General features: G+C 65.6%; 51 protein-coding genes, 3 tRNA genes and 1 pseudogene (2 of these 55 cut by a window edge). 30 read left to right on the plus strand and 25 right to left on the minus strand.

All coding sequences use genetic code 11. The features are described from left to right. Both CXY76_RS08025 and CXY76_RS08030 read right to left on the minus strand, forming a co-directional pair. Window positions 1–828: the 5' portion of an aldo/keto reductase family oxidoreductase gene (locus CXY76_RS08025; protein ID WP_104163715.1), read on the minus strand. 108 nt of this gene lie to the left of the window's left edge; the window shows 828 of its 936 coding nt (coding positions 1–828); it begins with the start codon at window positions 826–828; its stop codon lies off the left edge, out of view. 268 nt (window positions 829–1,096) lie between these two features. Next, window positions 1,097–1,180 (minus strand) — tRNA-Leu (locus tag CXY76_RS08030). A gap of 216 nt (window positions 1,181–1,396) precedes the next feature. On the opposite strand from CXY76_RS08030, the gene CXY76_RS08035 reads away from it, so the two are divergent. The 7 genes from CXY76_RS08035 to pknB all read left to right on the plus strand — a co-directional run bounded on the left by CXY76_RS08035 (window position 1,397) and on the right by pknB (window position 10,329). Next, the gene (locus CXY76_RS08035; RefSeq protein WP_104163716.1) at window positions 1,397–2,143 is read left to right on the plus strand and encodes a DUF3662 and FHA domain-containing protein; all 747 of its coding nucleotides are present in this window, start codon (window positions 1,397–1,399) and stop codon (window positions 2,141–2,143) included. Next, window positions 2,140–2,733, plus strand: coding sequence for an FHA domain-containing protein (locus CXY76_RS08040; RefSeq protein ID WP_104163717.1), 594 nt, complete (start codon window positions 2,140–2,142; stop codon window positions 2,731–2,733). The genes CXY76_RS08035 and CXY76_RS08040 overlap by 4 nt, the downstream gene beginning before the upstream one ends. A gap of 3 nt (window positions 2,734–2,736) precedes the next feature. After that, window positions 2,737–3,966, plus strand: coding sequence for a PP2C family serine/threonine-protein phosphatase (locus CXY76_RS08045; protein ID WP_104163718.1), 1,230 nt, complete (start codon window positions 2,737–2,739; stop codon window positions 3,964–3,966). Continuing rightward, window positions 3,950–5,350, plus strand: a complete 1,401-nt coding sequence (locus CXY76_RS08050; RefSeq protein ID WP_104163719.1) for an FtsW/RodA/SpoVE family cell cycle protein — start codon at window positions 3,950–3,952, stop codon at window positions 5,348–5,350. The genes CXY76_RS08045 and CXY76_RS08050 overlap by 17 nt, the downstream gene beginning before the upstream one ends. Then, window positions 5,351–6,802, plus strand: a complete 1,452-nt coding sequence (locus CXY76_RS08055; protein ID WP_104163720.1) for a penicillin-binding protein 2 — start codon at window positions 5,351–5,353, stop codon at window positions 6,800–6,802. Further along, entirely contained in the window at window positions 6,799–8,550 is a 1,752-nt protein-coding gene (locus CXY76_RS08060) for a protein kinase (protein ID WP_104163721.1), read from the plus strand. The genes CXY76_RS08055 and CXY76_RS08060 overlap by 4 nt, the downstream gene beginning before the upstream one ends. An 81-nt stretch (window positions 8,551–8,631) precedes the next feature. Beyond that, window positions 8,632–10,329, plus strand: a complete 1,698-nt coding sequence (gene pknB, locus CXY76_RS08065; protein ID WP_104163722.1) for a Stk1 family PASTA domain-containing Ser/Thr kinase — start codon at window positions 8,632–8,634, stop codon at window positions 10,327–10,329. Between the two features lie 159 nt (window positions 10,330–10,488). Here the strand turns inward: pknB and CXY76_RS08070 are convergent, their stop codons facing one another. Genes CXY76_RS08070 through CXY76_RS08075 form a run of 3 tightly spaced genes read right to left on the minus strand, consistent with a single transcriptional unit; the run spans window position 10,489 to window position 12,125 of the window. Further along, window positions 10,489–11,127: an aminodeoxychorismate/anthranilate synthase component II gene (locus CXY76_RS08070; protein ID WP_104163723.1), complete on the minus strand. Its 639-nt coding sequence runs from the start codon at window positions 11,125–11,127 to the stop codon at window positions 10,489–10,491. After that, the gene (locus tag CXY76_RS19530; protein WP_199190233.1) at window positions 11,124–11,285 is read right to left on the minus strand and encodes a hypothetical protein; all 162 of its coding nucleotides are present in this window, start codon (window positions 11,283–11,285) and stop codon (window positions 11,124–11,126) included. The genes CXY76_RS08070 and CXY76_RS19530 overlap by 4 nt, the downstream gene beginning before the upstream one ends. A gap of 45 nt (window positions 11,286–11,330) precedes the next feature. Next, window positions 11,331–12,125, minus strand: a complete 795-nt coding sequence (locus CXY76_RS08075) for a class E sortase (protein WP_104163724.1) — start codon at window positions 12,123–12,125, stop codon at window positions 11,331–11,333. A 72-nt stretch (window positions 12,126–12,197) separates the two neighbouring features. Between CXY76_RS08075 and CXY76_RS08080 the strand changes: the two genes are divergently transcribed. Beyond that, window positions 12,198–12,440, plus strand: a complete 243-nt coding sequence (locus CXY76_RS08080; protein WP_104163725.1) for a cell division protein CrgA — start codon at window positions 12,198–12,200, stop codon at window positions 12,438–12,440. A gap of 148 nt (window positions 12,441–12,588) precedes the next feature. On the opposite strand, the gene CXY76_RS08085 is transcribed toward CXY76_RS08080, so the two are convergent. Both CXY76_RS08085 and CXY76_RS08090 read right to left on the minus strand, forming a co-directional pair. After that, window positions 12,589–13,434 carry a rhomboid family intramembrane serine protease gene (locus CXY76_RS08085; protein ID WP_104163726.1) on the minus strand — a complete coding sequence of 282 codons (846 nt, stop codon included), beginning with the start codon at window positions 13,432–13,434 and terminating at the stop codon, window positions 12,589–12,591. 12 nt (window positions 13,435–13,446) lie between these two features. Beyond that, entirely contained in the window at window positions 13,447–13,986 is a 540-nt protein-coding gene (locus CXY76_RS08090; RefSeq protein WP_088454789.1) for a peptidylprolyl isomerase, read from the minus strand. Window positions 13,987–14,109: 123 nt separating this feature from the next. Between CXY76_RS08090 and CXY76_RS08095 the strand changes: the two genes are divergently transcribed. Continuing rightward, complete coding sequence (locus CXY76_RS08095) at window positions 14,110–14,646, plus strand: hypothetical protein (protein ID WP_104163727.1); 537 nt, start codon at window positions 14,110–14,112, stop codon at window positions 14,644–14,646. A gap of 61 nt (window positions 14,647–14,707) precedes the next feature. Here CXY76_RS08095 and CXY76_RS08100 read toward each other — a convergent pair whose 3' ends face one another. Beyond that, entirely contained in the window at window positions 14,708–15,124 is a 417-nt protein-coding gene (locus CXY76_RS08100; RefSeq protein ID WP_104163728.1) for a helix-turn-helix domain-containing protein, read from the minus strand. A gap of 127 nt (window positions 15,125–15,251) precedes the next feature. On the opposite strand from CXY76_RS08100, the gene CXY76_RS08105 reads away from it, so the two are divergent. After that, the gene (locus CXY76_RS08105) at window positions 15,252–16,124 is read left to right on the plus strand and encodes an aldo/keto reductase family oxidoreductase (protein ID WP_104163729.1); all 873 of its coding nucleotides are present in this window, start codon (window positions 15,252–15,254) and stop codon (window positions 16,122–16,124) included. Between the two features lie 932 nt (window positions 16,125–17,056). On the opposite strand, the gene CXY76_RS08110 is transcribed toward CXY76_RS08105, so the two are convergent. The 10 genes from CXY76_RS08110 to dnaA all read right to left on the minus strand — a co-directional run bounded on the left by CXY76_RS08110 (window position 17,057) and on the right by dnaA (window position 27,974). Next, window positions 17,057–17,129 (minus strand) — tRNA-Ala (locus tag CXY76_RS08110). A gap of 59 nt (window positions 17,130–17,188) precedes the next feature. After that, window positions 17,189–17,262 (minus strand) — tRNA-Ile (locus CXY76_RS08115). Window positions 17,263–17,346: 84 nt separating this feature from the next. Continuing rightward, window positions 17,347–17,754, minus strand: a complete 408-nt coding sequence (locus CXY76_RS08120) for a DUF3566 domain-containing protein (protein ID WP_104163730.1) — start codon at window positions 17,752–17,754, stop codon at window positions 17,347–17,349. Further along, window positions 17,747–20,281 (minus strand): DNA gyrase subunit A, encoded by a 2,535-nt coding sequence (gyrA, locus tag CXY76_RS08125; protein WP_233199654.1) that lies wholly within the window; start codon window positions 20,279–20,281, stop codon window positions 17,747–17,749. The genes CXY76_RS08120 and gyrA overlap by 8 nt, the downstream gene beginning before the upstream one ends. A 43-nt stretch (window positions 20,282–20,324) precedes the next feature. Further along, window positions 20,325–22,304, minus strand: a complete 1,980-nt coding sequence (gene gyrB, locus CXY76_RS08130) for a DNA topoisomerase (ATP-hydrolyzing) subunit B (RefSeq protein ID WP_104163732.1) — start codon at window positions 22,302–22,304, stop codon at window positions 20,325–20,327. A gap of 121 nt (window positions 22,305–22,425) precedes the next feature. After that, window positions 22,426–22,914, minus strand: coding sequence for a DUF721 domain-containing protein (locus tag CXY76_RS08135; RefSeq protein WP_104163733.1), 489 nt, complete (start codon window positions 22,912–22,914; stop codon window positions 22,426–22,428). Next, window positions 22,907–24,100 carry a DNA replication/repair protein RecF gene (gene recF, locus CXY76_RS08140; RefSeq protein WP_104163734.1) on the minus strand — a complete coding sequence of 398 codons (1,194 nt, stop codon included), beginning with the start codon at window positions 24,098–24,100 and terminating at the stop codon, window positions 22,907–22,909. The genes CXY76_RS08135 and recF overlap by 8 nt, the downstream gene beginning before the upstream one ends. Window positions 24,101–24,106: 6 nt before the next feature. Then, the gene (gene gnd, locus CXY76_RS08145; RefSeq protein ID WP_104163735.1) at window positions 24,107–24,994 is read right to left on the minus strand and encodes a phosphogluconate dehydrogenase (NAD(+)-dependent, decarboxylating); all 888 of its coding nucleotides are present in this window, start codon (window positions 24,992–24,994) and stop codon (window positions 24,107–24,109) included. A 44-nt stretch (window positions 24,995–25,038) separates the two neighbouring features. Next, window positions 25,039–26,187: a DNA polymerase III subunit beta gene (gene dnaN / locus CXY76_RS08150; RefSeq protein ID WP_104163736.1), complete on the minus strand. Its 1,149-nt coding sequence runs from the start codon at window positions 26,185–26,187 to the stop codon at window positions 25,039–25,041. A 365-nt stretch (window positions 26,188–26,552) separates the two neighbouring features. Then, window positions 26,553–27,974 carry a chromosomal replication initiator protein DnaA gene (gene dnaA, locus CXY76_RS08155; RefSeq protein WP_088454781.1) on the minus strand — a complete coding sequence of 474 codons (1,422 nt, stop codon included), beginning with the start codon at window positions 27,972–27,974 and terminating at the stop codon, window positions 26,553–26,555. A gap of 394 nt (window positions 27,975–28,368) precedes the next feature. On the opposite strand from dnaA, the gene rpmH reads away from it, so the two are divergent. The 8 genes from rpmH to CXY76_RS08195 all read left to right on the plus strand — a co-directional run bounded on the left by rpmH (window position 28,369) and on the right by CXY76_RS08195 (window position 33,384). Further along, window positions 28,369–28,506 (plus strand): 50S ribosomal protein L34, encoded by a 138-nt coding sequence (gene rpmH, locus CXY76_RS08160; RefSeq protein ID WP_010204566.1) that lies wholly within the window; start codon window positions 28,369–28,371, stop codon window positions 28,504–28,506. Window positions 28,507–28,514: 8 nt separating this feature from the next. Next, window positions 28,515–28,856 carry a ribonuclease P protein component gene (rnpA, locus tag CXY76_RS08165; protein WP_104163737.1) on the plus strand — a complete coding sequence of 114 codons (342 nt, stop codon included), beginning with the start codon at window positions 28,515–28,517 and terminating at the stop codon, window positions 28,854–28,856. Beyond that, window positions 28,853–29,185 (plus strand): membrane protein insertion efficiency factor YidD, encoded by a 333-nt coding sequence (gene yidD / locus CXY76_RS08170; RefSeq protein ID WP_104163738.1) that lies wholly within the window; start codon window positions 28,853–28,855, stop codon window positions 29,183–29,185. The genes rnpA and yidD overlap by 4 nt, the downstream gene beginning before the upstream one ends. Continuing rightward, window positions 29,173–30,147: a membrane protein insertase YidC gene (gene yidC, locus CXY76_RS08175; RefSeq protein WP_104163739.1), complete on the plus strand. Its 975-nt coding sequence runs from the start codon at window positions 29,173–29,175 to the stop codon at window positions 30,145–30,147. Before yidD ends, yidC begins: the two co-directional genes overlap by 13 nt. 5 nt (window positions 30,148–30,152) lie before the next feature. Further along, complete coding sequence (locus tag CXY76_RS08180) at window positions 30,153–30,677, plus strand: R3H domain-containing nucleic acid-binding protein (RefSeq protein ID WP_104163740.1); 525 nt, start codon at window positions 30,153–30,155, stop codon at window positions 30,675–30,677. 11 nt (window positions 30,678–30,688) lie between these two features. Beyond that, window positions 30,689–31,318 (plus strand): 16S rRNA (guanine(527)-N(7))-methyltransferase RsmG, encoded by a 630-nt coding sequence (gene rsmG / locus CXY76_RS08185; protein WP_104163741.1) that lies wholly within the window; start codon window positions 30,689–30,691, stop codon window positions 31,316–31,318. Between the two features lie 87 nt (window positions 31,319–31,405). Further along, entirely contained in the window at window positions 31,406–32,344 is a 939-nt protein-coding gene (locus CXY76_RS08190; RefSeq protein ID WP_104163742.1) for a ParA family protein, read from the plus strand. Continuing rightward, complete coding sequence (locus CXY76_RS08195; protein ID WP_104163743.1) at window positions 32,344–33,384, plus strand: ParB/RepB/Spo0J family partition protein; 1,041 nt, start codon at window positions 32,344–32,346, stop codon at window positions 33,382–33,384. Before CXY76_RS08190 ends, CXY76_RS08195 begins: the two co-directional genes overlap by 1 nt. Before the next feature lie 2,490 nt (window positions 33,385–35,874). On the opposite strand, the gene CXY76_RS08200 is transcribed toward CXY76_RS08195, so the two are convergent. The 6 genes from CXY76_RS08200 to CXY76_RS08225 form a co-directional block, all read right to left on the minus strand. Beyond that, the gene (locus tag CXY76_RS08200; RefSeq protein ID WP_104163744.1) at window positions 35,875–36,834 is read right to left on the minus strand and encodes a D-alanine--D-alanine ligase; all 960 of its coding nucleotides are present in this window, start codon (window positions 36,832–36,834) and stop codon (window positions 35,875–35,877) included. A gap of 41 nt (window positions 36,835–36,875) precedes the next feature. Beyond that, window positions 36,876–38,195: a PLP-dependent aminotransferase family protein gene (locus CXY76_RS08205; protein ID WP_104163745.1), complete on the minus strand. Its 1,320-nt coding sequence runs from the start codon at window positions 38,193–38,195 to the stop codon at window positions 36,876–36,878. Window positions 38,196–38,329: 134 nt separating this feature from the next. Then, complete coding sequence (gene trxA, locus CXY76_RS08210) at window positions 38,330–38,653, minus strand: thioredoxin (RefSeq protein ID WP_066598673.1); 324 nt, start codon at window positions 38,651–38,653, stop codon at window positions 38,330–38,332. A 10-nt stretch (window positions 38,654–38,663) separates the two neighbouring features. After that, window positions 38,664–39,638 (minus strand): thioredoxin-disulfide reductase, encoded by a 975-nt coding sequence (gene trxB, locus CXY76_RS08215; RefSeq protein WP_104163746.1) that lies wholly within the window; start codon window positions 39,636–39,638, stop codon window positions 38,664–38,666. 163 nt (window positions 39,639–39,801) lie between these two features. After that, window positions 39,802–41,421, minus strand: coding sequence for a murein biosynthesis integral membrane protein MurJ (gene murJ / locus CXY76_RS08220; RefSeq protein WP_233199647.1), 1,620 nt, complete (start codon window positions 41,419–41,421; stop codon window positions 39,802–39,804). Beyond that, on the minus strand, window positions 41,414–43,771 hold the full coding sequence (locus tag CXY76_RS08225; protein ID WP_146073407.1) for a DUF6049 family protein: 2,358 nt from the start codon (window positions 43,769–43,771) through the stop codon (window positions 41,414–41,416). The genes murJ and CXY76_RS08225 overlap by 8 nt, the downstream gene beginning before the upstream one ends. 90 nt (window positions 43,772–43,861) lie before the next feature. Here CXY76_RS08225 and CXY76_RS08230 point away from each other — a divergent pair, with 90 nt between their 5' ends. The 9 genes and pseudogenes from CXY76_RS08230 (at window position 43,862) to CXY76_RS08270 (ending at window position 52,036) form a co-directional block, all read left to right on the plus strand. Then, window positions 43,862–45,292, plus strand: a complete 1,431-nt coding sequence (locus tag CXY76_RS08230; RefSeq protein WP_104163749.1) for a CCA tRNA nucleotidyltransferase — start codon at window positions 43,862–43,864, stop codon at window positions 45,290–45,292. A 313-nt stretch (window positions 45,293–45,605) separates the two neighbouring features. Then, window positions 45,606–45,968: pseudogene (gene rpsF, locus CXY76_RS08235) on the plus strand (30S ribosomal protein S6); the annotation flags it as partial. Window positions 45,969–46,115: 147 nt separating this feature from the next. Beyond that, window positions 46,116–46,625: a single-stranded DNA-binding protein gene (locus tag CXY76_RS08240; protein WP_088457765.1), complete on the plus strand. Its 510-nt coding sequence runs from the start codon at window positions 46,116–46,118 to the stop codon at window positions 46,623–46,625. A 54-nt stretch (window positions 46,626–46,679) separates the two neighbouring features. Then, window positions 46,680–46,943: a 30S ribosomal protein S18 gene (gene rpsR / locus CXY76_RS08245; RefSeq protein ID WP_035835236.1), complete on the plus strand. Its 264-nt coding sequence runs from the start codon at window positions 46,680–46,682 to the stop codon at window positions 46,941–46,943. An 11-nt stretch (window positions 46,944–46,954) separates the two neighbouring features. Further along, a complete protein-coding gene (rplI, locus tag CXY76_RS08250) occupies window positions 46,955–47,404 on the plus strand; it encodes a 50S ribosomal protein L9 (RefSeq protein ID WP_088457764.1) in 450 nt (149 codons plus the stop codon). 444 nt (window positions 47,405–47,848) lie between these two features. Continuing rightward, a complete protein-coding gene (gene dnaB, locus CXY76_RS08255) occupies window positions 47,849–49,255 on the plus strand; it encodes a replicative DNA helicase (protein ID WP_104163751.1) in 1,407 nt (468 codons plus the stop codon). A 177-nt stretch (window positions 49,256–49,432) separates the two neighbouring features. Further along, a complete protein-coding gene (locus tag CXY76_RS08260; protein WP_104163752.1) occupies window positions 49,433–50,428 on the plus strand; it encodes an NADP-dependent oxidoreductase in 996 nt (331 codons plus the stop codon). Window positions 50,429–50,487: 59 nt separating this feature from the next. Further along, window positions 50,488–51,369, plus strand: a complete 882-nt coding sequence (locus tag CXY76_RS08265; RefSeq protein WP_104163753.1) for an alpha/beta fold hydrolase — start codon at window positions 50,488–50,490, stop codon at window positions 51,367–51,369. 64 nt (window positions 51,370–51,433) lie between these two features. After that, on the plus strand, window positions 51,434–52,036 hold the full coding sequence (locus CXY76_RS08270) for a TetR/AcrR family transcriptional regulator (protein ID WP_104163754.1): 603 nt from the start codon (window positions 51,434–51,436) through the stop codon (window positions 52,034–52,036). Between the two features lie 41 nt (window positions 52,037–52,077). Here the strand turns inward: CXY76_RS08270 and CXY76_RS08275 are convergent, their stop codons facing one another. After that, window positions 52,078–53,895: a BCCT family transporter gene (locus CXY76_RS08275; RefSeq protein ID WP_233199648.1), complete on the minus strand. Its 1,818-nt coding sequence runs from the start codon at window positions 53,893–53,895 to the stop codon at window positions 52,078–52,080. 417 nt (window positions 53,896–54,312) lie between these two features. On the opposite strand from CXY76_RS08275, the gene CXY76_RS08280 reads away from it, so the two are divergent. The 3 genes in view from CXY76_RS08280 to CXY76_RS08290 are tightly spaced (each overlapping or abutting the next) and all read left to right on the plus strand, a layout consistent with a single transcriptional unit that may run on beyond the window. Beyond that, on the plus strand, window positions 54,313–55,458 hold the full coding sequence (locus CXY76_RS08280; protein ID WP_104163755.1) for a Re/Si-specific NAD(P)(+) transhydrogenase subunit alpha: 1,146 nt from the start codon (window positions 54,313–54,315) through the stop codon (window positions 55,456–55,458). Next, on the plus strand, window positions 55,458–55,766 hold the full coding sequence (locus CXY76_RS08285; RefSeq protein ID WP_104163756.1) for an NAD(P) transhydrogenase subunit alpha: 309 nt from the start codon (window positions 55,458–55,460) through the stop codon (window positions 55,764–55,766). The genes CXY76_RS08280 and CXY76_RS08285 overlap by 1 nt, the downstream gene beginning before the upstream one ends. Next, on the plus strand, window positions 55,763–57,070 hold the 5' portion of the coding sequence (locus CXY76_RS08290) for an NAD(P)(+) transhydrogenase (Re/Si-specific) subunit beta (RefSeq protein WP_104163757.1). 66 nt of this gene lie beyond the right edge of the window; the window shows 1,308 of its 1,374 coding nt (coding positions 1–1,308); the start codon lies at window positions 55,763–55,765; its stop codon lies beyond the right edge, outside the window. The genes CXY76_RS08285 and CXY76_RS08290 overlap by 4 nt, the downstream gene beginning before the upstream one ends.

Here is a 57,070-nt window from a genome sequence, read left to right on the forward strand (position 1 = left end):
GCCGAGCACCACCTGCATCTGCGCGGGGTGCCGGGTGATCCAGGCCGTGGCGATGGCGATCGCGGGCACGTCGTAGGCGGCGGCGAGGCGGTCGATGACGGCGTTGAGCTCGGGGTATTCCGGTGAACCGAGGAAGACCCCGGTGAAGAAGCCGGCCTGGAACGGCGACCAGGCCTGCACCGTGATGTCGTTCAGCCGGCAGTAGTCCAGGATCCCGCCGCCGTCGAGGGTGGCCGACTGCTGTTCGCCGGCCATGTTCGCCGCCACACCCTGCGCGACGATCGGCGCGTGGGTGATCGACAGCTGCAGCTGGTTGGCCACCAGCGGCTGGCGTACGTGCTTCTTCAGCAGGTCGATCTGGCGTGGGGTGTGGTTGGAGACGCCGAAGGCGCGCACCTTGCCGGCGGCTTCCAACTCGTCGAACGCCCGCGCAACCTCTTCCGGTTCGACGAGCGCGTCGGGGCGGTGCAGCAGCAGGATGTCGATGTGGTCGGTGTCAAGCGCGGCCAGGGACCCGTCCACCGATTCGATGATGTGCTCATAGGAGAAGTCGAAGTACGGCCCCTCCCCCACGATCCCGGTCTTGGTCTGGATGGTCAGCTCGTCCCGCTGGGACGGCGTCAGACGCATCGCCTCGGCGAACCGGCGCTCACAGCCGTGCAGGTCGGTGCCGTAGACGTCGGCGTGGTCAAGGAAGTCGATGCCGGCGTCGCGGGCGGTGCGCACCAGTTCGCGCACCTCGTCGTCGGTCTTTTCCGAGATCCGCATCAGGCCGAGCACAACGTTCGGGGCGACGATCTCGGTTCCGGGCATGGTGAAACGCTTCACAGTGGTCCTCTCAGGTGATGCACCGGCGGCGGGTGCTGCACGATCGAGCCTCTCGCGCCGCTGCGGTGTGTTTCCACCGTAGGGACGCTCGGTGCAGAAGTAAAACAACACTCACCGATGCCATTGAGAACCAGAACAGGTGAATCCGCTGTGAGAGTGACTGAGGATCGAGTGCCTCATTCACCCCGGGAATGACGAAAGGCCCCCGGTATCCCGGGGGCCTTTCCTGTTCGCGCAGATTGTTCATCCATCGTGCACTTACTAACTGTGCGCGAGGGGGGACTTGAACCCCCACATCCTTTCGAATACTGGCACCTGAAGCCAGCGCGTCTGCCAATTCCGCCACTCGCGCGAACTTTGAAATCCTAGCATTCCGCAGGGCCGAAACGCCATTCGAGGCTGCCCACCCGTCTCTCCCGCCCCCAGAACCCGTGGAATACCCCCTTTTGGTGGTCTTACCCCGGTACCCCCGTAGGATGACTTCCCGTGCTCTGACCCGCCCGTTGGGCGAGTTAACACGTGAGGCAAGTAACATGCTCATAGCCAAACGGACCGGATCGGGAGACCTGTGGGCATACTGGATAACTTTGAGAAAGGTCTTGAGCGCGCCGTAAACGGTGCTTTCGCCAAGACCTTCAAGTCGGGCGTGCAGCCGGTGGAAATCACCTCAGCGCTGCGTCGTGAGCTCGACACCAAAGCCGCGGTCGTGTCGCGGGACCGCATCCTCGCGCCCAATCGCTTCACCGTGCGTCTGGCCGAGGCGGACTTCCGCCGCATGAGCGATCTGGGCCACGCCCTCATCGACGAACTCAGCCAGCTCGTGCAGCAGCACGCGTCTTCGCAGGGCTATCAGTTCACCGGCGTCGTCTCGATCACGTTCGCCAATGACCCCGGCCTCAGCGAGGGCATGGTGCAGATCGATTCCAGCTCGGTCAATGGTTCGGTGGCCTGGACGCCGGTCGTGGACATCAACGGTCACCGTCACCAGCTCGTCAAGTCCCGCACGGTCATCGGCCGTGGCTCGGACGCCGACATCACCATCGACGACACCGGCACCTCCCGCCGCCACGTCGAGATCATCTGGGACGGCGCCCGCGCCCAGGTGCGCGACCTCGGCTCCACCAACGGCTCCCAGCTCAACGGCTCCCCCGTCAAGCAGGCCATCCTCGAGCCCGACTCGGTCATCACCATCGGGCGCACCAGCATCGTCTTCAGGGTCGTGGCCCAGCCCGGCACCGAACGCTCCCAGGCCCGCCGGGTCGACGAGTCCACCCAACGGCACGACATGGGCGGTTTCTGGGGGCCGAACGCATGAATCCCAGTGAACTGACCCTGCTCGTCCTGCGCCTGGCGTTCCTGCTGGTGCTGTGGCTGTTCATCTTTGGCATCGTCTACGCCCTGCGCAGCGACCTGTTCGGCCAGCGGGTGCGCAAGATGTCCACGGATGCGCCCGCCGCGGCTCCCGTGCCCTTCGCCACCCCGCCGCCCGCCCCGGTCCCCGCTGGAGCGTTCGCGCAGCCGCCGGCGGCCTCGGCGTCCGCGCCCACCGAGCAGTTCTCCCGCCAGAACGCCGCGCCGCTCCCGCCGGCCGGGCCCGAGAAGGCCACCACGCAGACCGCCACCCGCCTGGTCATCACCTCCGGACCCAAGGCCGGCACCGAGTTCCCGCTCGGCACCGAACCCGTCACCGTCGGCCGGTCCAGTGATTCGAGTCTGGTCATCCGCGACGACTACACCTCCACCCACCACGCCCGGCTGATGCTGTGGCATGACGACTGGATGGTGCAGGACCTGGATTCCACCAACGGCACCTTCCTCGACGGCAAACGTGTTGCCGTGCCCACGTCGGTGCCGCTGAACACCACCGTGAAAATCGGCGCGACGAGCTTCGAGCTTCGGCGGTAGTGCATGGCATCGGTTAGTCACAGCGCAGCCGCGTCCAACGTTGGCAAGATTCGGTCCAACAATCAGGACTCCGGGTACGCGGGACACACCCTGTTCGTCGTGGCCGACGGCATGGGCGGACACGCCGGTGGTGACGTGGCCTCTGCCATCGCCACCAAGCGCATCATGGAGGCCGACACGGCCTACCTGTCGGCCCAGGACGCCGAGTTCGCGCTGCAGGCGGCGCTGATCGCCGCGAACTCGCAGCTGGCCGAGACCGTCTTCGAGCATGCCGAACTCACCGGCATGGGCACCACCGTCAGCGCCCTGGTGGTTCTCGACGACCAGGTCGCCATCGCGCATATCGGCGACTCCCGGATCTACCTGTTCCGCGACGGCGAGCTGTCGCAGATCACCACCGACCACACCTTCGTGCAGCGTCTCGTCGACAGTGGCCGCATCACCGAGGCCGAAGCCATGGTGCATCCGCGTCGTTCGGTGCTGATGCGGGTGCTCGGCGACGTCGAGTCCTCCCCGGAGATCGACACCTCGATCCTGGCCACCCGCGCGGGCGACCGCTGGCTGATTTGTTCCGACGGGCTCAGCGGCGTGGTGTCGAACACCGGCATCGCCAACGCCCTCAAGTCCTCGCTCGACGCGCAGGCCGTCGCCGACCGCCTGGTCAAGGAAAGCCTGGACGGCGGTGCGCCCGACAACGTCACCATCGTCGTCGTCGACATCGGCTCCGGCGGAGAACGACTTGGCGAGCCGATCGTGGTCGGTTCCGCCGCCGCTCCGCTGGCCTTCGGTGAGGAGCCGGTGCGCACCCGCGCCCCGCGCATCCCGTCGCTGCGCCTGCACCCGGTGCGCGAAACCCACTTCGAACCCGACTCCCAGGACTACCTGTCCGAGCTCATCGAGGAAGACGCACGCCGCGCCACCCGCCGCAAGGTCACCTGGCTGGCCGCCATCGTGCTGCTCATCGTGGCCATCGTCGGTGCCGCGCTGCTGGGCTACCAGTGGACGCAGAGCCGGTACTTCGTCGGCGTCGAAGGCAGCACCGTCGCGATCTACCAGGGCATCCAGCAAGACCTGGGCCCCCTCAAACTCTCCAGCGTCTACGAAGACACCAACCTGGAGCTGAACCAGCTGCGCGTCTACGACCGCCAACTGGTGGAGCGCACCATCAACGCGTCGTCCCTGGAAGACGCCAAACTCATCGTGGAACGGTTGAGCAATGCCCCGGCAGAGTAAGTCGCCCACGGATGCCCGCGAGGCCGCCCCGCAGACCGGCAAGGTCCGCCGGTTGCACCTGCCGCAGAAGCTGCGCAATCTCGAGCTGTTCCTGCTGATCCTCGCTTGCGGCATCAACCTGGGCGCCGTGGTGCTCGTGCAGCTGGGCGCGCTCGGCCAGATCGACACCACCCTGGTGCTGCTGGGCGCGAGCCTGTCCGGCCTGGTCTTCGCGATGCACATCGTGCTGCGTTTCGTCGCGCGGGAGGCCGACCCGTTCATCCTGCCCATCGCCACCCTGCTCAACGGCATCGGCATCGCGATGATCTACCGCATCGACATCGCCAACGAGGAGGCCGGCTGGGCCAGCGCCGCCGTGCGACAGACCGTGTGGAGCGGGCTGGCCATCGCCTGCGCCATCGCCGTGATCCTCATCATCCGCAACCACCGGGTGCTGTTCAGGTACACCTACGTGGCCGGTTTCGTCGGTGTGCTGCTGTTGCTGCTGCCGCTCGTTCCGGGCCTCGGCCGTGAGGTCAGCGGTGCGCGGGTCTGGATCGGTTTCGGCTCGTTCGCCACCTTCCAGCCCGGTGAGATCGCGAAGATCGCCCTGGCCGTGTTCTTCGCCGGCTACCTCGTGCGCAACCGCGACAGCCTCTCCATGGTCGGCAAGAAGTTCCTGGGGATGCGTTTCCCGCGCCTGCGCGACCTCGGCCCGATCCTGGTCGTCTGGGCCCTGTCGATGTCGGTCATCATCTTCCAGCGCGACCTGGGCACCGCCCTGCTGTACTTCGGCCTGTTCCTGGTGATGCTCTACCTCGCCACCAGCCGGCTCAGCTGGGTGCTGCTGGGCATGGCCCTGTTCCTCGGCGGGGCCCTCATCGCCAGCCAGACCCTCGAGTACGTCAACGGCCGGTTCACCAACTGGCTGGACGCGCTCAACCCGGCCGTGTACGACGCCGACGGCGGCAGTTACCAGCTTGTCCAGGGTCTCTTCGGCCTCGCCAAGGGCGGCCTGATCGGCACCGGCCTCGGCCAGGGCCGTCCGGAGCTCACCCCGGTCCCCCAGAGCGACTACATCATCGCCAGCCTCGGCGAAGAACTCGGCCTGGCCGGCATCTTCGCGATCCTGGCCCTGTACCTGCTCCTGGTCGCCCGCGGCTTCCGCATCGGCTTCGCCGGCCAGGACGACTTCGGCAAGCTCCTCGGCGTCGGGCTCTCCTTCGTCATCGCGTTGCAGTGCTTCATCGTCATCGGCGGTGTCACCCGCGTCATCCCGCTCACCGGCCTCACCACCCCGTTCCTGGCCGCCGGTGGCTCCTCCCTCGTCGCCAACTGGATCATCGTCGCCCTGCTGTTGCGATTGTCCGACACTGTGCGCAACCAACCTCGGCTGGTGGTCTAGATGAATCGTGAACTCAAGCGCGTGAGCCTCGTGGTGATGCTCATGTTCGCCGCCCTGCTCGGATCGACCTCCGTCGTGCAGGTCTTCCAAGCCGACAACCTCGCGGCGGATGACCGCAACACCCGTACCCTCCTCGACGCCTACTCCGTCGAGCGCGGCGCGATCCTCGCCGGTGGTGAGCCCATCGCCCAGTCAATGCCGGTCGACGACAACTACAAGTTCCAGCGCACCTACAGCAACGGCCTGCTCTACGCCCCGATCACCGGCTTCATCCCCGTCAACGGCGCCCCCACCGGGCTGGAGCAGGCTCTCAACGGCGAGCTCAGCGGCACCTCGAATGCGCAGTTCTTCGACCAGGTCTCCAGTCTCGTCACCGGTCAGGACCCCAAGGGCGCCTCGGTCGAGACCAGCATCGACCCGGTCGCACAACAGGCCGCCTGGGACGCCCTGGGCGACAACACCGGCTCCGTGGTCGTCACCGAACCCAAGACCGGCCGGGTGCTCGCGATGGTCTCCAAGCCGAGCTACGACCCCAACACCCTCGCCGTGCACGACAGCGCCGCGGTCAACGACACCTACGACGCCCTCGTCAACGCCCCGGGCAGCCCCCTGATCAACCGGGCCATCAACTCGCTCAACCCGCCCGGCTCGGTCTTCAAGCTCGTGGTGGTGGCCGCCGCCCTGGAATCGGGCCAGTTCACCCCCGAGAGCACCTTCCCGAACCCGCCGACCTACACGCTGCCCAATTCCAGCTCCGTCGTGATCAACTCCGGCGGCGGCACCTGCGGTTCGGGCGACACCGTCACCATCGCCACGGCGCTGCGACTGTCCTGCAACATCCCCATGGCCGAGCTCGGCCTGGCGCTCGGCGACGACGCCATCCGGGCCATGGCGGAGAAGTTCGGTTTCAACTCCGAATTCACCATCCCCCTGTCGGTCACCGCCAGTGAGTACCCCGAAGACCCCGACGACGCGCAGACCGCGCTGTCGGCTTTCGGCCAGACCAGCGTGCGTGCCACGCCGCTGCAGATGGCCCTGGTCTCAGCCACGATCGCCAATGGAGGTATCGAAATGCAGCCCAACCTGGTCGACGAGATCCTGGCTCCGGACCTCAGCGCGTTGCAGACCTTCGAACCCGTCGCCGCCGACCGCGTGCTCAGCGCCGAAACCGCGGCGACGATGACCCAGATGATGGTCAACGGGGTCCAGGACGGGGCCGCGAGCAATGCAAGAATAGACGGAGTCGACGTGGCGGGAAAAACGGGGACTGCGGAGAACGGCGCCGATGACCCATACACACTGTGGTTCACCGGATTCGCCCCCGCAGCAGATCCGCAATACGCGATCACCGTTCTCATCGAAGATGGCGGGGGACTCGGTCAGACGGGGTACGGCAATTTGCTTGCCGCACCGATAGCGAAACAGGTACTAGAGGCGGTGCTGAATAAATGAGACCCACAGCAGGGCTCACCTTCGGGGGACGATACGAGCTGCAATCCCGCATCGCCATCGGCGGTATGGGCGAGGTTTGGCAATCCGTCGACCTGGTGATCGGGCGCACTGTCGCCATCAAGATCCTCAAGGACGAATACCTGGGCGACCCCGGATTCCTCGAGCGCTTCCGCGCTGAGGCCCGGCACGCTGCCCTCGTGAACCATGAGGGTATCGCCAACGTCTTCGACTACGGCGAAGAAGACGGCAGCGCCTTCCTCGTCATGGAGCTGGTGCCCGGTGAGGCGCTCTCCACGATCCTCGAGCGCGAGCACACGCTGCCCGCCGACAAGGTCCTCGACATCGTCGCCCAGACCGCCGCCGCGCTGCACGCCGCACACGCGGCCGGTCTCGTGCACCGTGACATCAAGCCGGGCAACCTGCTGATCACGCCGGAAGGCCGAGTCAAGATCACCGACTTCGGCATCGCACGCATCGCCGACCAGGTTCCGCTCACCGCGACCGGCCAGGTCATGGGCACCGTGCAGTACCTCTCGCCCGAGCAGGCGAGTGGACGCTCGGCGTCGCCGACCACCGACATCTACTCCCTGGGCATCGTCGCCTACGAAAGCCTCGCCGGCCGGCGCCCGTTCACGGGCGAATCGCAGGTCGCGATCGCGATGGCGCAGATCAACGAGCAGCCACCACCCCTGCCCGAAACGGTCTCGGAGCCGGTACGCAACCTGGTGATCTCCTGCCTGGCCAAGAACCCGGCCGAGCGCCCCGCCTCGGCGGCGCACCTGGCTCGTGCCGCCATCGCGCTTCGCCGCGGTGACGTCGCGGCGGCCGCCGCATCCGTGCCGGCCGTCATGTCGGGCCTCACGCCCACAGCGGCCACCATGCTGATGCCCGGTGCCGGCAACGACCAGACCACCCAGCTGATGCCGGCCGCCGGCGCCGCAACACAGCCGGGCACCCGCGCTGAGGCCGCCGCCGCCGCAGCCGCTGCCGATCCCAAGAAGAAGAAGAAGCGCAGTCCCTGGACCTGGCCGCTGATCGCGCTCATCTCCATTCTCGGCCTCGTGCTGGTCGGCACCCTGGTGACGTTGTTCATGCAGCCGACCGCCACGCCGGAACCGGAACCCACGGCAAGCTCTCAGGCGCCGTCTCCGCCGAAGTCCACCCCCACTCCCACGCCGACCCCGTCATCCACGTCCGTGGAGCTTGATCAGAACGACTTCCTCGGGCTGACCAGCTCCGAAGCACGGGACAAGCTCAGCGAGCTCGGCCTGAGCGCCAACGTTGTGGCCGACAAGGCCGCACCGGAAGACGGCCAGGCCGACATCGTCTACGGCATCAACCCCACCGGGCGGGTCGCCGAGGGCACCGAGATCACGGTGCGGGTCTATTCCGACTTCGTTCCGGCCGCACCCGACGCGCCCTCAGGCACACCAACGGCCACGCCATCCACCGTCGCGCCCGCCGGCACCGTCACCGTCACTTGGCCCGGGCAGTCCTGCCCGGCCGGTCAGGATCTCTCCGGCTACGAGCTGCTCGCCGAGGGCAACGGGGTCTCCTCCCCTGCTCCCACCGGGCCGGACACGACCACGACCACCGTCACGGCCGGCACCGGCAACTTCACCCTGAAGTTCCGGTACTTCTGCGGCGAGACGGCTTCCGACTACTCGGGCGCCACCACGGTCACCGTCACGGCGCCCGTCGTGCCCAACCCGGTGCCCACCCCGGCCGCCACCACCCCCGCAGGGTAGGTACGGCCGGTGGGCGCCCGCCGGGGCCCACCGGATCTTGGCTAAAATGATCAACATTGTCCGCGAGCAGGGAGTTTTGCATTGAGTGATGAGGGCCGTCTGCTTGCAGGTCGATACCGCGTGGGGGCGTCTATCGGCCGCGGCGGCATGTCCGATGTGCACATCGGCACCGACTCCAGGCTCGGCCGCACGGTGGCCATCAAGCTCCTCAAGTCCTCACTCGCCGCCGACCCCGCCTTCCGCACCCGGTTCCGCCAGGAAGCCCAGGCGGCCGCGCGCATGGCGCACCCGACGATCGTGCGGGTCTTCGACGCCGGCGAAGAAACCATCACCGAAGACAACGGCACCGAGTCGCAGATCCCGTTCATCATCATGGAGTTCGTCGACGGGCGTCTGCTCAAGGACATCATCCGTGAGGGTCCGATCGACTCCGTCGAGGCCGTGCGTATCATCGACGGGGTCCTGACCGCCCTCGAGTACTCGCACCGTGCCGGCGTGGTGCACCGGGACATCAAGCCGGGCAACATCATGATCACCAAGGCCGGTCAGGTGAAGGTGATGGACTTCGGTATCGCCCGGGCCATCTCCGACTCGGCCACGACGGTCGCCCAGACCACCGCCATCCTCGGCACCGCCTCGTACTTCTCCCCCGAACAGGCCAAGGGCGAGTCGGTGGATGCCCGCACCGACCTGTACTCCAGCGGCGTGGTGCTCTTCGAGATGCTCACCGGCCGTCCGCCGTTCCGGGGCGACACCCCCGTCGCCGTTGCGTACCAGCACGTCAGCGAAGCCCCGGTCAAGCCCAGTTCCATCAACCCCAAGGTGTCGCCGGCGCTGGACACCGTCGTCGTGCACGCCCTGGCCAAGGATCGCTTCGGCCGGTACCAGAGCGCCGTGGAGTTCCGCAACGATGTCGAGACGGCCGGGGCGGGCCACATTCCCGTGAAACGTCCGGCCGACGATGTCGCCGGCGGCCTGTTCGGCGCGCGTCCGGAGGTGGAGTCGAGTTCGGAGCTCGCCCTCAAGCAGCTGGCCGAAGACCAGACCATGGACCGTACCCAGCGTCGCCCCCCGGTGATCTGGATCTGGGCCGGCATCGTCAGTGTCATCGTCATCGTCATCGCCGTGATGTTCTGGGCGCTGAGCCTCACCCCCAACAACGACCTGCCCGACTCGTCACGCCGGGTTCCGGTTCTCACCGGCTACAACTACGACGATGCCCAGGATGCGTTGCTCGAACTGGATCTCGCGGCCACGAAGGCCGAAGAGAGCAGTCCCACCGTAGCCAAGGACGAGGTCATCCGCACCGATCCGCCGTCCGGCACCATCGCGCCGCCAGCCACGGTCGTCAAGGTCTTCGTATCGTCTGGCGCTGAGCTTGTGGACATGCCCGACACCACCACTCAGCCGTTCTCTGCGGCCGAACCGTTCCTCACCGAACGCGGCTTCGTCTCCGGCTCGGTGACCACCGAGAACTCCGCGGACGTTCCGGAGGGCATCGTGCTGGAAACCATCCCGGCCCCGGAAGAGAAGACGCCGGTCGGCTCCACAGTGGACTTCACGGTGTCCAGCGGCCTGGTGACCATGCCCAACGTCGTCGGCCAGGCCCTCACCGCCGCCACCGCGCTCCTGCAGGCCGACAAGACGCAGCTGGAGTTGGACCTGGAGCCCGACTACACATGTGACAGCGTGGACGGCTCACCGGTCACTGAGCAGTCGCTGCCGCCCGGTGACGTGCCGCAGAAGTCTGAGGTCGTCCTCACCTACTGCGCCGGCTAACCAGCCGCCTGCGGGTCCCAACCCGCCGTTGGTCGAGCCTGTCGAGACCACGTAGGCAACACCGTCGACCCGTCACGCAGTCCTCAGGACAGGCTGCCGGGTCTCGACAAGCTCGACCAACGGATCGGAGCGCTCCGCAGGGCGGGCTTGGGGCAACTCTCAGTTGAGCTTGAGCATCGGGGTGAGATGCTTGGCCGTCTCGCGCGCCTCCGGTAAGCCGGCCAGCGCCAGCCAGTTGGCCACCATCAGGTAGCCGCCCTCCGTCAGCACCGACTCCGGGTGGAACTGCACCCCGAGGATCGGCGCCGACACGTGCCGCAGTCCCATGATCACGCCGCCCTGGGTGCGCGACGTCACGACGAGGTCGCTGGGGACGGTCCCGTTCACTACCGCCAAGGAGTGGTACCGGGTTGCCGTGAAGGGCTGGGGGACCCCGTCGTAGAACTCGCTGCCGTCGTGCGTGATCTGCGAGGTCTTGCCGTGCATGAGCTCTTCGGCGTTGGTCACTGTGGCGCCGAAGGCCTCGGCGATGGCCTGATGGCCCAGGCACACCCCGAACAACGGCAGGTTGGCCGCGAGGGCCGCTTCCACGGCCGCGATCGACACCCCGGCGTCAGACGGTTTGCCCGGTCCGGGTGAGACCAGCACCCCGTCGAACTCGGCGAGGCGGGCCGCCATCTCGGTCGCCGGGAAGGCGTCGTTGCGCACCACAACGGTCTCGGCGCCCAGCTCGCGCAGGTAGCCGTTGAGCGTGTAGACGAAGCTGTCGTAGTTATCGATTACAAGGATGCGGGTCATGGGGCGCCCACCGTCACTTCCTGATTGTTGACCATCGTGTCGACCCAGGGAAATACCCAGGTGGCGAGTGAATAGAGCACCGCGGCCAGGAGCACGAGAACGAGCAGGATGCGCACCCAGACCGGCCCGGGCATGAGGCGCCAGATTGCTGCGTACATCGGATGTTCCTTCGGTCTGCTGTGTCGCGGGTGGATGGAGGGCCGCTAGGCGGCGGGGAGCAGAGCCGCCAGCTCGGCCGGCGGACCTGCTGAGGTCGGCTGCCACGATTCGTACACACCGTAGGCGATGATCCGCTCCGCGGTGGAGAACAGCGGGTTGCAGGTGGTCAGGGCGATGAGCCGGTCCACTGCTGTGCCGTCTGGGTCGTGCGGAACCGGTGCGATGGCCTCGACGGCGCTCGGCGGCACGTACTCCAGGTCGCGGAACCTGTAGGTGTAGTAGCCGTCGGCGGTCTGCACGTAGATCGCGTCGCCCAGCTGCAGCTCGTGGATCAGGTGCATGCCGCCGCCATTGGCGCTGCGGTGGGACGCGATCGCGAAGTTACCCACCTCGCCGGGCATCTGGGTGCCCGGGTAGTGGCCGATGCCGAGGTCGGGGCTGTTCAGCACGTTCGTGCCGGTACCCTCGGCGATGGTGCGCTTGTAGGTGTCGCCGAAGCGCGGCACGTAGAGCACGGCGAAAGCCGACTGATCAGCAGGGGCCGTGGCAACCACGGGGTCGCCATACCCCGTCTCGGCCGCCGGTGCCGGGTCCGGCTTGACCTCGTCGACCCAGCCCTGACTGATCGACTCCGCCGCACGCGACTGGGAGGCGGCCATCACGGCGTCGTTCCACCAAAGCTGCCAACCGAGGAAGAGGAGCACGAGCACTCCGCCGGTGATCAACAGTTCACCGAGGACCCCGAAGACGCTCACCCGGGGACGCACCCGCGCCTTCGGCCCACGTTGGGCTCTCCGCCCGCGCAGGGCCGGAACTTCGGTCTTGGCCGGCTCGGTCATGGAGTCGATTCTAATCGGGCCGAACATGGAGATCCGCAGGTCCGCGCAGGCAGTGACGCTAGAATCGCAGGCATGGCACGCACAAATCCCCGAACCAAGCCCGCCCGCCCCGAGGCCCGCGCGGGCGAGGACGCCCCGAACGCCGTCTGGTTCAAGCCGGTGATGTTCGGTTTCATGCTCATCGGGCTGGCCTGGATCATCGTCTTCTACGTGAGCCAGGGCGCCCTGCCCGTCGCAGCGTTCGGGTCGTGGAACATCCTCGTCGGTTTCGGGATCGCCTTCATCGGCTTCCTGATGACCACCCGCTGGCGCTGAGCCCGGTTGTTCACCACCCGTTCCGCGTGAATTAACCACCCGTTCGGGTAGTCAATTACAGCCGTGTAATTATCCCCAATGTGGAAACTCCTGTGGATAACTTTCTCCCCGGGTGTGGATAACCCTGGGGAAACCGGTGCCGGACGGCCTAGATGAAGAGCTTGCTCAGGCTCAGCACCACGAGCAGCGCGGCGAAACCGCTGATCAGAACGATTTGCAAGGTGCGCTTACTGCGCTGGCGGGTCTGCACGTAGATTAGGCCGATGACCGCACCACCGATGAGGCCGCCCACGTGGGCCTGCCAGGCCACGTTGAGCCCGGGCAGGAAGCCGATCACGAGGTTGATACCCACCAGGATCAACAGTTGGGTGGCGTTGCCGCCGAGCTTGCGCTGGATGACGAGGAACGCGCCCATCAGGCCGAAGATCGCTCCGGAGGCGCCGACCACGGCCACGCGCGGGTCGGCCAGGAACAGCACGCCGAGCGAACCGGCCAGGCCACTGAGTAGGTAGAGCGTGAGGAACCGGCCGCGTCCGAGCATCCGCTCGAGGATCTGGCCGAAGATCCACAGGGTGTACATGTTCAGCAGCACGTGGAAGAAGAACCCCGTGGAGTGCACGAGGACACTGGTCAGCATCCGCCACGGTTCGAAGGCGACCGGGTAGGAGTACACGCCGGCGTAGAGCAGCCGGTTGGTGACATCGAGTCCGGGGATGAGCTGCAGAACGAAGATGGCCAGCGTCAGGGCGATGATCGAATAGGTGACCACCGGCTCACCGGCAGCGGTCATGCGGCCGAGCCTGGTTCGGGCGGCCGATTTGGTGCGGGGCGCGTTCTGGCGCTGCTCCTGCATGCACTCGGGGCAGATGACCCCCACGGCGGCCTGAGTCTGGCACTCGGGGCAGATGGTGCGCCCGCAGCGCTGACAGAGGATGAAACTCTGCCTGCCCGGATGCCGGTAACAGAAGTTGGCGGCGGTTCCGGGCAGGCTCATGAGCTGGTGGTCCTAGACCTGCTCGACGGTGATGCTCTCGATGACGACGTCGGTGAGCGGGCGGTCGCGGCCATCGGTGGGCACGGCAGCGAGCTGCTCGACGATCGCACGGGACGCCTCGTCCTCGACGGCGCCGAAGATGCTGTGCTTGCCCTGCAGCCAGGTGGTCGGCACGACGGTGATGAAGAACTGCGAGCCGTTGGTGCCGCGGCCGCCCTGGATGCCGGCGTTTGCCATGGCGAGGACGTACGGCTGGGTGAAGTCGAGCTCGGGGTTGATTTCATCGTCGAACTGGAAGCCGGGTCCACCGGTGCCCTGGCCCAGCGGGTCGCCGGCCTGGATCATGAAGTCCTTGATGATGCGGTGGAAGACAGTCCCGTTGTACAGCGGGTCGTTGGAGGTCTTGCCCGTGGCCGGGTGCTTCCACTCGATTTCTCCGGTGGCGAGGCCAACGAAGTTCTTGACGGTCTTCGGGGCGTGGTTCCCGAAGAGGTTGACCTTGATCGGTCCGAGGGTTGTATTGAGCGTTGCGACGGCAGTGTGCTTAGACATAGGGACAATTCTTGCACAGCAGGATTGTCCGAATCCGTATGCCTGTCAGGCATTCAGAGCGCTCACAGGGTATTCAGTGGCAAGATGGGCAGTGTTCACCACAAGAAACGATGGAGGGTCCAGATGAGCCTGTCACGCAAGCGCCGAAAGGAACTCACTCGTCTGCGCAAGAGCGCGGACGAACTGTGGAGTAATCAGCAGGAAGTTCTCGACCGCGCAAACGAGATCGCACGTGAAGCCGGCCGTCAGGCTGGTGTGCTCACTCGCGAAGAAGTAGTACCCCGCGTTCGCCAGGGATACGAGCACTACCTGCTCCCCGGTGTGCACGCCACCCAAGATTTTGCCGGTGGCGTTCGCCACCAGGTCACTGACAAGGTTCTGCCGGGGATCGGAACCGCACTCGGCACTGTCATGTCGGTGGGGGATATCGCCAAGGACGCGCGTATTGCCGCGCTCAACCGGGTTCGCTTCCAGAAGCCCGTCGTGGTTCAGAAGCAGGGCCTGGGTGCGGGAACGTACATCGCCATCGGTGTGGGCATCGCCGCCGCAGCCGGTGTGGCTTACGCCATCTGGCAGACCTTCCGCGCCGACGATGAACTGTGGGTCTCCGAAGACGAGTCGCTCCTTGACTCGCCGATTGAGAAGTCCACGGACATCTAGTCCGCAGCACTTTCAACAAGGCCATCGTCTTCGACGGGGGCCTTGTTGCGTGTCTTGGCGCCTATACGCCGCTTGTCTGGCGGTGGGCGAAGATCTCGTCCATGTGCGTTTCGGCCCACAGTTTGAGTCCGCGGATCGTTTGCTGCAGGGACAGGCCGATCTCCGTCAGTTCGTAGGAGACCGTCACCGGCACGGTCGGCGTGACAGTGCGCGAGATGAGGCCGTCGGCTTCCAACGACCGCAGCGTCTGCGTGAGCATCTTGGGACTGACGCCGGCCAGGGTGCGGGCGAGTTCCGAGTAGCGCATCGCTGCGGGCTCGCCCGTGCAGTCAGGGCCGCTGCCGAGCGCGGTCAGGATCAATGTCACCCACTTGTTGGAGATGCGGTCGAGCAGTTTCTGACTCGGGCAGACCGCGAGGAAGGCGTTGTACATGGCCTTGCTTTCAGCTCTGCGCTCCGCGGCCGTCATCGTTGCCATCTATCGCTCCCGCATCCGTGGGTGACTAACGCACCCGAAAGTGCCTACTTCCCGATGGGAAGTTACTTCCCCATACTGGCTCATGGCGCCGTGTGGCGCCACCTCGGTCCCTGTGAAAGGCACACTCATGACGACAACCCGTATTTCTCTTCCCGGCGGCACCTGGGAACTCGGCGACCTGACCGTCGCCCGCTTCGGCTACGGCGCCATGCAGCTCGCGGGCCCCTGGGTCATGGGACCGCCGGCGGACCGGGACGCCGCCCTCGCCGTACTCCGTGAAGCCGTCGACCTCGGCATCACGCACATTGACACCAGCGACGCCTACGGTCCCAGGGTCACCAACGAACTCATCCGGGAAGCGCTCCATCCCTATCCGGACACTCTCCACGTCGTGACCAAGGTGGGTGCGAACCGCGACGCCCAGGGCGGGTGGCCGACAGCCCGCGAGCCAGGGCAACTGCGTGAGCAGGTCGCGGAAAACCTCCAGTCACTCGGCCTCGAGACGCTCGGCCTGGTCAACCTTCGGCTCGGCAATGCCGAAGGTCCGGTGCCGGGTTCACTCGCCGAGTCGTTCCGCGCCCTCGTCGACATGCAGAAGGAGGGACTCATCCGGCACCTCGGCGTCAGCAATGCCACAGCCGAGCAGGTCGACGAGGCCAGGGCGATCGCGCCGATCGTCTGCGTGCAGAACATGTACAACCTCGCCCACCGGCAGGACGATGACCTGATCGACAGGCTCGCCAGCGCCGGCATCGCCTATGTGCCCTTTTTCCCGCTCGGTGGCTTCAGCCCCCTCCAGTCCGAGGCTCTCTCGGCGGTCGCACTACGGCTGGACGCGACCATCATGTCCGTCGCCCTGGCCTGGCTGCTGCAGCGTTCACCCAACATCCTGTTGATTCCGGGCACGTCCTCTCTCGCCCACTTGCGGGAGAACCTCACCGGCGCCGCTCTCGTGCTGTCCGCCAATGACGTCGCCGAACTGGACAAGATCGGCAGCTGACGTGCAGACGGGCCTCGGTGCGTATCCTCCGCTGCCGAGGCCCTACGCACTGCTCGCCGACTGAGCAGCCCCTCCACCAGTCGAGCTGCGACACCCGGGCACGTCACCGGGTCTCGACAAGCTCGACCAACGAGCGACGCACGACACCCAGACACGTCGCCACCGCCCAACCGGAACACAACCATCTCCGCTGGTCAAGCCTGTCAAGACCCCGCCAGACGACCCCGCGACCGACACGCATGCGGGTCACCAGGTCTCGACAAGCTCGACCAACGAGCGGGCGCGACACCCAGACACCTCGCCACCGCCCAATCGGAACGCCACCATCTCCGCTGGTCGAGCCTGTCAAGACCCCGCGAGACGACCCCGCGACCGACACGCATGCGGGTCACCAGGTCTCGACAAGCTCGACCAACGAGCGGGCGCGACCCCCAGACACGTCGCCGCCGCCCAATCGGAACGCGACCATCTCCGCTGGTCGAGCCTGTCGAGACCCCGCCAGACGACCCCAAAACCCACCACGCACGTCACCGGGTCTCGACAAGCTCGACCAACGAGCGACGCACGACACCCAGACACGTCGCCGCCGCCCAATCGGAACGCGACCATCTCCGCTGGTCGAGCCTGTCGAGACCCCGCGAGACGACCCCGCAACGCACCACGACCAACACTCAGGTCACCGGGTCTCGACAAGCTCGACCAACGAGCGGCGCGCGACCCGCGGTGGGGGCTAGGGGCCGGAGTAGGCGTGCAGGCCGCCCTGGGCGGCGCGTGAGCGGATGCGCGGCCGCGGCTGGTGTATCGGGGCGTTCAGCTGCTCCCGGTCGAGGAGAACGCGCCTGGGGGCCGGGGGAGTGGGTCGCGCCCGGGGAGCCGGAAACACAAAACCCCCAGCCGGTGAAACGGGTGAGGGCGGTACCTCGGGATTACTGTGGAGCCACGGGGAATCGAACCCCGGACCTCCTGCTTGCAAAGCAGGCGCTCTACCAATTGAGCTATGGCCCCGAACCGGATCCTCACGGAATGAAGATCTGGTGGAGATGTAAGGCTATGAAAGTACTACGTGGGGATACCGGGATTTGAACCTGGGACCTCTTCGTTATCAGCGAAGCGCTCTAACCAACTGAGCTATATCCCCCCATTGGGCAGGTTTCAGACTAACGGAAACTGGCGAAAAGTCCCAATCGAGGCCGCGAGCGACCTGCGATTGGGAACACATCCATCAGTTGTTGGTGAATCCGACGAGCAGGCCTCCGGTGACCTTGACGCTCAGGTTGTACAGAACGGCGAAGATCGCGCCCAGGGCGGTCACGACGACGGCGTTGATGATGGCGACGACCACGGCGAAGCCCATCACGTTGCCGATCGACAGGATCGTCGTGAGCTCAGACGCGCTCCCGGCGATATCCGTGTACAGGGCATCGATCTGGGTGAAGATGCCGGTTCCGTTGAGCACCGTGAAGGTGAGGAACGTGGCGACGATGGTCACCACGGCCAGGCACACGGCGATCAGGAAGGACAGCTTGACGGCCGACCAGAAGTCGATGTAAACGAGCTTTAGACGTACCTGCTTGGACGACATTGCACCCCGACTCGACTTTTTGGCCAGTTTCTCGGCAACACTACTCATCTGCTGATTCTACTTTCCCCGAATCGCTCTCGGTGGCCGCCGCCTCGATTTCCAGGGCGACCAGATTGCGTTCGGTGTTCTTCGCGATGGCGATGATTCGATCTTCGGTCGCGAACTTTGCAAAAACGACGCCCATGGTGTCCCGGCCCTTGGCCGGCACTTCGGCGACGTCAGAGCGTACCACCTTGCCGCTGGCAAGAACCACAAGGACTTCGTCCTCCTCGTCGACGATGAGCGCGCCGACGAGATCGCCACGGTCCTCGTTCAACTTGGCCACCTTGATGCCCAGTCCGCCACGGTTCTGCAGGCGGTACTGGTCGGCGGAGGTGCGCTTGGCGTAGCCGCCCTCGGTGACGACGAACACGAAACCGTCGTCGGAGACCACGGAGGCGTCCAGCAGAGTGTCCTGCCCACGGAAGTGCATACCGATCACGCCGGAGGTGCTGCGGCCCATCGGGCGCAGGGCCTCGTCGGAGGCGGTGAACCGGATGGACATGCCCTTCTTCGACACCAGCAGCAGGTCGGAGTCCTCGTCGACGAGCAGCGCGGAGACGAGTTCGTCACCCTCGCGCAGCTTGATCGCGATGATGCCGCCGGTGCGGTTGGTGTCGTACTCGCTGAGCGCGGTCTTCTTGATCAGGCCCTCGCGGGTGGCCAGGGTGAGGTACTGGGCCACGCCGTAGTCCCGGATGTCCAGGATCTGGGCGATTTCCTCGCCCGGCTGCAGTGCGAGCAGGTTGGCGACGTGCTGGCCCTTGGCGTCCCGGCCGGATTCCTGCGCCTCGTAGGCCTTGGCCCGGTAGACCCGGCCGGTGTTGGTGAAGAACAACAGCCAGTGGTGGGTCGTGGTGACGAAGAAGTGCTCGACCACGTCGTCGGCGCGCAGCTGGGCGCCCTTGACGCCCTTGCCACCGCGGTGCTGGTTGCGGTAGTTGTCGCTGCGGGTGCGCTTGATGTAGCCGCCGCGGGTGACGGTGACCACCATCTCCTCTTCGGGGATGAGGTCCTCGACCGACATGTCGCCGTCGAAGCCGAACATGATCTCGGTACGGCGGTCGTCGCCGAACTTGTCGGTGATCTCGCCGAGTTCGGTGCTCACGATGGTGCGCTGGCGCTCGGGGCTGGCCAGGATCGACTTGAACTCGACGATCTGCAGTTCGAGCTCGGCGGCCTGGTCGATGATCTTCTGGCGCTCGAGGGCGGCCAGACGGCGCAGCTGCATGGTCAGGATGGCGTCGGCCTGGAGCTTGTCGACCGTCAGCAGGTCCATCAGGCCCTCACGGGCGTCGTCCACGGTGGGGGAGCGGCGGATCAGGGCGATGACCTCGTCGAGCGCGTCGAGCGCCTTGAGGTAACCGCGCAGGATGTGCGCATCCGCCTCGGCCTTGTTCAACCGGAACTGGGTGCGGCGCACGATGACGTCGATCTGGTGCGACACCCAGGCGGTGATGAAGCCGTCCAGGGCCAGGGTGCGCGGGATGCCGTCGACGATCGCGAGCATGTTCGCGCCGAAGTTCTCCTGCAGCGGGGTGTGCTTGTAGAGGTTGTTCAGCACGACCTTGGCCACGGCGTCGCGCTTGAGCACGATCACCAGGCGCTGGCCGGTGCGGCCGCTGGTCTCGTCGCGGATGTCGGCGATGCCGCTGATCTTGGCGTCCTTGACCAGGTCGGCGATCTTGATCGCCAGGTTGTCGGGGTTCACCTGGTACGGCAGTTCGGTGATGACCAGGCAGGTGCGACCCTGCAGCTCCTCGATGCTCACCACGGCGCGCATCGTGATGGAGCCGCGACCGGTGCGGTAGGCATCCTGAATGCCCTTGATGCCCAGGATCTGAGCGCCGGTGGGGAAGTCAGGGCCCTTGATGCGCTGGATGAGCGCTTCGAGCAGCTCTTCGCGGCTGGCATCGGGGTTCTCGAGGTACCACAGGGCGCCGGCGGCCACCTCGCGCAGGTTGTGCGGCGGGATGTTGGTGGCCATACCGACGGCGATGCCGACGGAGCCGTTCACCAGCAGGTTCGGGAAGCGGGCGGGCAGCACCGTGGGCTCGAGGGTGCGGCCGTCGTAGTTGTCCTGGAAATCGACGGTGTCTTCGTCGATGTCGCGCACCATCTCGAGGGCCAGCGGGGCCATCTTCGTTTCGGTGTATCGCGGGGCGGCGGCGCCGTCGTTGCCGGGGGAGCCGAAGTTGCCCTGGCCGAGGGCCAGCGGGTACCGCAGGCTCCACGGCTGAACCAGGCGCACGAGGGCGTCGTAGATCGAGGAGTCACCGTGCGGGTGGAACTGGCCCATCACGTCGCCGACGACGCGGGCGCACTTGGAGAACGCCTTGTCGGGGCGGTAGCCGCCGTCGTACATGGCGTAGATCACGCGGCGGTGCACGGGCTTCATGCCGTCACGCACGTCCGGCAGCGCGCGGCCGACGATGACGCTCATGGCGTAGTCGAGGTAGGAGCGCTGCATTTCCAGCTGCAGGTCGACCTGGTCGATCTTGCCGTGCTGGGTGAGGTGCGCGGCTGCTGCCGCGATGCTGGCCGCGTCCGGGGCGTCCGGCGTGGTGCCTGTGGTGTCGTCAGATGTCAAGGAAACGCACGTCCTTCGCGTTCTTCTGGATGAAGTTGCGTCGGGATTCGACGTCTTCGCCCATCAGGGTGGAGAAAATCTCGTCGGCGGCTGCCGCGTCGTCCAGGGTCACCTGGAGCAGGGTGCGGGACTCGGGAGCCATCGTGGTTTCCCACAGCTCCTTGTAGTCCATCTCGCCCAGGCCCTTGTAGCGCTGGATGCCGTTGTCCTTGGGGATCCGCTTGCCGGCGGCCGCGCCGTCGGCGAGCAGGGCGTCCCGCTCGGCATCCGAGTACACGTACTCGTGGGCCGAGTTGGACCACTTGAGCCTGTACAGCGGCGGCTGTGCGAGGTACACGTAGCCGAGGTCGATCAGCGGTCGCATGTACCTGAACAGCAGGGTGAGCAGCAGGGTGGTGATGTGCTGGCCGTCGACATCGGCATCGGCCATCAGCACGATCTTGTGGTACCGCACCTTGTCCTGGTTGAAGTCCTCACCGATGCCGGCGCCGAACGCCGTGATCATCGCCTGCACTTCAGCGTTGCCGAGCGCGCGGTCGAGCCGGGCCTTCTCCACGTTGAGGATCTTGCCGCGCAGCGGCAGGATCGCCTGGGTCTCGGGGTTGCGGCCCTGTACGGCGGAGCCGCCGGCCGAGTCGCCCTCCACGATGAAGATCTCGGATGCGGCGGGGTCCTTGCTCTGGCAGTCCTTGAGCTTGCCGGGCATGCCGCCGCCCTCGAGCAGGCCCTTGCGTCGGGCGGTCTCGCGGGCCTTGCGGGCTGCCATGCGGGCGGTCGCGGCCTGCAGCGACTTGCGGATGATCTCGCGGGCCTGAACCGGGTTGCGGTTGAACCAGTCGGAAAGCTGGTCGCTGACGACCCGCTGCACGAACGACTTGGCCTCGGTGTTGCCCAGCTTGGTCTTGGTCTGGCCCTCGAACTGCGGTTCGGCGAGTTTGATCGACACGACGGCGGTCAGGCCTTCGCGCACGTCGTCGCCGGAGAGGTTGTCGTCCTTTTCCTTCAGGATGCCTTTTTCACGCGCGTACTTGTTCACCAGGGTGGTCAGCGCCGCGCGGAAGCCCTCTTCGTGGGTGCCGCCCTCGTGGGTGTTGATGGTGTTCGCGTAGGTGTGCACGCTCTCGGTGTACGCGGTGGTCCACTGCATGGCCACCTCGAGGGCGATCTTCTTTTCGGTGTCCTCGAATTCGAAGGAGATGATCTCCTCGTTGACCAGGTCGGCCTTCTTGGTGCGGTTGAGGTAGGCCACGTAGTCCATCAGGCCGTGCTCGTACATGAAGCTGTTGCTGAGCGGCTTGTCCTCGGCGTCCAGGCTGTCCGCACGCTCGTCGGTGAGCGTGAGGCGCAGGCCCTTGTTGAGGAACGCCATCTGCTGGAACCGCGCGCGCAGGGTTTCGTAGTCGAAGACGATCGTCTCGAAGGTCTCCGCGCTCGGCCAGAAGGTGATCGTGGTTCCGGTCTCGTCGGAGACCTCGTCCTGGTGCAGCGACTCGTTCGGCACACCGTTGTGGAAGCTCTGCCGCCACACGTGACCCTGCCTGCGCACCTCGACCTCGAGGCGGCTGGAGAGGGCGTTGACCACCGAGCTGCCCACGCCGTGGAGTCCTCCGGAGACCGCGTAACCGCCGCCGCCGAACTTTCCACCGGCGTGCAGCACGGTCAGGACCACCTCGACGGTGGACTTGCCTTCCGCCTTGTGAATGTCGACGGGGATGCCTCGACCGTTGTCCTGCACGCGCACGGCGCCGTCGGGAAGGATACGGATGTCAATGGTGTCGCAGTAGCCGGCCAACGCCTCGTCGACGGAGTTGTCGACGATCTCGTAGACCAGGTGGTGCAGACCGCGTGGACCGGTTGAACCGATGTACATTCCTGGTCGCTTGCGAACAGCTTCAAGGCCTTCGAGAACCTGGATGTCTTCTGCGCCGTAAGCGTGCTGCTCCGGCTCAGTTTTCGGTTCAATTGTCATGTGAAATTGGGCTCCTGACCGTCGCACAGGCGACCCCTCAGCCTACCAAACACCCCAAGCCCCAACGGCCAAAACCGCCGTTTGACGCGTTTTATTCGAAGGGTTGACCTGTTTTGGCTACCTAGCCGTAGGTATCGCGTGGACCACGCCCTGGGATTGATCTGGGACCCTTTTTCCAGGAGGGAGCGTTGGGTCCCTGAAAACGAATTGCGGCGATGCCGGCATCCGGGAACTTTTGCATGATCTGCGTCATGATTTCCACGCGCATCATGCGCAGCTGGGTCGCCCATGCCGTCGACTCGCAGTGCACGGTCAGGATGCCCTCGTCGATGCCGGCCGGGGTGGAGTGTTTCGCGGTTTCCTCACCGGCGAGTTCGATCCAGGAGCCGAGCAGGTCGGACTGGGCCATCGGAGAGTTCCAGCCCAACTGCGCGGTGAGCGAATTGATGGTCTCGCCCAGTCCCCGCGGGTCCCGGCCGGCGCCGAACGGCACGCTGGAGCCGATTTGGGGGCTCGCCTTCCGCCTGGCGCGGATGCGCTTCGCGTTCGGGTCGCCGAAGACATCCTTGAATCGGAGGTAGACCTTGGCGGCTTCGCTGTGTTCAGCCATGGTCGGCTCCGCTCTCCACCTCGGGCGCGTCAACGACTGCGCCGGCGTGGATGTGGATGGCGTGCGCCGCGAGCACCGCTGGGACGTCTTCGAAGACGGCGGCGGTGATGAGCACCTGTTCGTACCCGGTGACGGCTTCGGCCAGGCGGCGGCGGCGGGATTGGTCGAGTTCGGCGAACACGTCGTCGAGGATCAGCACCGGGTCGCCGCTGGAGGAATCGCGTCGGAGCAGCTCGGCCGACGCGAGTTTGAGGGCGAGCGCGAAGGACCAGGATTCGCCGTGACTGGCATACCCCTTGGCGGGCAGGTTGTTGAGTTCGAAGACGAGGTCGTCGCGGTGCGGTCCGGCCAGGGTCATGCCCCGGTCCAGTTCCTTGCGGCGCAACCCGGCCAATGCGGTGCGGAAGGTGTCGGCCGTGCCGGAGCCGGAGCCGACGTTCGGGGGCGCGACGGCGGGGGAGCCGGTCTCGTCGGCTTCCTCGTCGGCGCCGAGAATGCTCAACGAGGCCACCAGGTTCGGCCCGTGATCCGCGCCGGCCACCGACTTGTAGGCGTTGTGCAGCGGCGGCATCAGCTGGGCCACGAGATCCGCGCGCGCATCGATGATCTCGGAGCCCAGCGCCACCAGTCGTTCATCCCAAATGTCGAGGGTGCCCAGCTGGGTGGTCTTCAGGCCGGATGCCCTGGCGGATTTGAGCAGGGTGTTGCGCTGTTTGAGCACCCGGTCATAGTCGGCCAGCACCCCGGAGAACCGGGGGTTACGCAACACGAGCAGTTGGTCGAGAAAACGTCGACGGCCGGACGGGTCGCCGCGCACGAGGGCCAGGTCTTCCGGAGCGAACAGCACGCTGGAGAAATAGCGGGGGAGTTCGCGGGTTTTGATGACCGACTTGTTGATCTGTGCCCGATTGAGTCCAGACCTGTTGATCTGCACCTCGGCGAGGATGTCCCGGCCGTTGTACTCGAGGCGGGCGCGGATGATCGCGGAGTCTTCGCCGGAGCGCACCATCGCCCCGGTCTGGGACACCCGGTGCGAGCTCAGCGTGCTGAGAAAGCCGAGCGCTTCGACCAGATTGGTCTTGCCTTGGCCGTTGCGGCCGACGATCAGATTGGGTCCGGCGCCGAAGGGAACCTCGGCTTCCGCATAGTTGCGGAAGTCAGTGAGGGAGAGGTGTGTGACCCGCACTCGGGATCAGTCTGCCTTCTTTATGGCATGCCCACCGAACTGGTTGCGCAGCGCGGCCACGGCCTTCATCGCCGGGGAGTCGTCCTGGCGGGAGGCGAAGCGGGCGAAGATCGACGCGCTGATCGCGGGCACCGGAACGGCGTTGTTGATGGCCTCTTCGATGGTCCAGCGTCCCTCACCGGAATCCTCGACGTAACCTTCGATGTCGGCCAGCTGCGGGTCGTCCTTGAGGGCTCGCACCATGAGTTCGAGCAACCAGGACCGCACGACGGTGCCGCGCTGCCAGGCCGTGAAGATGCCGGGCACATCCTGGATGAGGTCGTCGCGCTTCTCCAACAGTTCATAACCCTCGGCGTAGGCCTGCATCAGCGCATACTCGATGCCGTTGTGCACCATTTTGGCGTAGTGGCCGGCGCCGACCTTGCCGGCGTGCACGAAGCCTTCCTCGCGGGGGCCCTCCGGACGCAGCGCGTCGAAGACCGGCATGGCCCTTTCCACGTCGGCGGCGGAACCGCCGACCATGAGTCCGAACCCATTGGTGAGGCCCCAGATTCCACCGGAAACACCGGCGTCCACGTAGTGGATCCCGTTCTCGGCGAGCAGCGCCTCGTGGGTGAAGTCGTCGGTGAACCTGGAGTTGCCGCCGTCGATGACCAGGTCGCCGGGGGAGAGCTTCGTGGCCAGATCGGCGATCACCGCGGTGGTGATCGCACCGGCCGGAACCATGACCCAGATCAGCCGGGGAGACGGGATCGCCTCGACCAGCTCGGCGGTGCCGGCGACGTCGGATACCTCGGGGTTGCGGTCATAGCCCGTGACCGTCAGACCGGCGGCGCGCAGACGGTCCCGCATGTTGGCGCCCATTTTGCCCAGGCCGACGATTCCGATGTGCATGGCAGTCCTTCGTGGTTCGTGTCGTGCTGGTGGGGCTGGCGCGCTTAGCGCAGAAGCAGGTTCGGCTGCAGAAGGTACCGGTAACTGTCGGCACCCGGCTGCTCGCGCGAGGTCTGGCTGGTGATGAGCACCGGTCCCGGCTTGTTGGGGTTCTCGGTCTTGGTGAACGAGATGCGCACGAACTCGGAGTGCACCGCGCCGAGGCCATCCAGCAGGAACTGGGGCTTGAGCGAGACGACGGTGTCGCCGCCGGAGAGGATCGCGTCGATGGTCTCGGACGCCTGCGCCTGTTCGGAGCCGATGGCCTCGAGGGTGAGGCCGTCGGCCGTGAAGCTGAACCGCAGTGCGGCCTCACGCTCGAGAACCAGCTGCACACGGCGGGTGGCCTCGATCAGTTCCGCGGTGTTCATCACGGCGTAGTTGTCGACGTTGTCCGGGAACAGGCGACGCACCGGCGGGTAGTTGCCCTTGATCAGCAGCGACGTGACGGTTTTCTTGTCAGCGGTGAACGCGATCAGTTCACGGTCGTCGGTGTTGGTGATGGCCACCGAGATCGTGCCGCTGTGGCCGAAGGTCTTGCCGACCTCCTGCAGCGTGCGGGCCGGCACCAGCGCGGTGATCGGTTCCTGGGCCTGGTTTGCTCCCGGGTCCCAGTCGATTTCGCGCACGGCAACGCGGTACCGGTCGGTGGCGACGAGGCTGATGCTGTTCTCGGTGATCTGCAGCTGCACACCGGTGATCACCGGGGTCACGTCGTCGCGAGACGCGGCGACGGCGACCTGTGAGACAGCCGCGGCGAATTCCTCAGCGGGTACCAGGCCGGATTGGGCGCTGACCTGGGGAATGCTTGGATATTCCTCTACCGGCATAGACAGCAGGGTGAAGTTTGCGGTGCCGCAGCTCACGGTGATGCGGGACTCGTTGGTGGAAAAACGCACTGGGGCGTTGGGCATCCGGCTGGCGATTTCGGCCAGGAGGCGGCCGGAGACGAGTACCTTGCCGGTCTCTTCGACATCGGCGGCGATCTCGGTCTGCGCCGAAACTTCGTAGTCGAACGAGGACAGGATCAGGCCGGTCTCTGTCGCCTCGATAAGGACACCGCTCAAAATGGGCAGGGTGGTGCGTTGGGGAAGGAGCTTGACAGCGAAAGAAACGGCTTCGCTGAAGACATCCCGATTGGCCTGAAATCTCACGAAGTCACTCCTGTCGGTGGAGACCTGGATACGGCCTCAATGCTAGTCGGGTTTATCCGCGGCCCATTTCTTGTGAGCCTCGGCGAGTAAAGGTTGTTGGACCTGGAGCTAATGAAGTTAATCGTTAATCTTCTTAACCGGTGTGGAAACTGTGGATAACTCGGTGGATAGCGCTCAGCGACTGGGAACTACAAACTTGTAACTTGTGGACGCCCTGTGAGCGTTAAGCCCAATGAATGACACGAACTGGTTTCTGTAATTCCGAGTTTTCACAAGCGAGCCGTGCGTTTCTACAGGTTGCCCCGAGTTGTCCGGGCAGTTTCCACAGGGTTATCCACAGGTACGAAACACAAAAAAATTTTCTCTTACTTGTAGCGGTGATCCTGCTTGATGCGGTTTGTCAGCTCCGTGACCTGGTTGTAGATGGACCGGCGTTCCTTCATGAGCTCGCTGATCTTCTTGTTCGCGTACATCACCGTGGTGTGGTCGCGGTTGCCGAACAGCTGGCCGATCTTGGGGAGTGAGAGATTCGTCAGCTCTCGGCACAGGTACATCGCGATCTGTCGTGCGGTGGCCACGGCCTGCGACCGGGACGAGCCGTACAGGTCGTCGACCGTGAGTTTGAAGTAGTCCGCCGTGTTCGTGATGATGTCCACCGGCGCGATCACGTTGTCCTCGTCGAGGGTGATCACGTCTTTCAACACGGTCTGCACGAGATTCATGTCCACCGGGGTGCGATTCAGGCTCGCGAACGCGGTCACCCGGATCAGGGTGCCTTCCAGCTCCCGGATGTTGGACGACACCTTCGACGCCATGAACTCGAGAATGTCGTGCGGGACCTGCAGCTTTTCGCTCTGCGCCTTCTTGCGGAGGATCGCGATGCGGGTCTCCAGGTCTGGCGCCTGGACATCCGTGATCAGGCCCCACTCGAAGCGCGACCGCATGCGGTCTTCAAACCCGGTGAGGGCCTTCGGCGGCAGGTCGCTCGTGATGACGACCTGTTTGTTGTGATCGTGCAGGGTGTTGAAGGTGTGGAAGAACGCTTCCTGGGTCTCCGCCTTGCCCTGCAGGAACTGGATGTCGTCGATCATCAGGATGTCGATGTTGCGGTACCGGTTCTGAAAAGCGGAACCGCGGTTGTTGGCGATCGAGTTGATGAAGTCGTTGGTGAATTCCTCGCTACTGACGTAGCGCACGCGGATGCCTGGATACAGGCTCATCGCATAGTGGCCGATGGCGTGCAGCAGGTGGGTCTTGCCCAGACCGGACGAGCCGTAGATGAAAAGCGGGTTGTACGCCTTGGCGGGAGCCTCGGCCACGGCGACGGCCGCCGCGTGGGCGAACCGGTTGGACTGGCCGATGACGAAGTTGTCGAAGCTGTACTTGGAGTTCAGCCGGGTGTCGTGTGGGCGTTCCGGGGGAGTGCTCTCGAAAACCGACTGCGGCGTGGCCGGCGTCTCGATGTCAGGCTGGCGTTCGATGGGTTCCTGCACCGGGCGCAGGGACTCCTGCTCGAGTTCGGGATTGACCACGACGTAGAACGTGGTGACCGCGACCGATTCGCTGAGCTGGCCCATCGCCGTGAGGAGCGGAACCCGCATGCGCACGTTGAGCATGCTCGCGGTGAACTCGTTGGGGACCTCCAGGTAGAAGGTGCCGGCCGCGATGCCCTTGGGCTCGACCAGATTCAGGAAGCCGTACAGCATCGGAGTGACGGTGTCGTCCGACTCCAAGATGGTCAGAACCGACCGCCAAGTCTCGCTGATTGGCTGTTCCCCGTCTGGCATGGTTTCCCACAATCTTCTTCTGTACGTTTGCCGCCCTGAGAGAGCCTTCGCATGTCGACACAGAATGTCCCATCCGGCGATTCATCCACAACGTTATCCACCGCCTGTGGGTAAATAACGACTGGATTCTCAGGGTTTACCCACACCCTGTGGATAACTTGTCCTCACGGTAGTCAATGACCGGCGGTCAGGCCAAATTAGCTTGAAGATTGCCAGCGTGTCTGTACCGGAAATGGGAATTCAATGGGCAGAATCGAACGTTTGGGCCTCGCCAGTTTGACCACGGGCGAGCGAAGCCGTAGTTTTAATCAGTTGACCCCAGCCCGTGGGCTACCTCACTCTTTCCCGGCCGCTCGTTTTGGCCTGCGGAGATCCAATACGTGGAGATTGAACAATGAGCAAGAGAACGTTCCAGCCGAACAACCGTCGTCGCGCGAAGGTGCACGGTTTCCGTCTTCGTATGCGCACCCGCGCCGGACGCGCCATCCTCGGTGCTCGTCGTCGCAAGGGTCGCACCGAACTCTCCGCGTAAGACCTCCTGTGCTCGCTCACGCCAATCGCATCACGAGCGGGAGCGACTATAAGGCTGTCGTTCGACGAGGTGTGCGGGTCGTAGGCCCGCACACAGTGGCGTATCTCCGCCGCAACCCAGAACCCACCCCGGTGCGGTTCGGGTTCATCGTCGCCAAAAACGTGGGCGGCGCGGTGGTTCGTAACCGCGTGCGTCGTCGGCTGAAAGCGGCAAGCTTCGATCTCCTTCCTGGCGTTCCCGCCGGGACGGAGGTCGTTTTTCGCGCATTGCCCACATCCGTGCACGCCAGCTGGCCCGATCTCGTGGCCGAGCTGTCGAATGCCCTGGTCAAGGGGCAGCGCACGAGATGAACAGGGTGATACTCACGCTGGTATTACTGCCCCGAAATCTCGGGGTGGTGCTCCTGCGGGTCTATCGCGCAGTAATCTCACCGTTGTACGGCGATGTTTGCCGGTACTACCCCTCGTGTTCGGCGTACGCCCTCGGCGCCGTCCAAGAATATGGCCTGATCGTCGGCTCTTTTTTCGCCGCACGCCGGGTCTTGCGTTGTCATCCTTGGGCTGAGGGCGGAATCGATGATGTTCCCCTGAAACGACACCGTCGCTACACCGTGACGTCGTTTGGATTTGTAGTTCCTTTAGCCACGGAAAGGGCTGACCCGCACGTATGGACCTCTTAGGTACTATTCTCTGGCCGCTGAAATGGGCCGTTGAGCTTCTGCTCGTCGCCTTCCACTGGTTGTTCTCCAACCTGGGCATGGGCTACAACGACGGCCTCACCTGGGTGCTCTCCATCGTCGGCCTCGTGCTCGTGGTGCGAGCGGCGCTGATCCCCATCTTCGTTCGACAGATCAAGAGCCAGCGCAAGATGCTCGAGGTCGCGCCGCAGCTCAAGAAGATCCAGGACAAGTACAAGGGCAAGAAGGACCAGTTCTCCCGCGAGGCCATGTCCCGCGAGACCATGGAGCTGTACAAGCGCACCGGGACCAACCCGCTCGCCTCGTGCCTGCCCCTGCTCCTGCAGATGCCGATCTTCTTCGCCCTGTTCTCGGTGCTCAACGATGCCCAGCGCTCCAACGCCGGCGTCGGCCCCCTGAACCAGGCCCTGGCGACCAGCTTCAGCAACGCCAACCTGTTCGGCGTCGCCCCGCTGCACGACACGTTTGCCCAGCAGTGGGCACTGTGGACCGGTGGCCAGGACTTCAACCTTTCCGTCATGATCATCGCGGCCACGATGGTCGTCCTCATGACCGCGTCGCAGTTCATCACCCAGCTGCAGATCGTCTCCAAGAACATGTCGCCGGAGACCAAGGCCAGCCCCATGTTCAAGCAGCAGAAGATCATGCTGTACCTGCTGCCGCTGGTGTTCGCCTTCTCCGGTGTGGCCTTCCCGCTCGGCGTGATGTTCTACTGGCTCACCTCGAACATCTGGACCATGGCCCAGCAGTTCCTCGTCATCCGCAACATGCCCACGCCGGGCAGCGAGGCCGCCAAGGCCCGCGAAGAGCGCCTTGCCCGCAAGGGCAAGCTCATCGCAACCGACGGAGACATCATTATTGTCGACGAGCCCAAGAAGCCGGCCCAGCGCCAGCAGCCCGTTGGCAAGAACCGTGCCAAGAAGCAGACCGGCCCCAAGAAGTAAGAGGGATGGACAACGTGACTGAGAACACCGACGTGATCAATGCGGATGCCGCGTCCGACGCCGCGCCGACCATCGGCCAGCTGGAGCAGGAAGGCGACATCGCAGCGGACTACATCGAAGAGTTCCTCGACATCTGCGACCTGGACGGTGACATCGACATCGATGCCCGGAACGGACGGGCCTACCTGTCGGTGAACTCGGTTGACCCGCAGAATCTGCGCCTGTTGTCCAAGCCCGACACCGTGAACGCCCTGCAGGAGCTCACGCGACTTGCCGTGCAGAACAAGACCGGGTCGTTCTCCAGACTGATCCTCGACATCGGGGGCTCCCGCGAGGCCCGCCAGGCCGAGCTGACCGACCTGGTCGGCCATGCCATCGAGCGCATCGATGGCGGCGCAACGGAGGCTTCCCTCCCCCCGATGTCGTCCTACGAGCGCAAGCTTGTGCACGACATCGTCTCGGAACGCGGATACGTCTCCGAGTCCCTTGGCGAAGGCCGCGACCGTCACACCGTCATCACCGCAGCGTAGCCACACCGAGTATGACTGAAACCCTCGAGGCCGAGCCCGCCGTCGCCGCTGGACTCTTCGGCGACCGCATCGACGTCGCCCGGGAGTTCACCCGGCACCTCGCCGAGCAGGGCGAAGAGCTCGGCCTGATCGGTCCGCTCGAGCTTCCCCGGCTGTGGAGCCGGCACATCCTGAACTGCGTCGTGGTTGCTCCGCTCCTGAAGCCCGGCCTGGTCGGCGACGTGGGATCGGGCGCCGGCCTGCCGGGTCTGGTTCTGGCCATCGCTCGGCCCGATGTCTCCTTCGTGCTCATCGAGCCGATGGAGCGCCGCGTGGCGTGGTTGACCGGTCAGGTCGCCGCGCTGGGCCTCACCAATGCACGGGTGCTGCGCGCCCGCGCCGAAGACATCCGTCTGGATACGCCCCTGGATCAGGTCACCGCCCGTGCGGTGAGCGCGTTCAAGACCCTCATTCCCCTCACGGCGCCGCTGCTGCGTTCCGGCGGCGAGCTCGTGCTGATGAAGGGCGCGGGCGCCGCGGGGGAGATCGCCAACGCCGCCAAGCCGATCGCGCGGTTCCACCTGCGCGATGTGGAGGTACTCACCCTCGGCGAGGGCGTGCTGGAGGACGTCACACGGGTCATTAAGGCTACAGTGGACTAGTCCCCGGCAACATCCGCCCGGCACGGGTGGATAGCACCGGGGCACCCTTTCGGGTGGCTCATCAACCGTCGAACGCAAAGGTTTCACGTGAAACATCCCGGCGAAGACCAGCAGACCGGCACTCCCGGCTCCGGCGTCGACAACAGCACCCCCCTGGCGCGGGAGATCTCAGATCTGACCCGCCGCCGACAGGTGATCGCCGCCGAGCGGCTACCCAAGCCCGAGAGCACCCGGGTGATCACCATCTCGAACCAGAAGGGCGGGGTGGGCAAGACCACCACGGCCGTCAACCTGGCCGCTGCGTTGGCCCGTCAGGGTGCGCGTGTGCTCGTGATCGACCTGGACCCGCAGGGCAACGCCTCCACCGCACTCGGCGTGGAGCACCGTGCCGAGACCTCGAGCGTCTATGACGTCATCATCAACGACCTGCCGATGGTGGACGTGGTGCAGAAGAGCCCGGAGTTCGGGGCCCTGTACTGTGTTCCGGCGACCATCCACCTGGCCGGTGCGGAGATCGAGCTGGTTTCGCTGGTGGCCCGGGAGCAGCGACTGCGTCGCGCCCTCGACCTGCACATCAAGGACATGGCCGACCCGTACGACTACGTTTTCATCGACTGCCCGCCGTCGCTCGGTCTCCTCACGATCAATGCGTTCGTTGCCGCACGAGAGGTGCTCATCCCGATCCAGTGCGAGTACTACGCACTGGAGGGTCTGAGCCAGCTGCTCAAGAACATCGAGCTCATTGAGAAGCACCTGAACCCGCAGCTCATAGTCTCGACGATTCTGCTTACCATGTACGACAGCCGCACGAACCTCGCGAACCAGGTGGCGCAGGATGTGCGCGATCATTTCCCGAAACAGGTCCTGGACACGCTGATTCCGCGCTCTGTGCGGGTTTCTGAGGCGCCCAGCTACGGTCAGAGCGTCATCAGCTACGACCTCAACTCGGCAGGATCCCTCTCCTACCTCGAAGCAGCCGCAGAAATCGCCCGTCGGGGCGTTCCACGAACAGGAGATGCGCAGTAATGGCGAAACGTACAGGGCTCGGCCGCGGAATCGGTTCGCTCATTCCGGTGCAGGAGAACCCGTCACAGGCCCGTCCCGTCGACGTCTTCTTCCCGTACAACGAGGTTCCGCACGCGGAGGGCACCGCCGGCGCCTCACCGGTGCCGGGCTCGACGCCGGCCGCGGCCGACGGTTCCACTGCGACCGCGACGATCGATGCGGCTGACGACGTCACGGTCGAACTGCTTCCGGTTCCCGGCGCCCGTCTCGCACACCTGAATCCGGCCGACATCGTTCCCAACGCTGTGCAGCCGCGCAGCGTCTTCGATGAAGATGACCTGGCCGAGCTCGTGCACAGCATCCGCGAAGTCGGTGTGCTGCAGCCCATCGTCGTGCGTCCGCTGATCGAGCAGCCGGGCAAGTACGAACTTGTCATGGGGGAGCGGCGCCTGCGCGCCACCAAGGAAGTCGGCCTCGACAGCATCCCGGCGATCGTGCGGGATACCGCCGACATCGACATGCTCCGGGACGCTCTGCTGGAGAATCTCCACCGCGCGCAGCTGAACCCACTTGAAGAAGCGTCCGCGTATCAGCAGCTGCTTTCAGACTTCGGAATCACGCAGGAGGTGCTCGCCAGCCGTATCGGCAGGTCGCGCCCCCAGATCACCAACACCCTGCGTCTGCTGAAGCTGCCCGAAGCCGTGCAGCTTCGTGTTGCTGCCGGTGTACTGTCGGCCGGTCATGCGCGTGCAGTGTTGTCGGTGGGGGACACCGAGGGCATGTTGCGCCTTGCGGACAAGATCGTCAACGAGGACCTGTCAGTGCGTGCAGCCGAGGCGGCCGCCGCCGCCGGGCCCAAGCCCGTCGTTGTGAAGCCCGCTCCGGGCAAGCGCCAGGGACACCTCAACGAGATCGCCGAACACCTCGGTGACCGCCTCGACACCCGCGTGAAGATCAATCTCGGCGTACGAAAAGGCCAGATCACAGTGGATTTCGCAACCATCGGCGACCTGAACCGTATTCTCGGCGTACTCGGCGAACCCGGCTTCGGAGCCAACTAAAACGCAGTGTTTCACGTGAAACATCGGGCGCCAAATTGGGCGGCGGCATCTTGGAGCATCACCGCCCGTCCGCTGATTGAGCTTGTCGAAATCAGCCGCCCGGCTCTCGAAGAGCTCGACCACCTGTCGCGCTACAGGCGCATTCTGCCGGACCTGCGCCGCTGATTGAACCTGTCGAAATCAGTTCATCCTGGTCTTAGAGGCCTCAGAGAGCGTGCGTTTGCGGCCCTTCGGTGGGCGCTTTAAGTCAGATTCGATCCAAACTGGGACGATTCTGGAGGCCTGCACGGCTTGCAGTTCCGCCGGAGGGCGGCGGATTGGCCGCACGATGGCGCTCAGGCCCGCAGTTTTACGTGAAACCTGACGCAAATTGGTCAATTTTGACCATCCCGCCGCGAAAATTTGGGCCCAGGTGGGCATCACCAGAGTTCCGCCCCCCGAGTCGTCACCGACGAGCCGCCGCGATGGTGTTTCACGTGAAACATCTGCCGCCTCGATTCACTACAAGCCGGCCGAGTGCCAGCCTGGATGCGCGCCCAGCCGCTGGATGGCCTGGTCGAAAGTCGGCCCGGCCCAGCACGCTGATTGAGCTTGTCGAAATCAGGCGGTCTCGCTAGCTTTATGCACCCGACCAGGCACGTGGATTGAGCTTGCGTGCATCGAGGCGCGATCGGCTCAGCCGGCGGACCAAGGGTGGCTCTTAGCGCGGTTTGTGACCAATTTCGGTATCTTTGGGTTCGATTCTGGCCGCTTCGCGAGTCAATTGCCCGCCAGCCGCGCGGGGGAGTGGCCGCACAATGGCGCTCAGAGACGCCGTTTCACGTGAAACAAGGGTCAGAATGACGAATCCGAGTACTTTGAGCGACAGATTGTGCGCAGCTGGAGAGCGTGGGTACGCGACCCTCAGCGGCGCCGTCCAGTGACATGGTGTTTCGCATGACGTAGTCGGGCGCCCGGAACGCCGGCAGCCGGGTCTCGACAAGCTCGACCAACGACGTGGTTGAGGTATCGTCTCGTCGAGCCTGACCCGCGCACGAGATTGGCCAGGTCGACATCAGGGCGCACCTCGGCCTGCTGATTGAGCTTGTCGAAATCAGGCTGCCGAATCTTGTTTTCTCGACCACGGTTGTGGAGGAGGTATTGCGCCTATTGGGGGCGCTAATCTGCGGCATTTGGGACCGAGGTCGGGGTCTTGGGTGGCGATTGTGGCCCCCTGGCGAGTCAGTTGCCCGCCCGCCGGGCGGGGGAGTGGCCGCACAATGGCGCTCAGAGACGCCGTTCCACGTGAAACAACGTTCAAAATGATGGATCTGAGCTGTTTGATGGGCAGATTGTGGGCAGGTGGAGAAGAAACGCGATTCTCAGTGCGGCGGTCCGGCGACATCGTGTTTCGCGTGAAGTGCTCGGGCGCCCGGAATGGCGGCGGGCCGGGTTTCGAGAAGCTCGACCGACGACGTGGTTGAGGTATCCTCTCGTTGATCGTGACCCGCGCAGCAGATTGACCAGGTCGAGATCAGGACCGACCCGGCTCGCTGATTGAACTTGTCGAAATCGGGCCACCGGATATGGCTTGCTCGACCGTGTTGTGGTGGAGGTGGCGGGCCTATTCGCCCGACCGAACCCGTGGATTGAGCCTGTCGTAATCAGGGATGTCAAGGCCGCGATCGGCTTGACTGGTGGGTTAGAAACGTTATTTATCAGTATTCGCGGCCGGTTTCGGGCATTCAGGGGACGATTATGGCGGCCTGGGCGGACGGCAGGGCGCCTGCCGCGCGGGGGAGTGGCCTCACAATGGCGCTCAGTGACTCCGTTTCACGTGAAACAAGGGTCACAATGACGGTTCCGAGCCTTCTGGTCGGCAGATTATGCGCTGGTAGAGAAGGTAGGAACATGATTCTCAGTGGGCGGTCCAGAGGTAACGTTTTTCGCGTGAAGTACTCGGGCGCCCGGAACCCCGGCGGACGGGTCTCGACAAGCTCGACCAACGACGTGGTTGCGGTATCACCTCGTCGAGGCCGACCTGCGCAGCAGTTTGACCAGGTCGAAATATGGCCCAGCCCGGCTTGTTTGTTGAGCTAATCGAGACCAGGGATAGCGAGGCGCTATCGGCTCGCCCCGCAAGTTAGGGACGTCATTTGGTGGTACTTCTGGTCGGTTTCGGGCATTTTGGGGCGAATGTGCTGGCCTGGGTGGACGGCAGGGTGCATGCAGCGCGGGGGAAGTGGTCGCACAAACGGCGCTCAGAGACGCCGTTTCACGTGAAACTAGGGGCAAAATGACGGCTCCGAGCTCTTTGATAGGCAGATTGTGCGCTGGTGAGCGTAGTAGCGGGACTCTCAGCGGGCGGGCCGGCCGCATTGCATTCGCGTGAAGTACTCGGCGCCCGGAGCGCCACCGGCCAGGTCTCGACAGGCTCGACCAACGACGCGGCTACGGTGTTTCACGTGAAACATACCCCGACCGGGTCGTGTTTCACGTGAAACATGGGCCTTACTGCAAGCTGGTTGAGGCCGCCCGGGCGAGAGCGGAATAGACGGCTCCAAGCGATTCGCCGGAGGCCTCGATGGACTGCGGGGCGAGCGAGGTCTCGGTCAGACCGGGCAAAACATTCGCCTCGAGGAACCAGGCGACACCCTCGGCGTCGACCATCAGGTCGATGCGGGAGAGCTGGGCCAGCCCGAGCAGACTGTGGATCGCCACGGCCGTGTCGGCCACCCGCTGGGCCACGTCCGGCGCGATGCGGGCGGGCGTGAAGAACAGGGTCTCGCCGGCGTTGTACCGCGCTTCGAAGCTGAAAACACCACTCACGGGCACGATCTCAACCGCGGGCAGTGCGACGGGCCCGGCGCCAGTGTTGATGACGGTGACGGCGAGCTCGGTGCCTTCGATCTTCGTCTCAACGAGAGCGGTTTCGTCGTAGGTGTAGGCATCCACCATGGCGCGGGGGAGGCCCGCCGGCGCATCGACGATGGTGACACCCTGGGCAGATCCACCCTGGGCGGGCTTGACGACCAGTGGTGTGCCGAGCGCGGTCACGAGGTGCTCGAGAACGCTGGCGGCGCCGAGGTCGCGGAAGGTCTCACGCGAGAGTGCGATCCAGGCCGGGGTGGCATAGCCGGCGCGACGCACAAGTTCCTTGGCGGTGGGCTTGGACCAGGCCAGTCCCGCCGCAGTGCCGCGCGGGCCCACGTGCGGGATCCCGGTGGTCTCGAGCAGCGAGAGCAGGGCGCCGTCTTCGCCGGTGGCGCCGTGCAATACGGGCCAGATGACGTCGGGCTTGCGGGTGGCCAGCTCGGTGAGGAGCCCTGCCTGCGGGTCGAGCACGGTCACGCGGTGCCCGAGCCCGGTCAGCTCATCGGCCACGCGACGTCCACTGCGCATGGAGACGTCGCGCTCGTGCGAGATTCCTCCCGCGAGCACCACAATGTCAAGAAACTCTGATTCGCTCATGATCTGGGGTTTTCCTTAGCTCGAGCCGGAGAAACGTGGGATTAGTTGATGTCGGGCGGCGGGGCGCCGAATCGGCGGCCGTCGTGGGCGGGAAACAGCGAGCCGGTCCCGGCAAAGGTGTCCAGCAACTCCAGTTCGTCGCGGATGACGGTGGCGAGGCGCCGGATGCCCAGACGGATGTGCTCCGGCGTGGGGTAGCAGAACGAGAGTCGCATGTTCTGGCGACCCTGGCCATCCGCGAAAAACGCGGTACCCGGGGTGTACGCCACGAGCTCCTTGACCGCGCGGGGCAGCATGGCCTTGGAGTCCAGGGTGTCCGGCAGGCTGAGCCACACGTAGAACCCGCCGTTGGGGTTGGTCCAGGTGAGCTCGGGCAGATATTCCGTCAACGCGGAGAGCATGGCGTTCTTGCGTTCGCGATAGACGCCACGGAAGGTGTTGATCTGGCCCTTCCAATCGGCGGTGGACAGGTACTCGGAGATCACCAGTTGGCTGAACGAGCTGGGGGAGAGCACGGCCGCCTCGTTGGCCAGCACGAGCTTCTCGCGGATGGCGTGCGGGGCCAGGGCCCAGCCCACCCGGAAGCCGGGGGCGAGGGTCTTCGAGAAGGTGCCCAGGTAGACCACGCCGTCCCGCTCGATGGAGCGCATGGCATCCGGTGCCTTCTGGTCGAAATACAACAGCCCGTAGGGGTTGTCCTCGAGGACCAGAATCTGGTTGGCCTTGGCGATCTCCAGGATCTCCAGGCGGCGGGCCCAGCTGAGGGTCACTCCGGCCGGGTTGTGGAAGCTGGGGATCGTGTAGAGGAATTTGATCTTGCGACCCTCGGCCTTGAGCCGGGCGATGTGCTCCCGGAGTGCCTCGGGGATCATGCCGTGCTCGTCCATCGGTACGTGATCGACATCGGCCTGGTAGGACTTGAAGATCACCATGGCGGTGACATAACTCGGGCCCTCGGAGATCACGACGTCGCCCGGGTCCAGGAAGAGCTTGCTGACCAGTTCGAGCGCGTGCTGGGACCCGGTGGTCACGACCACGTCATCGGCGTTGGCACGGATGCCTTCCAGGGCCATGACCTCGAGGATCTGCTCCCGGAACAAGGGAACTCCCTGACCAGAGCCATATTGCAGCGCCACGGGGCCCTGTTTGCGCATGACGCTGTCCATCGCGTTGATCACGAGATCCTGGGGCAGGGCGGCGACGTACGGCATCCCACCGGCAAGGGAGACGACCTCGGGGCGTGAGGCGACGGCGAACAGGGCGCGCACCTCGGAGGCGCGCAGGGCGGCGGCTCGCTCGGCGTAGTGGTGGTACCACGGGTCGAGGTTGTTACCGGCCTGGGAGGTGCCTATCGCTGTCACGTCATATCCGTTCTGGTGAGGCCCTAATCGTATGTGGTGCGTCGCGTGGTGGCCGAATCGGCCTGAATTTACGAAAAACACCCGCCCGGCGGGTGCCGGGCGGGTGTCGGGTTCGCGAAGGAACCTGCCGGCGGCTACTTGAGGTAGGCGGCCAGGTCGGCTTCGAGGGCGGGCTTCGGCTTGGCGCCGATGACGGTCTTGACGACCTCGCCCTTCTGGAAGACCTTCATCGCGGGGATGGAGGTGATCATGTACTTTGCGGCCAGGGCCGGGTGGTCGTCGACGTTGAGCTTGACGATGTCGATCTTGTCGGAGTTCTCCGCGGCGATCTGGTCGAGGATCGGGCTGACGGCGCGACACGGGCCACACCACTCGGCCCAGAAGTCCACCAGGACGGTCTTCTCGTTGTTGATGACTTCCTGGTCGAAGGTGGCGTCGGTGACGGCGCGTGCTGACATGTAATGCTCCTTAGTTGGTGACGCTTGCAAATTCGGGGTCGCCGGCCGCAGCCAGCAAGTCCTCGGGGAGGGTGGCCAGGTAGTGTTCAGCGTCCAGAGCCGCCACGGTGCCGCTGGCGGCCGCGGTGACCGCCTGGCGGTAGGTGGGGTCGATGACGTCTCCGGCGGCGAACACGCCGGCCTGGCTGGTCTTGGAGGAGCGTCCGGCGACGGCGATGGTGCCCTCGCTGGTGAGATCGAGCAGATCATGCACGAGGTGGGTGCGCGGGTCGTTGCCGATGGCCACGAACAGGCCGCCGACCGCGAGGGCGCTCTCGGTACCGGTGACGGTGTCGCGCAGACGCAGACCCTCAACGGCCTCTTCGCCGTCGATGCCGACGACCTCGGAGTTCCAGACGAACTCGATCTTCGGGTGCGACAGGGCGCGCTCCTGCATGATCTTGGACGCACGCAGGGTGTCCTTGCGGTGAATGATGTAGACCTTGCTCGCGAAGCGGGTGAGGAAGGTGGCCTCCTCCATGGCGGAGTCGCCGCCGCCGACGACGGCGATGACCTTCTCCTTGAAGAAGAAGCCGTCGCAGGTGGCACACCAGGACACGCCCCGGCCGCTCAGACGCTCTTCGTCGTGGATGCCGAGCTTGCGGTAGGCGGACCCGGTGGCGAAAATCACCGACAGGGCCTCGTGCTTCTCGCCGTTGCCGAGGGTGACCGACTTGACGGTGTCGCCGAATTCGAGCTTGGTGACGTCGTCGTAGACGACCTCGGTGCCGAACTTCTCGGCCTGCTCCTGCATCTTGGCCATCAGCTCGGGGCCCTGGATGCCGTCGGCGAAGCCCGGGAAGTTCTCCACGTCGGTGGTGTTCATCAGTTCACCGCCGGCCTCGACCGAACTGGCGATCAGCAGCGGCTTCATGTTCGCGCGCGCAGCGTAGATGGCGGCGGTGAATCCGGCAGGACCCGAACCGATGATGATGATCTGACGCACGCGTAGACTCCTTGAAATCAGTGGAAGAGACGCCTTTCGGCGCCTCACATTCGGGTACAACACATCCTAATCGGATGCTATTCCGCTCCGTCCGGCTGGAGGCCCCGCTGTACAGCCGCTGTTCAGCAAGAGGTTTCCCGGCCGACACCACACTGACGGCCGCCTAACGCCCGAAGCGGGCCTTCAGCGGGGCCAGGAAGCCGTGCAGTTCGGAGCTGCGCATCAGGAACAGCAGGCCGAAGTACAGCCCCGCCATGACTGAACCGATCAGGACCATGGAGAGGATCGCCGGTCCGATCCCCGACACGGCGAAACCGCCCGCCGTGGTGCCGCCCAGCGCGATCAGGATGCCGACGCCAGCGGCGACCGGGACGATGACGGCGACGAAGTACTTCACCAGGCTGCGCAGGATGCGGCTCCCGTCGATGCCGCCGAGCCGCTTGCGCAGCAGCCAGGTGGCCAGGATTGCCTGCAGGATTCCGGACACGGTCACCGTGAGGGCAATGCCGAACGCGATCCACTCCGGCGGGAGCAGGGCGCAGCCGAGCACGCCCGCGATGACCAGGACGACCTGGAACAGGGTGAAGAAGAACGGGGTCCGCGTGTCGCCGAGGGCGTAGAAGGTGCGCTGCACGACGAAGAGCACGCAGAAGGCCACCAGGCCCAGCAGGAAGGCGATGATGACGTTGCCGATGGCCTGCACCTGTTGGAAACCGGCTTCGCCGAAGACCGTGGCGAACGGATAGGCGCAGACCATGATGACCGCGCTGGCTAGCACGATCAGCAGGGTGGTCCCGCGGATGGCCGAGGAGGCGTCCGTGCGGAGCTTGTCGGTGTCTTCGCGGGCGGCGTGCTCGCTCATCCGGGTGAAATAGGCGGTGGCCACGGACACCGTGATGATCGAGTGCGGCAGCATGAAGATCAGCCAGGCCGTGCTCATGACGGTGGAGGAGGCGCCTTCGCCCGATGCGAGGGTCACGACCTGTGTCTCGACGATGCCGGCGACAGTGGTCAGCAGCAGCATGCCGAACGTCCAGCTGGCCATCTTGCCGGCCGCGCCGAGGCCGACACCCCTGAAGGCGAAGTCGGGGCGGTAGCGCAGGCCGATGCGGCGCCAGAAGTAGTACAGCACCACGGCCTGCAGCACCACACCGAGTGTTGCGCTGCCGGCCAACAGCGCGGTCATCCCCGGGGTGAAGTCGCCCGGCGGTCGCTGGCCATCGGTGTCGATGCCGAACAGGAGGCCGAACAGCAGCAGCCCGCCGATGGAGATCACGTTGTTGATCACGGGCACCCAGGTGAACGGGCCGAAGGACTTGCGGGCGTTGAGGACCTCGCCCAGGACCGTGTACAGGCCGTAGAAGAAGATCTGCGGCAGGCACCAGTACGCGAATGCCACGGCCAGGGACAGCTGCTCCGGGGAAAAGCCCAGGCCGATGAATCGGGTGATCAGGGGCGCGAGTAGTGTCGCGGCCAAGGTCGTGATGGCCAGGATGCTCAGGGCCAGGGTGACGAGCTTGTTGATGTACGCGGTCCCGCCGTCATCGTGCAAGCTCGCGCGCACGATCTGGGGAACGAGCACCGCGGTCAAAACGCCGCCCGCCACGATCGTGTACACGGTGTTCGGCAGTTGGTTGGCGACGGTGAAGGCGTCGGGGACGTTGCCGATCTGCCCGATGATGTGGGCGAAGACGATGACCTTGAGGAACCCGAGCAGACGCGAGACGAGAGTTCCCGACGCCAGGATGGCGCTGGCGCGGCCGACGCCGCCCTGACTAGCCACGGGGAGCCGGGGGGACATCATCTGCAGCCGTTGGGGGAGCGGCGGTGGGGTCGCTGTCGAGCGGGTCAGGGTCGGTCGGCGTCCCGGGCGAGGAGACGGTGCCGGCCGCCAGATCTGCCGTGGAGTCGGCGTCGGCTCCGGCCGCCTGGGCACGGTCGCGGCGGCGGTGCACAATGTTGCGCCACACGCCGAATCCGAAGAACAACACGACCAGGGCGGCGAAGATTCGGGATCCGATGCCTTCCCAATCCGCGCGCACGTTGACCGAGATCAACGACGGCTGGCCCAGTTCCGCCCCGGACGGGGCATACAGCGTCACCCTCAGGCTGACCGCTCCGTTTCCGACCGCCGCGGTGACGGGGATCGACACCGTCTTGGCCGAACTGGCATCGATCACGGCTTCGACGTCGTTGCCCACCACCAGGCGGCCGTTGGAGGGAACGACCTGTACCCGCACGGTGACGGCCTGGCCGAGGGCGTTGTTCAATGTGATGGGAATGTCGACCTTGCTTCCGACGACGTTGATCGGGCCCTTGGTGCTCACCGTCACCGACCGCAGCACCTCGGTGGAGGTCGCCAGATTGTCGCCGACGGCGGTACGCCAGTCGTCGGGGTTGGCCTGCCAGGACGTCGCCAGCAGGGCAAGCGCGGAGAGCCGGTAAGGTGCCGTGACGGCGGCCGGATCGGCGAGGGCGGTGGAGAAGCTGACGATCTCGGCTTCCCGGTCGACCAGTCGGCTCGCGAGGTCGACACTGCCGCTGGGCTCGGTCTGCGCCCGGAAGGTCACGTCGGTGGAGACCGGGGTCGCCGCCGCCGCCGTCAGGGTCGTGGGGGCGTACCAGGGCAGGGCCGTCAGTGCGTCGATGGTCTGGCCCAGCCGCGCCGCGGTCGGCGGCCAGCCGCGATCGAGGGTCGCGAGGAGCGTGTGCGCCTGGTCGGGATTCGCGGCGGCGACGACGGCGATCTGGGAGGACAACTCGGCAATGTGCCCACGCCAGTCCTCGTCGGTCGTGGCCATGACGGCCGAGCGCATCGCCGCCGAAATCCCCGTGGCGGCCACGAGGCCGAGTTCGTTGGAACCCAGGTCGACGGTCGTGCTTGTGGTGGTATCGGAGTCGTCCACCGCCACGTTGCCCGAGGCGAGGAGGGTGGTGGTGAGTCCCGCGGCGGCGAATGCGGACAGGTCGGCCTGAGCGACGGCGTTGTCGCCGGGCCAGGCGATGGACGTGGAGGTGTAGTCCCAGGCGAGCAGCTGTTCGAGGGTCGGCACCGTGTTTTCATCGCTGGGCTGCTCAGGGACCGCGGGTTCGTCGGACGATGTCGGTGCGCCCGGATCGACGGCGCCGCCCTCGGGTTCGGGCACGGCCGTGGGCTCCGCGGGAACGAACAGGGTCGGGTCGGTGGCGAAGCTGAGCGAGGTCGGTGCGAGGGGACCGGTCGCTCCGGCCTGCACGGCCAGGGACGGGTCCGAGTCTGCATACCCGAGCGGGAATATATTGTTTTCCGCCAGGTCGAGGCGGTTCAGCCAGGTGACCGCTGACTCCGGTGCGCTCGTTCCGAGAACCCGGATGGAGGCGATGATCATGGGGTCGATGGCGATCGCCACCGGACGATTGATGACGCCGTCGAGCTGGCGGGTCAGGATGCCGGAGCCGGCCGTGTAGGCGGCGAGATCCTCGGCACTGATGAGGCCGGTGCTGTTCGCCGGGGTGGTGATCGGCATAGCCACGGCGAGGTTGACCGGGGTGACGACGGGGGGCTGCAGCGCGGAGGCATCCGGATACCAGACGAAGGTGGACCGGCCGGACGCCCGCACGGTGTCATCGGTGTTGAGGGAGGCCGCGATGCCCCGCGGTCCCCACGGGCTCCACTCGAACAGGCCGAGCTCGGCGCTGGGCACCGTGACCGCGACGGTGACCGAGCTGTCGGGTTGCACGGGGGCGGTGAGCGGGACACTGGTCATCAGATCGCCGGCCTCGTCGTCGTCCTCATCGGGATTGAGCCAGTCGTCGAGGTCGGTTGAGTTGGTCAGCGCCCGCTCGGCCAGGCGAACATCGACGTTTCCGGCGGGGATGGCGGTGGCGGAATCGTTGGTGATTGTGACGGAGAGCTTGAGGTCCTCATTGAGGTGCAGGATCGAGGAGTTGCCCGGTGTGACCTGCAGAGCGACCGTGTCGTCAGCGGCAGCCGTGTGCACCTGCCCGACGGTCAGGGCGGTTGCGGCGGTTGCCGGAGTCGCCGTGGCCAGCGCCGGCCAGAGCAGCAGGGGAGCGCACAGCAGGGCGGCCACCATGCGACGCCGGATTCCGGGGAGCGCGGGCCGACGCGCGTGATTCGGATCGGCCAGCATATACGGGATTCTACGGCGTACCCGGGGGAGAACCCTCCGCGCCGGCTGGGTGGCGCACGGGCGGCACGAGCGAGCAACTACCATTGGGGCATGCAGAGCGTCACGGCAGCCCTCGCAAGACTGGGCGACCTGGCTGCCTCCCCCACGGTGTCCCGTCTGGCGAACTCATTCGCCACGGCCGGTTTCGAACTGGCCCTGGTCGGGGGCCCCGTCCGGGACGCGTTCCTGGATCGGGTCACCAACGACCTCGACTTCACCACCAACGCCACACCGGACCAGATCCTTGGCATCGTCAAGCCGATCGCCGAGGCGCACTGGGACATCGGTCGCGCATTCGGCACCATCGGCGCCCAGATCGCGGGTGAGAAGGTCGAAATCACCACCTATCGGGCCGACAGCTACGACGGGCAGACCCGCCGGCCCGACGTGGTCTTCGGCAGCAGCCTCGACGACGACCTGCTCCGGCGCGACTTCACCGTGAACGCGCTCGCCCTGCGGCTGCCGCAGATCACTCTCGTCGACCCGTCCAATGGCATCGACGACCTGCTCAACGGGGTACTGCGTACACCCACCGCGCCCGAGATCTCGTTCGGCGACGATCCGCTGCGGATGATGCGGGCCGCCCGTTTCACCGCCCAGCTGGGCTTCACCCTCGAGCTCGACACCGCGATCGCCATGGCCGCCATGGCCGGCAGCATCAACATCATCTCCGCCGAACGGGTCGGCGACGAGCTCGGCAAGCTGCTGCGCTCGGCAAACCCGCGGGCCGGCATCGAGTTGCTGGTGGAGTCTGGCCTGGCCGCCATCGTGCTGCCGGAGATCCCGGCCCTGCGCCTGGAAATCGATGAGCACCATCATCACAAGGACGTGTACCAGCACACCCTGACCGTGCTCGACCAGGCCATCGGGTACGAGCGAACCCGCCAGAACCTGACCGAACCCGACCTCGTGGTGCGGCTCGCGGCACTCATGCACGACATCGGCAAGCCGGCCACCCGACGGCTCGAGTCCGGCGGCGTGGTGAGTTTCTACCACCACGACGTGGTCGGCGCGAAGCTGGCCAAGAAGCGGCTGCGCGCGCTGCGCTTCGACAACGACACGATCGCTGCCGTCGGCAAGCTCGTGGAGCTGCACCTGCGGTTCTTCGGTTACACCGAAGGGGCCTGGACCGATTCCGCCGTGCGGCGGTACGTGCGCGATGCCGGCGACCAGCTCGAGCGGCTGCACATCCTTACGCGAGCCGACGTCACGACGCGCAACCGGCGCAAGGCCGACCGTCTGGGCTTCGCCTACGACGACCTCGAACAGCGCATCGGCGAGCTCGCGGCCCAGGAAGAGATGGACTCCGTCCGCCCCGACCTCGACGGTGAAGAGATCATGGCGATCCTGGGCCTGACGCCGGGCCGTGAGGTGGGCGAGGCCTACCGCTACCTCCTGGAGCAGCGCCTCGACGATGGGCCCCTCGGCACTGAGGAAGCCACCCGCCGACTGCAGTCCTGGTGGGCGGCCCGCAGCGCCTGACCCGCCTGTCCGCCCCTTCCTTCTTCGCCGAGTTGCCCATCAGGGCAACTCGCGGGGGAGTGCCCCTCCTCCACAGGTCGAGCCCGGCCGTGTTCTGCACCGCCTCTGCACCGGTCACTGCCCGGCGAGGGCAACTCGCGGAAGATTTCCGATGCGGAGGGCATCGGAGGGGAAGGTGGCGCAATCGCCACGGTTCCAGTAGTCTTGGCAGGTTGTCTGTGTGCCGGATTCCCGGCCTCCACGTTCAACACATGCACAACCCTCCTGTTGCAGAAATACTGCAGCCGTTTAGTCCGAAGGAGGTGGGTTAGTCATGCATCAGTACGAATTGATGGTAATCCTCGATCCCGAGATCGATGAGCGCACCGTAGCTCCCAGCCTTGACAAGTTCCTCAACGTTGTTCGCAACGATGGTGGAACCATTGACAAGGTTGACGTTTGGGGTCGCCGCCGTCTCGCATACGAGATCAACAAGAAGGCCGAGGGCATCTATGCCGTCGTCGACTTCACCGCAAACGCCTCAGCAACTGCCGAGCTCGACCGCCAGCTGAAGCTGTCGGAAGCCGTCATGCGCACCAAGGTGCTTCGCGCAGAAGAGGGCATCGCCCAGGTTGCCGTTGCAAGCAAGCTTGCCGCCGAGAAGGCCGCCCGCAAGGCAGCCAACCCGAAGGCTGCTGTTGCTCCGGTCAAGGCCGACGCTCCTGCCGCAGCTCCCGCTGCCAAGGTCGCCGCATCCGCGAAGCCTGCAGCTGCCCCGGCAGCTCCGGTCGCCGTGGACGCTCCTGCCGAGGCAGACGCCGACAAGGCAAGCGACAAGTAGCCCATGGCCGGCGAGACCGTAATCACCGTGGTGGGCAACCTCACCAGCGATCCGGAACTGCGTTACACGCAGAACGGGCTGGCGGTAGCCAACTTCACCATTGCCTCCACTCCGCGCAATTTCGATCGCGCAACGAGTGAGTGGAAAGATGGCGAGGCACTGTTCCTGCGCGCGAGCGTTTGGCGTGAATTCGCCGAGCACGTGGCCGGTTCACTGACCAAGGGTTCCCGTGTCATCGCTTCCGGGCGTCTCAAGCAGCGTTCGTATGAGACCAAGGAAGGTGAAAAGCGCACGAGCATGGAGCTCGAGATCGACGAAATTGGTCCTTCGCTGCGCTACGCCACCGCCTCCCTCACGCGCGCGCAGTCATCCTCTGCACCCCGCGGCGGCGCGCCCGTCGCGCAGCAGCAGGGTAACGATGAGCCCTGGGCACCCAGCGCCCCCGCAGCCAACACTGGCGGCGGCGACGTCTGGAACACCCCGGGCAACTTCAGCGACGAGACCCCCTTCTAAGCCGAACCTCACGGTTGACGGCTGCACTCACACGTTTTAGAAAGTTAGGAAATCATGGCTGGAAAGTCGAGCGGCGACCGCCGCAAGCCGCTCCGCGGTGCTAAGGGTGGCAAGAACGCCGCTCCCGCGAAGTCGATCCGGGTTGGTGTCATCGATTACAAAGATGTCCCCACTCTTCGGAAGTTCATCTCAGAGCGTGGAAAGATTCGCGCCCGCCGCATCACCGGCGTCTCCGTCCAGGAGCAGCGCCTGATCGCGCGTGCCGTCAAGAACGCCCGCGAAATGGCCTTGCTGCCCTACGCCGGCTCAGGCCGGTAAGGAGCCCTCACATGTCGAAATTGATTCTGACGCACGAGGTCTCCGGCCTCGGTACCCCCGGTGACATCGTTGATGTCAAGAACGGGTTCGCTCGCAACTACCTTCTCCCCCAGGGCTTCGCTGTTGCGTGGACCCGCGGTGGCGAAAAGCAGATCGAGCAGATCAAGGCCGCCCGCGTAGCCCGCGAGCACGCCACCCTCGAAGAGGCCCAGGCTCTCAAGGCAACCCTTGAGAACACCAAGGTCAAGCTGGTCGTCAAGGCCGGCGCCGGCGGACGCCTGTTCGGCTCCGTCAAGACCACCGACGTGGCCGACGCGGTTGCCGCGGCCGGCCTCGGTGCCATCGACAAGCGCAAGATCGAGCTCAGCCCGATCAAGCTGACCGGTGAGCACACCGCGACGGTTCGTCTGCGCGACGAGGTCAGCGCGACCATCACCCTTCAGGTGGTAGCCGCAAAGTAGTCTCGTTTCACCAGGAGTAGCGGCGGTTTCGAAAGGAACCGCCGCTACTCCTTTTTAACGGCACGCACGTAGCCCCAATTATTGGCACATTTGTCTCGACTTTTGCACCGCTTTGTGCACAGGTGTCCACCTATTTCATCAACATTCAATCGAGTATTGAAACTAGTTTCTCCACACACATGTGAGTAGTTTTAATCACTGATCAGAAGCTATTTTGAGTTTAATATTCGTGAGTTGTCCACAGCCGAGTGCACAGGTTGTGCACAAGTCGCCCGGCGTTTCGCGCAGATTACTCACAGAGTTATCCACAGGGTGGTTTGGCTGCGCAGAGGAGTCTCTCTATGGTGGGCAAGCAGGTATTCGCTCTTGTGCGCCTGCCTACCGGATGATCGCTGTCAGCGGCTCCTGATACACCAGAACCACACCAACACGAGGAGGCTCGGCGTGTCGATAGCTCACCTGGGTTACGCCGATCAACGCGGCTCAGATCAACGCGGCTCCGAGTACCGTGGCAGCTCCGAACCGCGCCATGCCGAACGCACCCCGCCGCACGACCTGCTGGCGGAGCAGAGCGCCCTGGGCGGCATGATGCTGAGCAAGGACGCCGTCGCCGATGTGGTCGAGACCGTCCGCGCGGCCGATTTCTACGTTCCCAAGCACGAGATCATCTTCGATGCGATCCTCTCGCTGTACGCACAGGGTGAACCCACCGACGTCATCACCGTCACCGACGAGCTGACCAAGCTCGGCGAGATCTCCCGCGCCGGCGGCGCCGACTACCTGCACACCCTCACCAGCCTGGTGCCCACCGCCGCCAACGCCGGCTTCTATGCGACCATCGTGGCCGAACGGTCCATGCTCCGTAAGCTCGTCGACGCCGGAACCCGGATCGCGCAGATGGGTTACGCGGGGGAGGGTGAGGTCCTTGACCTGGTGAACACCGCCCAGGCCGAGATCTACTCGATCACCGGCAGCACCGAGACCGAAGACTACGTTCCCCTCACCGACGCCGTCACGGCCGCCATCGAGGACATCGAGGCCGCCAAGCTCAAGGACGGCCAGTTCACCGGCGTTCCGACCGGGTTCGCCGACCTCGACGAGCTCACCAACGGTTTCCACGGCGGCCAGCTCATCATCGTCGCCGCCCGCCCCGCCCTCGGTAAGTCCACCCTGGCGTTGGACTTCGCCCGGGCTGCCTCCATCCACCACGACATGCCGAGCATCTTCTTCTCGCTCGAAATGGGCCGCAGTGAGATCGCCATGCGCCTGCTCGCCGCCGAGGCATCCGTGCCCCTGCAGAGCATGCGCAAGGGAAACGTCGAGGCGCGCGACTGGACCACCATCGCCGCCACCCGCGGACGCATCAACGATGCCCCGCTCTACATCGACGACAGCCCCAACATGACCCTCGTCGAGATCCGCGCCAAGTGCCGCCGGCTCAAGCAGCGCGTCGGCCTCAAGCTTGTCGTGATCGACTACCTGCAGCTGATGACGTCGGGCAAGAAGGTCGAATCCCGTCAGCAGGAGGTCAGCGAGTTCTCCCGAGCGCTCAAGCTGCTCGCCAAGGAGCTGCAGGTTCCCGTGATCGCCCTCTCCCAGCTGAACCGTGGCCCGGAGCAACGCGCCGACAAGATGCCCGCCATCTCCGACCTGCGCGAGTCAGGTTCACTCGAGCAGGATGCCGACATGGTGATCCTGCTGCACCGCGAGAGCGCCTACGAAAAAGACAACCCGCGCGCTGGCGAGGCCGACCTGATCGTGGCCAAGCACCGTAACGGCCCCACCCGCACCGTGACGGTGGCCTTCCACGGCCACTACTCGCGCTTCGCGGACATGGTGCCCGGCGCGTAGCGTCCACCACCGGTTCCTCCGACAGAGGGCCTGACGACGGGGAATTCCCCGCCCGTCAGGCCCTCTTTCTGCGCGCCGACCGGGGTCAGCCCGTGACGGCCTTCCGTGAGAAAGTATTAGTGAGTCGGATCAGAAATGAGTAGACTCGGATACAGATCACGAAGGAAGGCAAGGCACATGAGAGCGTTCGTTGTCGACAAGTACAAGGGCCCCCTGCGGGATGCTGACGTCCCCGAGCCCACAATGGGCGAGCGGGACGTGCTCGTGCAGGTTCGGGCCGCCGGGCTCAACGTGCTCGACGAGAAGATCCGTGCCGGCGAGTTCACGCAGATCCTGCCCTACCGGCTGCCCCTGATCCTGGGCCATGACGTTGCCGGCACTGTCATCAGGGTCGGCGCGAAGGTGGGCGGCTTCAAGCCCGGTGACGTGGTCTACGGCCGTCCCGAGAAGGACAGCATCGGCACGTTCGCCGAACGCATCGCTGTCGACGAAGCCGACCTGGCGCTCGCGCCGGTGTCGGTCACGATCGAAGAGGCAGGTTCGTTGCCGTTGGTGGCGCTCACCGCGTGGCAGGCACTTGTCGAACGCGGCAAGGTCAAGCCGGGGCACAAGGTCCTCATCCACGCCGGCGCCGGAGGCGTCGGATCGATTGCCATCCAGCTGGCCAAGCACCTCGGTGCAACCGTCGCCACCACGGTCAGCGCCGGTAACGCAGACTTCGTGCGTGACCTCGGTGCCGACACCGTCATCGACTACCGCAACCAGGACTTCGAAGAACTCCTCAGCGGCTACGACCTGGTGCTCGACAGCCTGGGTGGGGAGAACCTCGAGAAGTCCCTGCGGGTGCTGAAGCCCGGCGGCAAGGCGATCGGGATCTCCGGCCCGCCCGACCCGACCTTCGCCCGCGACACACGCTTGAATCCGGTGCTCCGTCTGATCATCACCGGCCTGAGCGCCGGCGTCCGCCGCCGCGCCAGGGCGCTCGGCGTGACGTACGAGTTCCTGTTCATGCGCGCCAGTGGCGACCAGCTTCGCCTGATCGCGACCCTTGTCGATGACGGTGTTCTGCGCCCCGTTGTCGGCCGCGTCGTCCCCTTCGACCACACCATCCAGGCCCTGCAGAACCTCGAAAAGGGCGGCATCCGCGGCAAGACCGTGATCAGCAACCCCTAGGCACCGCAACAGCCCCGCCAACAGGCAAAACCCACCGCAGACTCATCGGGAGAAACACCATGAACACCAACGGCACCTCACCAGAGCACGTCATCACCTCTTACGCGAAGGCGCCGACCCGCACAATTGCCGCCGGCGGGGTCGACTTCGCGTACCGCGAACTGGGGCCAACTGGCGGCGTTCCGGTCGTCTTCTTCGTGCACCTGGCTGCGACGCTGGATAACTGGGATCCGCGCATCATCGACCCCATCGCGAAGAACCATCACGTCATCACCTTCGATAACCGCGGTGTCGGCGCCTCAACGGGGACGGTGCCCGACACCATCGAAGCGATGGCCGACGACGCATACGACGTCATCAGTGCTCTCGGGTTCGACACCATCGACATCTTCTCGTTCTCCCTCGGTGGGATGGTGGCCCAGGCCCTCGTGTACAAGCACCCCGAGCTTGTCCGCAGGTTGATCCTCACCGGCACGGGACCCCGAGGCGGCAAGGACATGGACAAGGTCGCCGGGACGACCTACTTCGATATGTTCCGGGCAACGCTGACGCGGTCGGACCCGAAAGAGTTTCTGTTCTTCAACCGCAACGCGGCCGGAAAACGTGCTGCGAAAGCGTTCGTCCAGCGCCTCGAGGAACGCACCATCGACCGGGACGCCCCGATCACGATCACGGGCTTCCGGACGCAGCTCAAGGCCATCAAGAGCTGGGGACGCGGCGCCCCGACCGACCTGGCCGGGATCGTCCGGCCGACCCTCATCGCCAATGGCGACAACGACCGGATGGTGCCCTCGATCCTCTCCGAGGACCTGCACCGCCGCATCGACGGGTCAGAGCTGATCATCTACCCCGACTCCGGGCACGGCGGGATCTTCCAGTTCCACGAGGAGTTCGTCCCGGCCGCGTTGACGTTCCTCGCCCGCTCAGATAGCCGGAGGTAGCCCAGCCACTAACGATCATGCGCATAATTGAGCACGATCAGATTCGATTTTCTAAGGACACGCCATGCCAATCGCCCCACAGCCGGTCGGTCGCCGTGAACGGAACAAACAGCAGAAACTCGACCGCATCACTGCCGCCGCTCGGGAGCTCTTTGCCGAGCACGGTGTTGATGACGTCACGACTCAGCAGATCGCCGACAAGGCCGACATCGGCGCCGGCACACTGTTCCTCTACGCCAAGACCAAGGGCGAGCTGCTCCTCCTCGTGCAGAACGCCAGCTACGCTGATGCGCTCGTGAGCGGCACGGCCGCGGCAGACGCGATCCCTGACGTGCTCGAAGGGGTGATGGCGATAGTCCGGCCGGTCGTGGAGTGCAACCGCACTCAGATCGACAACGGCAGGACCTACCTGCGTGAGATGGTCTTCGGGGATCCCCAGGAGCCGCATCACCGCGACGCCCTCGCATTGACCGTGCAGACCGAGGAGGCGATCGCAGGGGTCCTGCAGCGGGATGCGCGCATCACGCCGACGACGGCCGCGACGCTCGCACACGTGGTGTCCGCGATCATGTTCCTCACGATGGCGGCCACGGTCAACATCGGGAGCACCGTCGATGACCTCCTCAGCGAGATCAGGGCCCAGGTCCTCGTGCTCTTACCTGGCTGAGTACCAGGGCCCGGATGCGGCTCCACCACTACGACAGAGGGTCAGTCCGCGCGCGTCGCGTCCACCTCGGCGGCGCCGGGTGCCGCAGCCACGTCGGCTGCCGTCACATCGTCCTCTGCCGAGAGCTCGGCCGACGCGGACGGATCCTCCAGTGGCGCAGCACCGCGCGCCCGGCGCGGCCAGAGCGTGCGCCGTTCCCGGGTCTGCAGGGAGACGTTTCCGGCGGCATCCGTGATCGCGGCATTGATACGACCGTCCATCTGGTCTCCGAAGTGGTCGTCGAAGTTGTCTTCCAGGTGGTTGGTGACGCTCTTGCTGATCCGGCGCGACAACTCCTCGCGACGCACCCGGCGCTCCGCCTGCACGAGCACCTGGTGTTCCTCCCGGAAGGCGCGGTAGGTGGCGATGCACATGCCGATCATCACCACGCTGACCGGGATGGCCGTGAGGATGGCACCGGTCTGCAGGGCGGACAGGCCGCCGGCGAGCAGCAGGGCGATCGCGACGATGCCGACCAGGCTGGCCCACAGGATGCGGCTCCACTTGGGCGGGTCGGTCTCGCCGCCGGAGGCGAGCATGTCGATCACGAGCGAGCCGGAATCGGCCGAGGTGATGAAGAAAATCGCGACGATCGCGACCGCCAGCACCGCCAGCACCGGCCCGAACGGAAGCGCGGCCAGGAAGTCGAAGAGCACGTTCTCCGGCACGATCCCCACCTCGGGGTCGACCAGGGCAGCGGGGCTCTCCCAGACCTGGCGGATGACGCTGCCGCCCATGACGGCGAACCAGAGGAACGTGACGAAAGTGGGGACCAGGAGGACCCCGGCGACGAACTCCCGGACGGTGCGGCCACGGGAGATCCGGGCGATGAAGACGCCGACGAACGGCGCCCAGGAGATCCACCAGCCCCAGTAGAAGACCGTCCAGCTGCCCTGCCAGTCCAGACCCGCCTGGCCGGTGAAGGCGCTGGCGTCGAAGGTGAGGCCGACGATGTTCTGGAAGTAGCCGCCGAGGGACTCCACGAAGACCCGCAGCAGGTACATGGTGGGGCCAAGCAGCAGCACGGCGATGAGGAACAGCCCGGCCGCGCCGAGGTTGATGTTGGAGAGCCACTTGATGCCCTTGCCGACACCGCTGACGGCGCTGGCGGTGGCGATGATGGTGATGATCACGATCAGGACCACGAGCAGGGTGTTGCTCACCGAGTCCACAACGCCCAGGTGACGCAGGCCCGCGGCGATCTGCTTGACACCGAGCCCGAGCGACGTCGCCACCCCGAACAGGGTGCCCACGATCGCGGTGACGTCGATGGCGTCGCCCAGGCGACCCTTCACCTTGTCGCCGAGCAGCGGCTCCAAGGCCCAACGGATCGACACCGGCCGGCCCTTGCGGTGAATGGCGTACGCCAGCGACAGGCCGACCACGGCGTAGACCGCCCAGGCGTGGAAGCCCCAGTGCAGGAAGGTCTGGGACATGGCGGCCGCCGCAAGCTCCGGACGGCTACCGTGCACACCCGGCTTGGGCTCCAGGAAGTAGGTGAGCGGCTCGGCTGCCCCCCAGAACACCAGGCCGATGCCCATGCCGGCGGCGAAGAGCATCGAGAACCAGGACATCAGCCCGAATTCCGGCTTGTCGTCGTCCTGGCCGAGTTTGATGTCACCGAACCGGCTCAGCCCCATCCACAACGCGAAGATGACGACGAAGGCCACCAGGACGAGGTAGTACGGGCCGAGACCGGCCACCACCAGGGTCTGCAGCTGCGCGAGAGCGGCGCCGGTGCCCACCGGGAAGACGATGCTGACGAGGACCACGGCCACGATGATGCCCAGCGCCGGGTAGAAGATGCGCGGGGCCGGCACGTGCACCCCGAATCGCGGTTTCCGAGCGGTCGGAGCGGATGGAGCGGGCGGTGCTGACGGTGATGGCGGAGCGCTGGGGAGGCGCTCCGCGCCGTCGTGTTCGGTGGAACTGATAACGGGCAACCAATCGGGTTTTGGGCATCCGTTTCACCGAGCACGGCTCGGGTGTGGATGCCGGCAGCAGTGCGGGAAGATCAGGCGATTCGTACGGCGTGGGCGCCCCAAGGCAACCCAGGCAATCCTTCAGCCTACGAGGTCGGCGGTGCTCCTGGCCAACCGGGCAGGGTCTTTCGGCCCTGAAAACTGCCCCGGGCCGGGAATGCCCGACGGTACGCTACGGAGTGAGATCGCCCTGGGACGCGCGAACGACCCCGTTTCGCTCGTCAGGTGGCAGATGCGTCAAAGGAGTGGTTACTCGTGAAGGTTGGCATTGGGCGTGAACGCCGAGAGGGCGAAAAGCGCGTCGCAGCAACACCGGAAACGGTGACCCAACTCACCGCGCTCGGGGTCGACGTCACCGTCGAAGCCGGCGCCGGGCTGGCCGCTGGCTACTCCGACGCCGCCTATGAGAATGCCGGCGCGCAGCTGGTCGCGGACTTCGACGCCACCGCGTTCGACGTGCTCTGTCACGTGCGTCCGCTGAGTCCCGAGCTGGCCGCCACGCTGCCGGCCGGAATCATCACGGTGGGTCTAGCCTCGCCGGCGTCCGAACTGCCCACCGTGGCAGCCCTGGCCGCCGCGAGGGTCACGTCGTTCGCGCTCGAACTGGTGCCACGTATCTCCCGGGCCCAGTCGATGGACGCGCTCACCTCGCAAGCCCTGGTCGCCGGCTACCGGGCGGTGCTCGAAGCCACCATCCGCTTCCCCCGGTTCTTCCCGCTCTACATGACCGCGGCCGGCACCATCCCGCCGGCCCGGGTGCTCGTGCTCGGCGCCGGTGTCGCCGGCCTGCAGGCCATCGGCACCGCCAAGCGCCTCGGCGCCCGGGTCTCCGCCTACGACGTGCGGCCGGCATCCGCCGACGAGGTCACCTCGATGGGCGGCACCTTCATCTCACTCGACCTGGCCGCCGTCGAAGGCTCCGGAGGTTACGCCAGCGAACTGGCCGAGGACCGTGCCGTGCGCCAACGCGAACTGCTCGCCCCGCACGTGGCCAAGGCGGATGTGCTCATCACCACCGCCGCGATCCCCGGCCGCCCCGCCCCGCTGCTGGTGACCCGCCAGATGGTCGCGGGCATGCCCGCCGGCTCCGTGGTCATCGACCTCGCCGCCGAAACCGGCGGCAACGTCGAGGGCGTGCTCCCCGGGGTCGACCAGGCAGTGCCCACCGCGGCCGGTGACGGCATCGTCACCCTGGTCGGCATGCGGGACGCCGCCTCCGCCATGGCCTCCGACGCATCGCGTCTGTACGCCAAGAACGTGGCCAACCTGCTCGCGCTGATGACCAGTGACGGCCAGGTCGTTCCCGACTTCGCCGACGAGGTCATCGCCGGCGCCTGTCTCACCGCCGACGGCGAGGTGCGTCACGCACCGACCGCTGCCGCGCTGGAAGGAAAAAACTGATGGATCCGATCACCCTCCTGACGGTCATCGTGTTGACCGTCTTCGTCGGCTTCGAGGTGGTCTCCAAGGTGTCCAGCACCCTGCACACCCCCTTGATGAGCGGCGCCAACGCCATCCACGGCATCATCCTGATCGGCGCGATCATCGTCGCCGGCCAGCTGGACGACCCATGGCTGATCGCCGTGGCCCTGCTCGCCGTGGCCCTCGCCACCGCCAACCTCGTCGGCGGCTTCGTCGTCACCGACCGGATGCTGGGCATGTTCCGCGGCCGGAAGCCCGCCGTCACCTCGAAGGACACCACCAAATGAGCATCCTCAGCGCCGAGTGGACCGCACTGCTGTACCTGGCAGCGGCCGTCTGCTTCATCCTCGCCCTCAAAGGCCTGAGTTCGCCCCGCACCGCCCGGCGCGGCAATCTGATCGGCGCCGCCGGCGCCACGCTCGCCGTGGTCACGGTGTTCCTGTCGGCCAAGCTCGACAACATCCCGCTGATCCTGCTCGCGATCGCGGTCGGTTCCGCGATCGCGGCCCCCATCTCCCGTCGTGTGCAGATGACCCAGATGCCCCAACTGGTGGCCCTGTTCAACGGCGTCGGCGGCGGGGCCGCGGCCCTGGTCGCGATGCTCGAGCTCGGTCACAGCGAGGGTCCCTGGGTTCTCGTGGCCGTGGTCTTCACCATGCTCGTCGGCGCGGTGTCGTTCGCCGGTTCCGCGATCACCGTGGCCAAGCTGCAGGAACTGATCACCACCCGTCCGGTGGTGTTCCCCGGCATGAAGTGGGTCATGACCCTGGCCGTCGTGGCCGCCCTCGTCATCGGCGGGCTCGTCGTGGCCACGGGGTCCATCGGCTGGGCGCTTCTGCTCCTGGTGCTCGGCCTGGCCGTCGGCCTGCTGCTCGTGCTGCCCGTCGGCGGCGCCGACGTGCCCATCGTCATCTCACTGCTCAACGCCTTCACCGGTCTCGCGGTCGCCGCATCCGGTGTGGTGTTGGACAACGTGCTGCTCGTGGTCGCCGGCACCCTGGTCGGTGCCAGCGGTACCATCCTCACCCGCGCCATGGCCTCCGCCATGGGTCGTGGCGTCAGCGGCATCATGTTCGGGGCCTTCCGCGGCGGCTCGACCGCCGGCTCCACGACGCAGAGCGACCGCCCGGTGCGCTCCTCGAACCCCGAGGACGTCGCCGTGATGCTCGCCTACGCGCAGCGGGTGGTGATCGTGCCCGGCTACGGCCTGGCCGTGGCCCAGGGCCAGCACACCATCGCCGAGCTCGCCACAACCCTCGAGGCGCGCGGCGTCGACGTGGCGTTCGCGATCCACCCCGTCGCCGGGCGGATGCCCGGACACATGAACGTGCTGCTCGCCGAGGCCAACGTGCCCTACGAGTCGCTCAAGGAGATGGCCGAGGTCAACCCCGAGTTCAAGAACACCGACGTCGTGCTCGTGGTCGGCGCGAACGACGTCGTCAACCCGGCCGCCAAGACCTCGCCGGGCGCGCCGATCTACGGGATGCCGATCCTCGAGGTCGAAGAGGGCCGCCAGATCGTCTTCCTCAAGCGGTCGATGCGCCCGGGGTTCGCCGGCATCGAGAACGAGCTGCTCTTCGACCCGAAGACC

Origin of the sequence: Cryobacterium sp. N22 (assembly GCF_002929555.1) — a bacterium.
Lineage (GTDB): Bacteria > Actinomycetota > Actinomycetes > Actinomycetales > Microbacteriaceae > Cryobacterium.

Coding starts and splice junctions, on each gene's coding strand:
- CXY76_RS08270 (WP_104163754.1), top strand. CDS start 51,434: ATGCCAATCGCCCCACAGCCGGTCGGTCGCCGTGAACGGAACAAACAG.
- CXY76_RS08070 (WP_104163723.1), bottom strand. CDS start 11,127: ATGACCCGCATCCTTGTAATCGATAACTACGACAGCTTCGTCTACACG.
- dnaA (WP_088454781.1), bottom strand. CDS start 27,974: ATGCCAGACGGGGAACAGCCAATCAGCGAGACTTGGCGGTCGGTTCTG.
- CXY76_RS08055 (WP_104163720.1), top strand. CDS start 5,351: ATGAATCGTGAACTCAAGCGCGTGAGCCTCGTGGTGATGCTCATGTTC.
- CXY76_RS08120 (WP_104163730.1), bottom strand. CDS start 17,754: ATGAGTAGTGTTGCCGAGAAACTGGCCAAAAAGTCGAGTCGGGGTGCA.
- rpmH (WP_010204566.1), top strand. CDS start 28,369: ATGAGCAAGAGAACGTTCCAGCCGAACAACCGTCGTCGCGCGAAGGTG.
- CXY76_RS08285 (WP_104163756.1), top strand. CDS start 55,458: ATGGATCCGATCACCCTCCTGACGGTCATCGTGTTGACCGTCTTCGTC.
- CXY76_RS08040 (WP_104163717.1), top strand. CDS start 2,140: ATGAATCCCAGTGAACTGACCCTGCTCGTCCTGCGCCTGGCGTTCCTG.
- gnd (WP_104163735.1), bottom strand. CDS start 24,994: ATGCACATCGGAATCGTCGGCCTGGGCAAAATGGGCGCCAACATGCGG.
- CXY76_RS08200 (WP_104163744.1), bottom strand. CDS start 36,834: ATGAGCGAATCAGAGTTTCTTGACATTGTGGTGCTCGCGGGAGGAATC.
- CXY76_RS08230 (WP_104163749.1), top strand. CDS start 43,862: ATGCAGAGCGTCACGGCAGCCCTCGCAAGACTGGGCGACCTGGCTGCC.
- CXY76_RS08045 (WP_104163718.1), top strand. CDS start 2,737: ATGGCATCGGTTAGTCACAGCGCAGCCGCGTCCAACGTTGGCAAGATT.
- trxA (WP_066598673.1), bottom strand. CDS start 38,653: ATGTCAGCACGCGCCGTCACCGACGCCACCTTCGACCAGGAAGTCATC.
- CXY76_RS08100 (WP_104163728.1), bottom strand. CDS start 15,124: ATGGCAACGATGACGGCCGCGGAGCGCAGAGCTGAAAGCAAGGCCATG.
- rpsR (WP_035835236.1), top strand. CDS start 46,680: ATGGCTGGAAAGTCGAGCGGCGACCGCCGCAAGCCGCTCCGCGGTGCT.
- CXY76_RS08060 (WP_104163721.1), top strand. CDS start 6,799: ATGAGACCCACAGCAGGGCTCACCTTCGGGGGACGATACGAGCTGCAA.
- CXY76_RS08135 (WP_104163733.1), bottom strand. CDS start 22,914: ATGGCTGAACACAGCGAAGCCGCCAAGGTCTACCTCCGATTCAAGGAT.
- CXY76_RS19530 (WP_199190233.1), bottom strand. CDS start 11,285: ATGTACGCAGCAATCTGGCGCCTCATGCCCGGGCCGGTCTGGGTGCGC.
- CXY76_RS08265 (WP_104163753.1), top strand. CDS start 50,488: ATGAACACCAACGGCACCTCACCAGAGCACGTCATCACCTCTTACGCG.
- CXY76_RS08260 (WP_104163752.1), top strand. CDS start 49,433: ATGAGAGCGTTCGTTGTCGACAAGTACAAGGGCCCCCTGCGGGATGCT.
- CXY76_RS08105 (WP_104163729.1), top strand. CDS start 15,252: ATGACGACAACCCGTATTTCTCTTCCCGGCGGCACCTGGGAACTCGGC.
- CXY76_RS08095 (WP_104163727.1), top strand. CDS start 14,110: ATGAGCCTGTCACGCAAGCGCCGAAAGGAACTCACTCGTCTGCGCAAG.
- CXY76_RS08090 (WP_088454789.1), bottom strand. CDS start 13,986: ATGTCTAAGCACACTGCCGTCGCAACGCTCAATACAACCCTCGGACCG.
- yidD (WP_104163738.1), top strand. CDS start 28,853: ATGAACAGGGTGATACTCACGCTGGTATTACTGCCCCGAAATCTCGGG.
- CXY76_RS08085 (WP_104163726.1), bottom strand. CDS start 13,434: ATGAGCCTGCCCGGAACCGCCGCCAACTTCTGTTACCGGCATCCGGGC.
- CXY76_RS08050 (WP_104163719.1), top strand. CDS start 3,950: ATGCCCCGGCAGAGTAAGTCGCCCACGGATGCCCGCGAGGCCGCCCCG.
- gyrB (WP_104163732.1), bottom strand. CDS start 22,304: ATGACAATTGAACCGAAAACTGAGCCGGAGCAGCACGCTTACGGCGCA.
- CXY76_RS08195 (WP_104163743.1), top strand. CDS start 32,344: ATGGCGAAACGTACAGGGCTCGGCCGCGGAATCGGTTCGCTCATTCCG.
- CXY76_RS08180 (WP_104163740.1), top strand. CDS start 30,153: ATGGACAACGTGACTGAGAACACCGACGTGATCAATGCGGATGCCGCG.
- CXY76_RS08240 (WP_088457765.1), top strand. CDS start 46,116: ATGGCCGGCGAGACCGTAATCACCGTGGTGGGCAACCTCACCAGCGAT.
- yidC (WP_104163739.1), top strand. CDS start 29,173: ATGGACCTCTTAGGTACTATTCTCTGGCCGCTGAAATGGGCCGTTGAG.
- CXY76_RS08075 (WP_104163724.1), bottom strand. CDS start 12,125: ATGACCGAGCCGGCCAAGACCGAAGTTCCGGCCCTGCGCGGGCGGAGA.
- CXY76_RS08225 (WP_146073407.1), bottom strand. CDS start 43,771: ATGCTGGCCGATCCGAATCACGCGCGTCGGCCCGCGCTCCCCGGAATC.
- rplI (WP_088457764.1), top strand. CDS start 46,955: ATGTCGAAATTGATTCTGACGCACGAGGTCTCCGGCCTCGGTACCCCC.
- CXY76_RS08080 (WP_104163725.1), top strand. CDS start 12,198: ATGGCACGCACAAATCCCCGAACCAAGCCCGCCCGCCCCGAGGCCCGC.
- rsmG (WP_104163741.1), top strand. CDS start 30,689: ATGACTGAAACCCTCGAGGCCGAGCCCGCCGTCGCCGCTGGACTCTTC.